Source organism: Pseudonocardia sp. DxW, from assembly GCF_058448985.1.
This window is the reverse complement of the sequence record NZ_JBZFLK010000022.1, coordinates 56,354-102,308: the sequence shown is the minus strand read 5'-3', so window position 1 is coordinate 102,308 and position 45,955 is coordinate 56,354. Positions and strand designations below refer to the sequence as shown.

General features: G+C 71.0%; 49 protein-coding genes, 1 tRNA gene and 2 pseudogenes (1 of these 52 only partly in view). 16 read left to right on the top strand and 36 right to left on the bottom strand.

Annotated features, from left to right (window positions below; genetic code table 11):
* A partial coding sequence (locus ACVJO7_RS27755; protein WP_491675329.1) for a hypothetical protein occupies positions 1 to 304 on the bottom strand: 304 nt, incomplete at its 3' end.
* Between the two features lie 717 nt (positions 305 to 1,021).
* On the opposite strand from ACVJO7_RS27755, the gene ACVJO7_RS27750 reads away from it, so the two are divergent.
* Entirely contained in the window at positions 1,022 to 1,531 is a 510-nt protein-coding gene (locus ACVJO7_RS27750) for a L,D-transpeptidase (RefSeq protein WP_491675334.1), read from the top strand.
* A 193-nt stretch (positions 1,532 to 1,724) separates the two neighbouring features.
* On the opposite strand, the gene ACVJO7_RS27745 is transcribed toward ACVJO7_RS27750, so the two are convergent.
* The 3 genes from ACVJO7_RS27745 to ACVJO7_RS27735 form a co-directional block, all read right to left on the bottom strand.
* Positions 1,725 to 2,309, bottom strand: a complete 585-nt coding sequence (locus tag ACVJO7_RS27745; RefSeq protein ID WP_491675328.1) for a hypothetical protein — start codon at positions 2,307 to 2,309, stop codon at positions 1,725 to 1,727.
* A 6-nt stretch (positions 2,310 to 2,315) separates the two neighbouring features.
* Entirely contained in the window at positions 2,316 to 2,915 is a 600-nt protein-coding gene (locus ACVJO7_RS27740; protein WP_491675327.1) for a DsbA family protein, read from the bottom strand.
* 237 nt (positions 2,916 to 3,152) lie between these two features.
* Positions 3,153 to 3,647: a hypothetical protein gene (locus ACVJO7_RS27735; RefSeq protein WP_491675326.1), complete on the bottom strand. Its 495-nt coding sequence runs from the start codon at positions 3,645 to 3,647 to the stop codon at positions 3,153 to 3,155.
* 164 nt (positions 3,648 to 3,811) lie between these two features.
* Between ACVJO7_RS27735 and ACVJO7_RS27730 the strand changes: the two genes are divergently transcribed.
* From ACVJO7_RS27730 to ACVJO7_RS27715, 4 genes and pseudogenes are all read left to right on the top strand, one after another.
* Positions 3,812 to 4,222: an ArsR/SmtB family transcription factor gene (locus tag ACVJO7_RS27730; protein ID WP_491675325.1), complete on the top strand. Its 411-nt coding sequence runs from the start codon at positions 3,812 to 3,814 to the stop codon at positions 4,220 to 4,222.
* 64 nt (positions 4,223 to 4,286) lie between these two features.
* Positions 4,287 to 6,410 (top strand): heavy metal translocating P-type ATPase, encoded by a 2,124-nt coding sequence (locus ACVJO7_RS27725; protein ID WP_491675333.1) that lies wholly within the window; start codon positions 4,287 to 4,289, stop codon positions 6,408 to 6,410.
* Positions 6,407 to 6,958: a methyltransferase family protein gene (locus ACVJO7_RS27720; protein WP_491675324.1), complete on the top strand. Its 552-nt coding sequence runs from the start codon at positions 6,407 to 6,409 to the stop codon at positions 6,956 to 6,958. The genes ACVJO7_RS27725 and ACVJO7_RS27720 overlap by 4 nt, the downstream gene beginning before the upstream one ends.
* A 60-nt stretch (positions 6,959 to 7,018) precedes the next feature.
* Positions 7,019 to 7,438: pseudogene (locus ACVJO7_RS27715) on the top strand (methyltransferase family protein); the annotation flags it as partial.
* 113 nt (positions 7,439 to 7,551) lie between these two features.
* Here the strand turns inward: ACVJO7_RS27715 and ACVJO7_RS27710 are convergent.
* The 6 genes and pseudogenes from ACVJO7_RS27710 to ACVJO7_RS27685 form a co-directional block, all read right to left on the bottom strand.
* On the bottom strand, positions 7,552 to 8,700 hold the full coding sequence (locus ACVJO7_RS27710) for an ArsO family NAD(P)H-dependent flavin-containing monooxygenase (RefSeq protein WP_491675323.1): 1,149 nt from the start codon (positions 8,698 to 8,700) through the stop codon (positions 7,552 to 7,554).
* Complete coding sequence (locus ACVJO7_RS27705) at positions 8,697 to 9,119, bottom strand: arsenate-mycothiol transferase ArsC (RefSeq protein WP_491675322.1); 423 nt, start codon at positions 9,117 to 9,119, stop codon at positions 8,697 to 8,699. The genes ACVJO7_RS27710 and ACVJO7_RS27705 overlap by 4 nt, the downstream gene beginning before the upstream one ends.
* Complete coding sequence (locus tag ACVJO7_RS27700) at positions 9,116 to 9,550, bottom strand: arsenate reductase/protein-tyrosine-phosphatase family protein (protein WP_491675332.1); 435 nt, start codon at positions 9,548 to 9,550, stop codon at positions 9,116 to 9,118. Before ACVJO7_RS27700 ends, ACVJO7_RS27705 begins: the two co-directional genes overlap by 4 nt.
* A gap of 30 nt (positions 9,551 to 9,580) precedes the next feature.
* Positions 9,581 to 9,853: pseudogene (locus ACVJO7_RS27695) on the bottom strand (three-helix bundle dimerization domain-containing protein); the annotation flags it as partial.
* A 33-nt stretch (positions 9,854 to 9,886) separates the two neighbouring features.
* Positions 9,887 to 11,020, bottom strand: a complete 1,134-nt coding sequence (gene arsB / locus ACVJO7_RS27690) for an ACR3 family arsenite efflux transporter (RefSeq protein ID WP_491675321.1) — start codon at positions 11,018 to 11,020, stop codon at positions 9,887 to 9,889.
* Entirely contained in the window at positions 11,017 to 11,382 is a 366-nt protein-coding gene (locus tag ACVJO7_RS27685; protein WP_491675320.1) for an ArsR/SmtB family transcription factor, read from the bottom strand. Before ACVJO7_RS27685 ends, arsB begins: the two co-directional genes overlap by 4 nt.
* Before the next feature lie 523 nt (positions 11,383 to 11,905).
* Here ACVJO7_RS27685 and ACVJO7_RS27680 point away from each other — a divergent pair.
* The 6 genes from ACVJO7_RS27680 to ACVJO7_RS27655 all read left to right on the top strand — a co-directional run bounded on the left by ACVJO7_RS27680 (position 11,906) and on the right by ACVJO7_RS27655 (position 16,895).
* Positions 11,906 to 12,862 carry a PstS family phosphate ABC transporter substrate-binding protein gene (locus tag ACVJO7_RS27680; RefSeq protein WP_491675319.1) on the top strand — a complete coding sequence of 319 codons (957 nt, stop codon included), beginning with the start codon at positions 11,906 to 11,908 and terminating at the stop codon, positions 12,860 to 12,862.
* A gap of 4 nt (positions 12,863 to 12,866) precedes the next feature.
* Entirely contained in the window at positions 12,867 to 13,826 is a 960-nt protein-coding gene (gene pstC / locus ACVJO7_RS27675) for a phosphate ABC transporter permease subunit PstC (protein ID WP_491675318.1), read from the top strand.
* Entirely contained in the window at positions 13,826 to 14,731 is a 906-nt protein-coding gene (pstA, locus tag ACVJO7_RS27670) for a phosphate ABC transporter permease PstA (protein WP_491675317.1), read from the top strand. The genes pstC and pstA overlap by 1 nt, the downstream gene beginning before the upstream one ends.
* Positions 14,732 to 14,853: 122 nt before the next feature.
* On the top strand, positions 14,854 to 15,618 hold the full coding sequence (gene pstB / locus ACVJO7_RS27665) for a phosphate ABC transporter ATP-binding protein PstB (RefSeq protein WP_491675331.1): 765 nt from the start codon (positions 14,854 to 14,856) through the stop codon (positions 15,616 to 15,618).
* A 10-nt stretch (positions 15,619 to 15,628) separates the two neighbouring features.
* Positions 15,629 to 16,402 carry a winged helix-turn-helix transcriptional regulator gene (locus ACVJO7_RS27660; RefSeq protein ID WP_491675316.1) on the top strand — a complete coding sequence of 258 codons (774 nt, stop codon included), beginning with the start codon at positions 15,629 to 15,631 and terminating at the stop codon, positions 16,400 to 16,402.
* A 25-nt stretch (positions 16,403 to 16,427) separates the two neighbouring features.
* Positions 16,428 to 16,895: an ArsR/SmtB family transcription factor gene (locus tag ACVJO7_RS27655; RefSeq protein WP_491675315.1), complete on the top strand. Its 468-nt coding sequence runs from the start codon at positions 16,428 to 16,430 to the stop codon at positions 16,893 to 16,895.
* 88 nt (positions 16,896 to 16,983) lie between these two features.
* On the opposite strand, the gene arsM is transcribed toward ACVJO7_RS27655, so the two are convergent.
* The 3 genes from arsM to ACVJO7_RS27640 all read right to left on the bottom strand — a co-directional run bounded on the left by arsM (position 16,984) and on the right by ACVJO7_RS27640 (position 20,568).
* On the bottom strand, positions 16,984 to 17,817 hold the full coding sequence (gene arsM, locus ACVJO7_RS27650) for an arsenite methyltransferase (RefSeq protein WP_491675314.1): 834 nt from the start codon (positions 17,815 to 17,817) through the stop codon (positions 16,984 to 16,986).
* A 22-nt stretch (positions 17,818 to 17,839) separates the two neighbouring features.
* Complete coding sequence (locus ACVJO7_RS27645; RefSeq protein WP_491675313.1) at positions 17,840 to 19,156, bottom strand: MFS transporter; 1,317 nt, start codon at positions 19,154 to 19,156, stop codon at positions 17,840 to 17,842.
* A 74-nt stretch (positions 19,157 to 19,230) separates the two neighbouring features.
* Positions 19,231 to 20,568, bottom strand: coding sequence for an NAD(P)-binding domain-containing protein (locus ACVJO7_RS27640; protein WP_491675312.1), 1,338 nt, complete (start codon positions 20,566 to 20,568; stop codon positions 19,231 to 19,233).
* Positions 20,569 to 20,683: 115 nt separating this feature from the next.
* Here ACVJO7_RS27640 and ACVJO7_RS27635 point away from each other — a divergent pair, with 115 nt between their 5' ends.
* Positions 20,684 to 21,577: a helix-turn-helix domain-containing GNAT family N-acetyltransferase gene (locus ACVJO7_RS27635; protein ID WP_491675311.1), complete on the top strand. Its 894-nt coding sequence runs from the start codon at positions 20,684 to 20,686 to the stop codon at positions 21,575 to 21,577.
* 120 nt (positions 21,578 to 21,697) lie between these two features.
* Entirely contained in the window at positions 21,698 to 22,813 is a 1,116-nt protein-coding gene (locus ACVJO7_RS27630; protein WP_491675310.1) for a flavin-containing monooxygenase, read from the top strand.
* Between the two features lie 87 nt (positions 22,814 to 22,900).
* Here the strand turns inward: ACVJO7_RS27630 and ACVJO7_RS27625 are convergent, their stop codons facing one another.
* From ACVJO7_RS27625 to ACVJO7_RS27610, 4 genes are all read right to left on the bottom strand, one after another.
* On the bottom strand, positions 22,901 to 23,242 hold the full coding sequence (locus ACVJO7_RS27625) for a YnfA family protein (RefSeq protein WP_491675309.1): 342 nt from the start codon (positions 23,240 to 23,242) through the stop codon (positions 22,901 to 22,903).
* Positions 23,236 to 23,541, bottom strand: coding sequence for a hypothetical protein (locus tag ACVJO7_RS27620; protein ID WP_491675308.1), 306 nt, complete (start codon positions 23,539 to 23,541; stop codon positions 23,236 to 23,238). The genes ACVJO7_RS27625 and ACVJO7_RS27620 overlap by 7 nt, the downstream gene beginning before the upstream one ends.
* Before the next feature lie 47 nt (positions 23,542 to 23,588).
* A complete protein-coding gene (locus ACVJO7_RS27615) occupies positions 23,589 to 23,987 on the bottom strand; it encodes a MerR family transcriptional regulator (protein ID WP_491675307.1) in 399 nt (132 codons plus the stop codon).
* Between the two features lie 78 nt (positions 23,988 to 24,065).
* The gene (locus ACVJO7_RS27610) at positions 24,066 to 24,254 is read right to left on the bottom strand and encodes a hypothetical protein (RefSeq protein ID WP_491675306.1); all 189 of its coding nucleotides are present in this window, start codon (positions 24,252 to 24,254) and stop codon (positions 24,066 to 24,068) included.
* Positions 24,255 to 24,389: 135 nt separating this feature from the next.
* On the opposite strand from ACVJO7_RS27610, the gene ACVJO7_RS27605 reads away from it, so the two are divergent.
* A complete protein-coding gene (locus tag ACVJO7_RS27605; protein WP_491675305.1) occupies positions 24,390 to 24,920 on the top strand; it encodes a DinB family protein in 531 nt (176 codons plus the stop codon).
* 91 nt (positions 24,921 to 25,011) lie between these two features.
* On the opposite strand, the gene ACVJO7_RS27600 is transcribed toward ACVJO7_RS27605, so the two are convergent.
* Complete coding sequence (locus tag ACVJO7_RS27600; RefSeq protein ID WP_491675304.1) at positions 25,012 to 26,235, bottom strand: MFS transporter; 1,224 nt, start codon at positions 26,233 to 26,235, stop codon at positions 25,012 to 25,014.
* A gap of 233 nt (positions 26,236 to 26,468) precedes the next feature.
* On the opposite strand from ACVJO7_RS27600, the gene ACVJO7_RS27595 reads away from it, so the two are divergent.
* Positions 26,469 to 26,891, top strand: coding sequence for a MerR family DNA-binding protein (locus ACVJO7_RS27595; protein WP_491675303.1), 423 nt, complete (start codon positions 26,469 to 26,471; stop codon positions 26,889 to 26,891).
* Between the two features lie 143 nt (positions 26,892 to 27,034).
* Here ACVJO7_RS27595 and ACVJO7_RS27590 read toward each other — a convergent pair whose 3' ends face one another.
* Both ACVJO7_RS27590 and ACVJO7_RS27585 read right to left on the bottom strand, forming a co-directional pair.
* Entirely contained in the window at positions 27,035 to 27,571 is a 537-nt protein-coding gene (locus ACVJO7_RS27590) for an alpha/beta fold hydrolase (protein ID WP_491675302.1), read from the bottom strand.
* Between the two features lie 208 nt (positions 27,572 to 27,779).
* Entirely contained in the window at positions 27,780 to 28,706 is a 927-nt protein-coding gene (locus ACVJO7_RS27585; RefSeq protein WP_491675301.1) for an ABC transporter substrate-binding protein, read from the bottom strand.
* 316 nt (positions 28,707 to 29,022) lie between these two features.
* On the opposite strand from ACVJO7_RS27585, the gene ACVJO7_RS27580 reads away from it, so the two are divergent.
* Positions 29,023 to 29,574, top strand: coding sequence for a hypothetical protein (locus ACVJO7_RS27580; RefSeq protein WP_491675300.1), 552 nt, complete (start codon positions 29,023 to 29,025; stop codon positions 29,572 to 29,574).
* On the opposite strand, the gene mobF is transcribed toward ACVJO7_RS27580, so the two are convergent.
* The 16 genes from mobF to ACVJO7_RS27500 form a co-directional block, all read right to left on the bottom strand.
* Complete coding sequence (mobF, locus tag ACVJO7_RS27575) at positions 29,550 to 33,902, bottom strand: MobF family relaxase (RefSeq protein WP_491675299.1); 4,353 nt, start codon at positions 33,900 to 33,902, stop codon at positions 29,550 to 29,552. The genes ACVJO7_RS27580 and mobF overlap by 25 nt on opposite strands.
* A gap of 232 nt (positions 33,903 to 34,134) precedes the next feature.
* The gene (locus ACVJO7_RS27570; RefSeq protein ID WP_491675298.1) at positions 34,135 to 35,028 is read right to left on the bottom strand and encodes a hypothetical protein; all 894 of its coding nucleotides are present in this window, start codon (positions 35,026 to 35,028) and stop codon (positions 34,135 to 34,137) included.
* The gene (locus ACVJO7_RS27565; RefSeq protein ID WP_491675297.1) at positions 35,028 to 36,149 is read right to left on the bottom strand and encodes a hypothetical protein; all 1,122 of its coding nucleotides are present in this window, start codon (positions 36,147 to 36,149) and stop codon (positions 35,028 to 35,030) included. The genes ACVJO7_RS27570 and ACVJO7_RS27565 overlap by 1 nt, the downstream gene beginning before the upstream one ends.
* Positions 36,146 to 36,823, bottom strand: coding sequence for a hypothetical protein (locus ACVJO7_RS27560; RefSeq protein WP_491675296.1), 678 nt, complete (start codon positions 36,821 to 36,823; stop codon positions 36,146 to 36,148). The genes ACVJO7_RS27565 and ACVJO7_RS27560 overlap by 4 nt, the downstream gene beginning before the upstream one ends.
* A complete protein-coding gene (locus ACVJO7_RS27555) occupies positions 36,820 to 37,308 on the bottom strand; it encodes a hypothetical protein (RefSeq protein WP_491675295.1) in 489 nt (162 codons plus the stop codon). The genes ACVJO7_RS27560 and ACVJO7_RS27555 overlap by 4 nt, the downstream gene beginning before the upstream one ends.
* 14 nt (positions 37,309 to 37,322) lie before the next feature.
* A complete protein-coding gene (locus tag ACVJO7_RS27550) occupies positions 37,323 to 38,900 on the bottom strand; it encodes a type IV secretory system conjugative DNA transfer family protein (RefSeq protein WP_491675294.1) in 1,578 nt (525 codons plus the stop codon).
* Positions 38,901 to 39,202: 302 nt separating this feature from the next.
* On the bottom strand, positions 39,203 to 39,718 hold the full coding sequence (locus tag ACVJO7_RS27545) for a hypothetical protein (RefSeq protein WP_491675293.1): 516 nt from the start codon (positions 39,716 to 39,718) through the stop codon (positions 39,203 to 39,205).
* Positions 39,715 to 40,185 carry a WhiB family transcriptional regulator gene (locus ACVJO7_RS27540; RefSeq protein ID WP_491675330.1) on the bottom strand — a complete coding sequence of 157 codons (471 nt, stop codon included), beginning with the start codon at positions 40,183 to 40,185 and terminating at the stop codon, positions 39,715 to 39,717. Before ACVJO7_RS27540 ends, ACVJO7_RS27545 begins: the two co-directional genes overlap by 4 nt.
* Before the next feature lie 493 nt (positions 40,186 to 40,678).
* Positions 40,679 to 41,251 carry a hypothetical protein gene (locus tag ACVJO7_RS27535; protein ID WP_491675292.1) on the bottom strand — a complete coding sequence of 191 codons (573 nt, stop codon included), beginning with the start codon at positions 41,249 to 41,251 and terminating at the stop codon, positions 40,679 to 40,681.
* The gene (locus tag ACVJO7_RS27530) at positions 41,248 to 41,508 is read right to left on the bottom strand and encodes a hypothetical protein (RefSeq protein ID WP_491675291.1); all 261 of its coding nucleotides are present in this window, start codon (positions 41,506 to 41,508) and stop codon (positions 41,248 to 41,250) included. Before ACVJO7_RS27530 ends, ACVJO7_RS27535 begins: the two co-directional genes overlap by 4 nt.
* Positions 41,508 to 41,807 carry a hypothetical protein gene (locus tag ACVJO7_RS27525; RefSeq protein ID WP_491675290.1) on the bottom strand — a complete coding sequence of 100 codons (300 nt, stop codon included), beginning with the start codon at positions 41,805 to 41,807 and terminating at the stop codon, positions 41,508 to 41,510. Before ACVJO7_RS27525 ends, ACVJO7_RS27530 begins: the two co-directional genes overlap by 1 nt.
* A gap of 119 nt (positions 41,808 to 41,926) precedes the next feature.
* Entirely contained in the window at positions 41,927 to 42,493 is a 567-nt protein-coding gene (locus tag ACVJO7_RS27520) for a flavoprotein (protein ID WP_491675289.1), read from the bottom strand.
* Positions 42,490 to 43,731 carry a helix-turn-helix domain-containing protein gene (locus ACVJO7_RS27515; RefSeq protein ID WP_491675288.1) on the bottom strand — a complete coding sequence of 414 codons (1,242 nt, stop codon included), beginning with the start codon at positions 43,729 to 43,731 and terminating at the stop codon, positions 42,490 to 42,492. The genes ACVJO7_RS27520 and ACVJO7_RS27515 overlap by 4 nt, the downstream gene beginning before the upstream one ends.
* Before the next feature lie 62 nt (positions 43,732 to 43,793).
* A complete protein-coding gene (locus tag ACVJO7_RS27510; protein WP_491675287.1) occupies positions 43,794 to 45,059 on the bottom strand; it encodes a tyrosine-type recombinase/integrase in 1,266 nt (421 codons plus the stop codon).
* Positions 45,060 to 45,144: 85 nt separating this feature from the next.
* Positions 45,145 to 45,219: transfer RNA gene (locus ACVJO7_RS27505), tRNA-Ile, on the bottom strand.
* Between the two features lie 53 nt (positions 45,220 to 45,272).
* Positions 45,273 to 45,955: the 3' end of a BCCT family transporter gene (locus ACVJO7_RS27500; protein WP_491675286.1), read on the bottom strand. It continues 1,048 nt past the right edge of the window; 683 of the gene's 1,731 nt are visible here — the last part of the coding sequence; its start codon lies off the right edge, out of view; it ends in the stop codon at positions 45,273 to 45,275.

The following is a 45,955-nucleotide window of genomic DNA, read 5'->3' as shown; positions in this document are numbered from 1 at the left end:
TCGACTCGTCATGGCTGCCGGCGTCATGGCAGACCGGAGCATCGTGATCCGGATGCGGCGCTCCGGAGCCCTCGGCCCCGGCTTCGTCGTGATGGGCCGCCGACTGATCGACCGCGGCACTCGCGAACTGTTGACTCGCCGACTGTGCCGGTGGCCCTCCGACCACGAGCTCAGGCCCGTGGGCCGACGCGACCGGGTGCAGTCCACAGATCAGCACGATCGCGGACAGAGCGACAAAAAGGACGAACCGGCGGACGCCGACGGCGGGCTCGTGCGCCTTCAGCTCGCCGACGGTGTCGCTCACAGTAACCGAACCGTACCAATGTGATCGGCACGCCGGACCGCGGCGTCGAGGCCCGCGCGGGCGACATCCCGGCAATCCGATCGCCGTCGTCGAGGACGGCGCCCATAGCGGATAGCGACCATGTCCGGGAGCCGATCCGACGGCGCTGTTATCTTGGTCGCGCGTCAACGCTGTCGTCCTGGTGTCGTTCCACACGCAGCGGAAAGCCAGGTCGTTCCAGCAGGAAGCGCCACGGAAATGTCAGCCGGTATGGGACGCGCACAGGGATGAGAGTGCTCAGCGGCAGCAAGATGAGAGCGGCTACGGCGCGACCGTTCTCCGACGCTGATTAGCGACGCGTGTTGTCGACAATCTCAACCTGCGGGCTCCCGACCGGTCGACGGGTGGCGAGAAACGACCCATGCCGACAGCCGCGTCCGGCCGCCTGAGCCCTGGCCGCGCCGTACCTGACGCCCCCGGGTGTAACGCGGCCGGTGGCAGCAGTGTCATCGCGCGCACCGCGCTGTCGTCCTACCGTCGTTTCGCCCGACCGCTCGTCCTGCGTGACAGGCCGGTCACCGAGCGTCCTTCTGCTGAAGCAACTCCGCGTGGCGCTCACCCGTCGTTGATAGGGAGCGGACGAATCGGAAAGTCGTCGCTCTCCTCGGTACTTGACGACGCATGGAGGTATCTCGGGTGCGCTTCGGGATTCGACGGGTCGGCGCACTCCTCGCGGGGATGGTCGCGGTGATCGGTGTCGGTCTGGCCGGTACCGCGGTCGCGGCCGCCGGGCCGGAAAGCAGCGCCGTTGCGCGGGAGGCTCACGCCGAGGCGTTGGTGCCGGGTACCCCGTGCACGGTATCGACGAGGGCGTGTGTCGACCTGGAGTCCCAACGAGCGTGGCTCGTCAAGGACGGCGCCGTCTCCTACGGTCCCGTTCCGATCGCCTCTGGCGGTGCCGGGCAGGAGACTCCGGTGGGCCACTCGTTTCGTGTTTACCGCAAGTCCGCCGATCACGTGAGCGGGGAGTTCAACGGCCCGGATGGCCAGCCCGCTCCGATGCCGTGGTCGGTGTTCTTCGCCGACGGTGGTGTGGCCTTCCATGGTGGTGACCGGGCCAGGTCCTCCGCCGGGTGCGTGAAGCTCGATCCCGAGCCGGCACAGATGTTCTTCAACGACCTGGTCGAGGGTGACAAGGTCCAGGTCGTCAACGCGTCCGTCGAACAGCAGGCGCGGGCGGCGGGCTGATCCTGGTCACCCCGGACGCGCAGGCGCGCCTGCATCATCACCGGGATGTGCTCGCCCGCAGGCTCGTCGAGCAACAGGCGTGCTGGACCTGCTCGATCAGGTCGTGGCGTCTCGGCATAGCGATCCGGCCACTGCCCCGGCGGCGGCGTCTGCTGCCTCGGAGGGGCACCGAGGCCGCTTCAGCGCGGAAGAATCACGACAAGTGTCCAGAGACCTGATCCTGCACACGAGCGATCGCGCGCAGGTGCCCGTGCACGTCGCGTACCCAGCTGTGTCCCTGGGTATTGCTGAAGTACAGGACCGGCATCGCGTCGAATGCCGTTGCGGCAATGGAGATGGACGAGCCCGGCCAGAGTGTCCTGTCGACGGTGATCGGGTGCTCGACGGTGAGCGTCGTTCGGGAGAGCCACGCGGTGCGGCCCGAGCGTGCTGTCCGGATGCGGACCGGCCGGATCAGCGCCGCGTGGACTGGCTGGTCACTGTCGTTCGTGACTTCCAGCTGGCCTCGGCCCGGGTCTGTCGGCGAGGTTCGGAGGCGGATCCGGGAGGCTTGCGCCCGGTGCCGCTTGAAGGTCTGTTGGCGGCGGAGGTGCCAGGCGAGGATGAACGCGAGGGCGGAGCCGGCCGCACCGGCAGCCCTCATCACACGGTGGCGGACAACCCACTCGCCGATGCCGGCTTCCTCAGGATTCCCACTGCGACCCCAACGGCCGCGTGCGATGCCCAGACCGGCCCGAGCGGCACGGGAGGACCGGTGCCTGTCGAGAATGTCGGTCATCGTTGATCAGCTCTTCGCCAGTGCGTCGTCGAGCGCACGGGTCAGATCGTCGTAGGACTTCGGGTTGAGCTGCTCGCCGTTGACCAAGAACGTCGGCGTGCCCCGCACACCGAGGGCCAGGCCGTCCTCGCGGTCGGCGAGGACGCGTTCGCGGGTCGCGGGGTCGTTGTAGGTCGCGTCGTAGCGGGCCATGTCGAGTCCGAGCTGCTCGGCGTATCTGCGGAAGCGATCGTCCATCGGGACCTGCTGTTCGCCCCACTCCTCCTGGGTCTCGAACATCAGCCGATACATCTCCTCGAGCCGGCCCTGCTGGGCGGCCGCCTCCACCGCGCGGGCAGCACGCTCGGCGTTGAAGTGGCCGGTCCCGGGGAAGTAGCGGATGACGAAGTTGACGCGGTCGCCGTACTGCTGGCGGAGCTGTTCGATCGCCGGATACACCGCGCCGCAGGCCTCGCATTCGAAGTCGAGGAACTCCACGAAGTTCACCGTGGCGCCGGGTGCGGTCGACAGCCGGTGGCTGTTGTCCCGGACCGCGACCGCTGCGGCTTCGGAGCTGTTGTCCGGGGTATCGCTGCCGAGGCGTGTGAGGCCGAACAGCACGGCCACGACGAGGGCGAACACGCCGGCGATGAGCAGGGACAGCGTCGTGTTGGACAGACGGCGAGGCGTGTGGGACGACGATGTGCGGTTGCGCGTAGCGCGTGACATGGAAGGCCCTCCGGGCAGACCAGGCGACCTGGCGTCGCGAATCGGATTCCGCTGCGGTGGTTCCGGACGCGACATCCCGCAAGACGGCCTCAGCGGCCGGTCACGGACGGGAAGTCGACCCCGGCGCCGGGCGGATCAGTTCCGATCGACGCAGAGCACGGCGACGGGCGCGCGAACCGCCGCCGGAGGAACCGGGCTCAACGTCGGCGCGGACGCGACGTGCCGCTCCGCCCGGGCCGGCCCCAGGCACGCGGGGACGAGCGCGGGGCCCGGGTCACGCGGGTTGTCGAGTCCGCGTAGCGCGGCCTCCTCGGCGGCGTGCGATCCGCTCGGGCCGTGACAGGGCCGGTCCGGGGTACACGGATCTGCCTCGTTCGGTGAGAGCAGATCCTCGGCTGCGAGACTCCTGGTGAGGCTCTCCGCATCGGGAGACTCATCGGGCCCGCAGCCGGGACATTCTGCGGTCTCCTGGTCCGGAGCCACCGTGACGGAGGCGACCATCGCCACCGACCGTTCCTGCGGTATGTCGTGGCAGGCCAGGAGGGGGCCGAACGCGGTGCGCACGAGCACGGCCAACAGCAGGACGACGAACGGGGTTGCGGGACCGCGTATCGCAGTACGCACGCTCACCCACCCCTCCTCAGAAGGCAACGGGCCTGCTCCGCCGTCGTGACGGACCCGACGTCATGTCACCGGCCTGCATCTTCGACGGCTCGTAGAGTACATCCGCCCTCCGGTGCTCTGGCCTCCGGACAGCACTACCCAAACATATCGACGATCGTTAGAATATTTGGATGGCCATGGATGACGCGTGTGACCTGCTCTGTCTCGATCTTCCGCACGCCGAACGGATCCGTGCCGCGCTGCCCGACACCACTCGTGTCGAACCGGCCGCCGACATGGCCCGCGGGCTCGGGGATGCCACCCGGCTGCGGATCGCGGCCGCCCTTCTCCAGGGTGTCGAGCTGTGTGTGTGCGACACCGCCTGGGTCGTCGGTGCGTCGCAAGCACTGGTGTCACACCACCTGCGCCAGCTGCGCACGGCCGGGATCGTGACCTCACGCCGGGACGGCCGGATGGTGATGTACCAGCTCTCCGACCGGGGCCGCGCCGTGCTGTCGGTGCTGCTCGACATCGACACCGACACCGGCGGCGACACCGCCGGGGCCGGCGACGCGCTCCTGGAAGGAGCCGATCGTGTCTGAGTCCGGCACGACGCCCGCACCCGCGAACGACAGGGTTGCGGGAGGCGACGAGGGGCCCGGCCGTATCTGGCAGGTCCGGGAACTGCAGCTCGCCGCGGTCGCTGCGGTGCTGCTCGCCGTCGCCTGGGTGATCGCCCTCGCCGTCGGTGGTCCGGCGTTACTGATCGGCGGGGTCGAGCTGGTCGCGGCCGTGGTCGCGGCGTCGACGTTCGTGCCCGACGCGCTGCGCAACCTGCGCCACGGCCGGATCGGTGTCGGCACCCTGATGACGATCGCCGCGATCGGCGCCGTCGCACTCGGACAGATCGCCGAGGCCGCCCTGCTCGGGATCCTGTTCTCCATCGCCGAAGGGCTCGAACACCATGCCGTAACCCGGACTCGCCGCGGCCTGCGCGCCCTGCTCGGGCTGGTCCCACCATCGGCCTCGGTGCTGCGTGACGGCGACGAGGTCACCGTCTCCCCTGACGATCTCGTCGTCGGCGACGTCCTGATCCTGCGCCCCGGTGAGCGGGCCGCGACCGACGGCGCCATCCGGACCGGGCGGACCAGTCTGGACACCTCCGCGATCACCGGTGAGTCGGTCCCGGTCGAGGCGGGCCCGGGTGACGACCTCTACGCCGGGACGATCAACGGCGGTGGCGCGATCGAGGTCGTGGTCAGCGCCCCGGCCTCGGACAGCTCGCTGGCGCGGATCGTGCACATCGTCGAGCAGGCCCAGGAGCGCAAGGGCTCCGGTCAGCGCCTCGCCGACCGGATCGCGCGCCCGCTGGTTCCCGCGATCATGGTCCTGGCCGTGCTGATCGCCGGGCTGGGCGCGCTGTTCGGCGACCCGGTGCTCTGGCTCGAACGCGCCCTCGTCGTGCTCGTGGCCGCGTCACCGTGCGCGCTGGCGATCTCGGTACCGCTGACCGTGGTCGCCGCGATCGGCGCGTCCAGCCGGCACGGCGCTCTGGTCAAGGGTGGTGCGGCGCTGGAGGAGCTCGGCCGGATCAGAGCTGTCGCGCTGGACAAGACCGGCACCCTGACCCGCAACCGACCCGAGGTGGTCGAGGTTCTCGCCGCACCCGGCGAGGACCACACCGACGTGCTGGCCACCGCCGCCGCGCTGGAATCCCGGAGCGAGCACCCACTGGCCCGGGCAGTCCTCACCGCCGCCGAGGCGGCACCGTGGTCGGTCGCGATAGAGCCCGCCGACGATGTCACCGCCGTGCCCGGGCACGGCCTGACCGGCGTCCGCGACGGGGTCGAGCTGCGGCTGGGCAAGCCCGGCTGGGTCGACGCCGGCCCGTTGGCCGAGGACGTCGCGCGGTTGCAGGACCAGGGGGCAACGGTCGTACTCCTCGAGCGCGGCGGCACGCTGCTCGGCGCCGTTGCCGTCCGGGACGAGCTGCGCCCCGAAGCCGCCGACGCCGTTCGCCGCATGTGCGCGCTCGGGATCGAGGTCGCCATGCTCACCGGCGACAACCATCGCACCGCGGCGACGCTCGGCGAGCAGGCCGGGATCGACGTCGTGCACGCCGAACTGCGCCCCGAGGACAAGGCCCGCCTGCTGCCCGAAATCGCCCGGGGCCGCCGGATCGCCATGGTCGGTGACGGCGTCAACGACGCCCCGGCGCTGGCCACCGCCGATGTCGGCATCGCCATGGGCGCCATGGGCACTGATGTCGCCATCGAAACCGCCGACGTCGCGTTGATGGGCGAGGACCTGCGCCACCTCCCGCAGAACCTCGCCCACGCCCGCCACGCGCGCACGATCATGCTGCAGAATGTCGGCTTCTCGCTGCTGATCATCGGCGCGCTGATCCCGCTTGCCGCGTTCGGCGTCCTGGGCCTGGCCACCGTCGTGGTGATCCACGAGGCCGCGGAGGTGCTGGTCATCCTCAACGCCGTCCGCGCCGCGCGGACACGGACCCTGCCCGGTCTGACCGCCGCCCCGGCCACCTTGGGGCGACACCACATCACGGTCGAGCCCGCGCCGGAACCGGACGACCCCTGCTGCGCGCCGGCACCCCGACCGGCCACACCCCACAAGGTGGCCACCGGACCGTCGCCGCTCGACACCGATCCGGGATCCGCCCCGGCACAACCGCCGCACCACAGTGGTTGCCCGAATGGATGCGCATGCTGCAGCCCCGAACCGCCCGCTGCCGCACGAGAGACACAGGCACACCAGAGGTCTCACCCATGACCACGACAGACCGAGCGGCACGCCTGGCCAACACCGTCCTCACGGTCGCCACGATCCCGCTCCTTCACCGGATGCGGAACGAGCTGGACCGCAACGGAACCCTGCGGCGGGGAACCCAGATGATGATGTGGGCTGCCTATGCGGCGTTCGGAGTCCTGCTCACCGCGTCCCTCGCCCGCCACCGCGACGTGCCGCCCGGCCGGCGCGTCGCCGGCTACGCCGTCGCCGCCGCCGGGACGGCTCTCGCAGGAGCCGGCATGACGCCGTTCGCGAGCCCGCAGCAGCTCAACGGCGGCGAGACTGGTGAGCTGATCACCGGCGGGATCTACAACTACAGCCGCAACCCCCAGTACGCGGGCTTCGTCGCCGCCACCGCCGGGCTCGCCGTCGCCCGAGGCTCACTGCGGGCCGCGCTGCTGGCCATCGAACTGGCCGTAGTCGTGCGCGCCTGGGTAGCGGTCGAGGAAAGGCACCTGCAGCGACAGTTCGGAACGGCCTACGGGCGCCTGCGCGGCCGAGTTCCGCGTTGGATCGGCGTTCGGTCATAGCGGGCGGGGGCCGCGCACCCCGCCCTTGGGCTCCGCACATGCGGCCAGGAGGTCAACATCATGCTGGTACAGCACCTGCGGGCGATACTGCTCGGTCCGGTAACGGTCACGATCATCATTCCGGGGTTGATCGTAACGATCATGGGACCCGCTCCGGTCGATCTTGGGCCGGTACTCGGCTACCTGGCCCTGACGGTCGGCGCCCTGCTGATCGCGGGCGGCGTCGCGATGCTCGCCTGGACGATCAGCCTCTTCGCCCAGGAGGGCGAGGGAACATTGTCGCCACAGGACCCACCGCGCACCCTGGTAGTGCACGGGCCCTATCGACACGTGCGCCACCCGATGTTCAGTGCAGTTCTGGCCATCCTCGTCGGCGAGACGATCGCAACGCGGTCCCTGAGCCTCCTGGCCTGGCTTGTCGTGTTCGCGCTCTTCGTCACGATCATGGTCCCTCGCGTTGAGGAACCGCGGCTAGCCCACCGGTTCGGCGACGACCACGCGCGTTATCGGGACAACGTCCCACGCTGGATCCCCGCCTTCACCCTTGGGAACCGCCCCCGCGAAAGCCAACCGAATGATCCGGAAGCGTCTGCTCACGTTGCCGGCGCGCTAGGCGTCGTGCTCGGCAGCGGGTCGGGGCGATCGCGATCCGGCTCGGGCCTACGAGCGGGTCGGCCGATGATCTGTTCTACGCACGTGCGGGCCGTTCGTCCCGCGCCGATGAGAGTTGCGGCGGCGGCGCCGGTCCAGTCGCCGTAGCCGAGTAGGTGCAAGCGGGGTTCGTCGATGCTGCGGGTGCCGTTGGTGCGCGGGTGTCCGTGCTCGTCGGTGCTGAGGCCGAGCGGGTCGAGGTGGTCGAGGGCCGGGCGGAAACCGGTGCACCAGATGATGGCGTCGAGGTCGGTGATCGTGCCGTCGTCGCGGGCGACGCCGATGGCGGTCAGCCGGTCGAACATGGGCTCGGCCCGCAGCACACCGCGGTCGCGGGCGGCCTTGACGCTGGGGATCATGACGACGTCGCCGAGCGCCGCGACCCCGCCGGTGTCCGGGCGCCCCTGGCGCCGGGCGAGTTCGCGTCGGGTGGCGACATCGAACAGGACGCGGCCGTCGACATCGTCGGGCAGGAATCGCGGTGGGGCCAGGGTGAACCAGTGCGTCGTCGCAACGGTGGAGACCTCGGCGAGGATCTGCGCGGCGGAGTTCGCGCCACCGACCACGCCGACGCGCTGCCCCCGGAACGGGGCGGGTCGGTGGTAGTTGACAGTGTGGATCTGGCGGCCGGTGAACTCGGCACGGCCGGGTAGACGGGGGACGTGCGGGCAGCGCCAGGTGCCGGTCGCACTGATGACCGCCCGGGCACGCCAGGTGCCCTGCGCGGTGCTGACGGCGAGGTGGTCCGGGTAGGCCTGCACTGCGGTGACATCGACGGGACGGCGGACGTCGAGTGCGTAACGCCGCTCGTAGTCGTTCAGGTAGGTGCGAACGTGGCCGGCGCTCGGGAAGGGCTCTCCCGGCTGATCGGGCATCCACCACCCGGGCAGAGGGCTGTAGCGCGCGGGGGAGAACAAGCGCAGCGAGTCCCAGCCGTGTCGCCAGGCGCCGCCGGGCCCGGTCTGGGCATCGAGGATGACGAACGGGACCTGCGCTCGGCGCAGGTAGTAGCCCGCGGCGAGGCCGGCCTGGCCACCGCCGATCACGACCACGAGCAGGTCGCGATCGGCGGTGTCAGGGGTACGGGTCACGGGTTCGGGCTCGGGCCGGTCAGTTCGGCGAGCAGGTCGTCGACCCGGGCGGCGATGTCGTCACGGATCAGGCGCATGCGGTCGAGTCCCTCGATCCCGCGGGCGGAGGGCTCGTCGGTGTCCCAGGTACGGACCTCGGTGTCACCGGCGTCGACCCGTGCTTCCCGACCAAGAGTGACCACGAGGTCGACGCGCCGGAGCAGCTCGGGATTGATCGACTTCGGGGACTCGCCGCTGATGTCCGCGCCGGACTCGGCCAGCGCCTGCGCGGACAGGGCGTTGATCGTCTCCCCCGGGTCGGTGCCGGCAGAATGGACCTCGACCCGGTCGCCGGCGGCCTTGCGCATGAGCCCGGCGGCCATCTGGGACTTGCCGCCGTTGCGGACGCAGACGAACAGCACCGCCGGCGTGGCGGTCACGACGTCGCCGCTTCGGTCAGGGTACCGGTCAGCTCGGCAAGTAGGTGGCGTACCCGGGCGTCGATGTCGTCGCGGATGGGGCGGATCTGCTCGGCGGTCTTGCCGGCGGGGTCGGTCAGCTCCCAGTCGAGATAGCGCTTGCCGGGGAACACCGGGCAGGCGTCACCACAGCCCATGGTGATCACGACATCGGCCGCTTCGACCGCCTCGGTGGTGAGGCGCTTGGGGAACTCGGTGTCCAGGCTCAGGCCGATCTCGGTCATGACGTCGCGGACGGCGGGGTTGATGCTGTCGGCCGGGGCGGATCCGGCCGAGGTGACCCGGACGGCGCCGTTCGCGTGGTGGGCCAGCAGGGCGGCGGCCATCTGGCTGCGCCCGGCGTTGTGCACGCAGACGAACAGGACTTCGGGAACCGCGGCTGCGGTGGTCACGGTGGCTCCTTGGCATCGGGCTGCTGCCGCGAGCCGCTCGCGGGCGTGGCGGGCGGCGAGCACGGGCAGGTGGGTGGTGATGCGGGCGGTCAGCGCCAGCTCGGTGAACACGTCCACGACCACGGCCTCGATCGTCTCGGAGCCGAAGATGCCGTGGAATCTGCGGGCCAGCTCGTCGACGGTCTGGTGAAGCCGGGCGTGTGGGCTGGTGAGGGCGAAGTGTTCGAGGGTGCGACCGCCGGCCGGGCGCCGTCGCGCGATGGCGACGACGACCGGCGTGGCGTCGGACGAGAAGGCGTCCATGACATGTCCGCTACTCGCCGGCCGAGCGGGTGCTCATCGGGGCTCGCTCGATCGAGACAGCGACGTGTCCGTTGCGGGGAACATGCGGCGGCGCAGCCACAGCGACACGTAGACCAGCGCCACGAGCACCGGCACCTCGATCAGCGGCCCCACCACCCCCGCGAGCGCCTGCCCGGAGGTGACACCGAACGTGCCGATCGCGACCGCGATGGCGAGCTCGAAGTTGTTGCCGGCGGCGGTGAACGCGAGCGTGGTGGTGCGCTCGTAGCCCATCCCGACCGCCCAGCCGACGGCGTAGGAGCCGGCCCACATCAGGGCGAAGTAGGCCAGCAGCGGCAGCGCGATCCGGGCGACGTCGAACGGCTGGGAGGTGATGGCCTCGCCCTGCAGCGCGAACAGCAGCACGATGGTGAACAGCAGCCCGTAGAGCGCGAACGGCCCGATCCGCGGGAGGAACGTCTCCTCGTACCAGGCCCGGCCCTTGGCCTTCTCGCCGAACCGGCGCGTGAGATACCCGGCCAGCAGCGGGATCCCGAGGAACACCAGCACCGACTTCACGATGTCCCAGGTGGAGAACGACACGTCGGTGACGGGCAGGCCGAGCCAGCCGGGCAGCACGACCAGGTAGAACCAGCCGAGCACGCCGAACATGACGACCTGGAACACCGAGTTCAACGCGACCAGTACGGCGGCGGCCTCGCGGTCACCGCAGGCCAGGTCGTTCCAGATGATCACCATGGCGATGCAGCGGGCGAGCCCGACGATGATCAGCCCGGTCCGGTACTCGGGCAGATCGGGCAGCATCAGCCAGGCCAGGGCGAACATCAGTGCCGGGCCGAGGACCCAGTTGAGCACCAGCGAGGTGATCAACAGCTTGCGGTCGCCGGTGACGGTGTCGAGGCGGTCGTAGCGGACCTTCGCCAGCACCGGATACATCATGATCAGCAGGCCGAGCGCGATCGGCAGCGAGATGCCGTCGATCGCCAGGGCGTCCAGGGCGGGGGCGAGCCCGGGGACCAGGCGGCCGAGCAGGAGCCCAGCGACCATGGCGACGATGATCCAGACCGCCAGGAAGCGGTCGAGGGTGGACAAGCGGGCGACGACGCCGGCCTCGGTCGGGTCGGTGGCCGCCTGCTGGGCGGCGCCGGTGGTGTTCTCCGTGCTCATGATGCGACGGCCTCCGCGGTGGTCGGGATCAGCAGGTCGGCCAGTGAGGCGAGTCGCTGTGGGACGACGCGGTAGTGGATCCAGGTGCCGCGGCGTTCACCGGTGATCAGCTCGGCCTCGCGCAGGACCTTGAGGTGGTGCGAGATCGTCGGGCCGGACAGGTCGAAGACCTCGGTCAGGTCGCACACGCAGGCCTCGCCGCCGGCGTGGGAGGCGATCAGGGACAACAGGCGCAGTCGGACGGGGTCTCCGAGGGCCTTGAACACGCGGGAGATCTCGCTCGCGTGCTCCGGGGAGATCGGTTGGCCGACCAGCGGCGACCAGCACGACGACGCCACGCCCGGCGACTCTTTGTTAGACATGCTTCTATATTGACGTCTGTCGAAGCAGAGTGCAACCTCGCAGGATCACTGGATCGAGCTTTGTCGATTCTATCGGCACGACTGGAGTGATCCATGCACGACCCCGGCGAGGTCGGTGACAGCACCGCGATGTCATGACGGCGCGGCCACCCCCGCCGCGACCGGCCACCGACGCCGGTCAGGGACCCGGTCTCGCGCGTCCTCGGTCAGGCGATTGTCGCGGTCGCCCTGGCCCTGGCCCTGTGAGGTCTCCTGAGCGGCGACGCCGATCTCGCAGCGGGTGGCGTGACGACGTTCGCCTGCCTGCCCGCAGCAGGGCTGGCCAAGCTCGCCCGCTCCCGGTGAGCGCACCGCTCGGAGCCACCTAGATCGAATGTTGTGGATCCAGGAGTGAGAAGTCAGGCCACGTTCACTCGGCATTCATATCGGCATTGTTCGATCCAAGCGTCTTCGGCGGACGCTCACAGCTACGGGCGCCGTCTCGACCTCGACGAGAGAGGCCAAGTCCGTGAGTGTTCGACACATGCGCAGGGCATCGGCTGCCCTGGTCGCTGTCGCTGCCAGCGTGACGCTGGTGGCGTGTGGCGGCGGTGCGCAGCAGCAGGACGGGCCGGGGGGTGAGCAGGTCTCCGGGCCGGTGCTGATCGACGGGTCCTCGACGGTGGAGCCGCTGTCGTCCGCGGCGGCGGAGCTCTACCAGGGGGAGAACCCCGAGGTGAACGTCACCGTGGGTACCTCGGGGACCGGTGGTGGCTTCCAGAAGTTCTGCAACGGCGAGACCGACATCTCCAACGCCTCGCGCCCGATCTCCGACACCGAGCGGCAGCAGTGCGAGGCGAACGAGATCGCCTTCCAGGAGCTGCAGGTGGCCAACGACGCGCTGACCGTCGTGGTCAACCCGGCCAACACCTGGGCCAACTGCCTGAGCGTGGAGCAGCTGCGCGCGATGTGGGCGCCCGGCTCGCAGGTCACGACCTGGAACCAGGTTGACCCGTCGTTCCCGGCCGAGCCACTGCAGTTGTTCGGGGCCGGCGCGGACTCGGGCACCTTCGACTACTTCACCGACGAGATCGTCGGTGAGGAGGGGGCATCGCGCACCGACTACAGCCCCTCGGAGAACGACAACGTCACCGTCCAGGGCGTCACCGGCTCCCCGGGCGCGCTGGGCTACTTCGGGTTCTCCTACTTCGAGGAGAACCAGCAGCAGCTCAAGGCACTGCAGGTCGACGGCGGCGACGGCTGCGTGGCCCCGTCCGCCCAGACGGTCCAGGACGGCTCCTACACCCCACTGGGCCGGCCGCTGTTCATCTACGCCTCCGATGCCGGGCTCGCCAAGCCGCAGGTCGTGTCGTTCCTGGAGTTCTACCTGCAGCGCAACGACGAGATCGTGCAGGCCGCGCAGTTCGTGCCGATGACCGACCAGCAGAAGCAGGACTCCACCGCCAAGCTGGACCAGCTCCGCCAGCAGGCCGGAGGCTGAGCCGATGGCGGTGACCACCGCCGGCCGCCCGCGCTCGAGCGCGGGCGGCTCCGGCCGTGACCTGACCCCCCGCTCACCCCGGGTCGGCGAGAAGATCATCGAGAGCCTGCTGGCCGCCGCGGCCGGGGTGTCGGTGCTGGTGACGGTGGGCATCATCGTCGCCCTCGTCGTCCCGCTGTTCACCTTCTTCGCCCACGTCAGCCCGATCGAGTTCCTCACCGGCACCACCTGGACCGCCTCGTTCGGCGACAAGTACTCCTGGGACAAGGACTGGGGCGTGTTGCCCCTGGTCTCGGCGACGTTCATGGCCACCGGCATCGCCCTGGCCGTGGCGATCCCGGTCGGGCTGGGCATCGCGATGTTCCTGTCCGAGTACGCCACCGTGCGGGCCCGCAAGGTCATCAAGCCGGTCCTGGAGCTGCTGGCGGGCATCCCGACGGTGGTCTACGGGTTCCTCGCCCTGACCGCGCTCACCCCGATTCTGCAGCCGCTGCTGGGGATCCCGAACATCTACAACCTGCTCGTTGCCGGGATCGTCATGGGATTCATGATCGTCCCGACGGTCGCGTCGCTGTCCGAGGACGCGATGTCGGCGGTGCCTCAAGCGCTGCGCGCGGGCTCGTATGCCCTCGGCGCCAATCGGCGGATCACCACCCTGCAGGTGGTTTTCCCGGCGGCGCTGTCCGGGATCATCGCCGCGGTCGTGCTGGGGCTGTCCCGGGCGGTCGGGGAGACGATGATCCTCGCTGTCGCCGGCGGCAACCTGGCCCGCCTGACCGGTGATCCCCGCGACGAGGCCCAGACGATGACCGCGTTCATCGCCCAGATCGCCAGCGGTGACGCCCCCCAAGGCAGCCCCGTCTACTACTCGCTGTTCGCCGTGGGGGCGCTGCTGTTCGTGATCACCTTGACGATCAACCTGATCAGCATCCGGCTGGTCCGCCGCTTCCGGCAGGTGTATTGATGACTGCTACCGACACCGCCCGCACCGCGCCCGCTCGTGCGCTGACCCCGGACCGGCGGCGCCGCGATGTGGCCTCCACGGTGTTCGTCTCCGTGCTGTGGGCGTGCCTGCTGGTGGCCGCGCTGTTCCTGTTCTACGTGCTGATCACCATCGTGGTCTCCGGGGTGAGCAGGCTGGATGCGAACCTGATCACCCAGGCGCCCTCGACGATCCGCCCGGCGACCGCCGGCGTGCAGCCGGCCATCGTCGGCACGCTCCTCGTCGTCGGGGTCACCGCGCTGATCGCGCTGCCGCTGGGCATCGCCGCGGCGATCTACCTCGAGGAGTACGCCGACCCCCGGCGCTGGTTCAACCGGGCGATCGAGCTCAACGTGCAGAACCTGGCCGCCGTCCCGTCGATCATCTTCGGGATCCTGGTGCTGGCCTTCGTGGTGCGGGCACCGCTGAACTTCGGCGCCGTCGCATTGTCCGGCTCGATCGCCCTGGCCCTGCTCATCCTGCCGGTGGTGATCATCGCGACCCGCGAGTCGTTGCGCGCGGTCCCGCGCGAGATCCGTGACGGCTCACTGGCCGTCGGGGCCACCCGCTGGCAGACGGTGTGGCGCCAGCTGCTGCCCGCCGCGGTGCCCGGGATCGCGACCGGCTCCATCCTGGCGCTGTCGCGGGCCGTCGGTGAAGCCGCACCGCTGATCCTGGTCGGCGCGACCACGTTCATCACCTTCACCCCCGACGGGTTGTTCTCCCGCTACACCGTCATGCCCGTCCAGATCTTCAACTTCGCCCTCCAGTCCCGCGAAGCGTTCATCCCCCTGACCTACGCCGCGATCCTGCTGCTGATCGTCATCCTGCTGGCGCTCAACGGCACCGCGATCGTGCTGCGCAACCGGTTCGCACGTCGATGGTGAACCCCGGAAAGGACCAGCACATGAGCCCCACCTCCCCACCCGGGACCGCCCAGGACACCGCCGGTATCCACCTCGCGGTCGGTGACCGAGCGCCCGAACAGCCACGTTCGGCCGGTGCCGCGATGGCGACGGAGAACCTGCACGTCTACTACGGCGACTTCCTCGCCGTCCGGGACGTCGATCTGCAGTTCGACGACCGCCGGATCACCGCGCTGATCGGGCCGTCGGGCTGCGGGAAGTCCACCGTGCTGCGCTGCCTGAACCGGATGAACGACCTGGTCCCCGGCGCGCGGGTCGAAGGGCGCGTGACCTACCACGGCACCGACATCTACGGGCCCGGCGTCGACGAGATCGAGGTCCGCCGCCGGATCGGCATGGTCTTCCAGAAGCCGAACCCGTTCCCCAAGTCGATCTATGACAACGTCGCCTACGGCCCCCGCGTCACCGGCGCCAAGGACCACCTCGACGACACCGTCGAGCAAGCCCTGCGCGGCGCCGCGCTGTGGGACGAGGTCAAGGACAAGCTCAAGCAGAACGCCTACGGCCTCTCCGGTGGACAGCAACAGCGTCTGTGTATCGCCCGGGCCATCGCGACCCGGCCGGACGTGCTGCTGATGGACGAGCCCTGCTCGGCGCTCGACCCGATCGCGACATCCAAGATCGAAGACCTGATGGGCGAGCTCGTGCAGAACTTCACCATCGTGATCGTCACCCACAACATGCAGCAGGCCGCCCGCGTCTCGCACAGCACCGCGTTCTTCACCGCCCAACCCGACGAGCACGGCGACCGCGTCGGCACCCTGGTCGAGTTCGACCGAACCCGGAAGATCTTCGAGGACCCGGCCGACAAGCGCACGGAGGACTACATCTCGGGCAAGTTCGGCTGAGGAAGCCGCGATGATGACCGAGACCTGGGAGACCGACGGCCGTTCTCCCGTGCAGATCCGCCGCCGAGCCTGCCTGGCCGACGCCGGCGGGCGCACAGGGCCGGCGGCGGTGCTGCTCGTCGCCGACGAACACACCGCCGAGCAGGTCGCGCGGGCCCTGACCGGCCAACCCGTCGACCTGCACCCGGTGCACGACACGGCCGCAGCGCTGCTGGTGGCCGGGCGCACCTGCCCGGATGCGGTCGTGCTCGCCCCGGCCGGGGGGCGGTTGAGCCCGGCAGACTTCCTCGACGTGCTACACACGCTCGATCCCGGGGTGCGAGTGATCGTCGGGGTCGGTCGCGACGACGGCGAGCTGGCGGCGCAGGCCGCCGCCCGGGGCGCCACCGTCACCGCCCGCCCCTTCGAACCGAACGCCTTGCTCACCCTGCTCAGCGCCGCCCTCGGCGCGCCACGGTCCCTCGCGACCCGCCCGCTGCCGATCCAGCTGGGCCGGCTGCGCATCGACAGCGTCGCCCCACGGATGTGGCTCGACGACACACCGATCCGGCTGCCGCTGCGCGAACACCTGGTGCTGCGCTACCTCGCCGCGCGTCCGGACGCCGTGGTCAGCCGCCGCGAACTGGTCACCGCCATCTGGGGCGACCAGACATCCGGCTCGGACAACTCCCTGAGCGTGCACATCACGCGCCTGCGCCGCCGGCTCGCCGCCGCCGGAGCCGACGTCCGCATCGAGGCGGTACGCGGACTCGGCTACCAGCTGACCATCTCGCCGAACTCCTGAGCATCACCCAGTATCCTCGACCGCGATGGGAGAACAGCTCAGCTCGCACGCCACCGATCTCGTCGAGGATCAACCGCTCGACGGCGTCGAGACCGTGGCCGGTGCCGCCGCCGAGCTGTTCAAGGCACTCGCCGATCCGCTACGGCTCCAGCTGGTCGGCCTGGCCCGCCAGGCCCCCGACGCCGAGCTCTGCTTCTGCGACCTCATCGAAGCCTTCCCCCAGCCGCAATCAACCTTGAGCCACCACCTGAGCGTGCTGGTCAAAGCCGGGGTCATGTCGAGGGAACGACGCGGCACATGGAGCTGGTACCGGCTCGAACCCGATCTGGTCGACCAGATCAACGACGCGCTCAGCCTCGACGGGATGCTGCACCAACTCCTGCGGCTCGAGCACGCCGACAACCCGAAACTCATCAGCCGCGACGGCGATCTCCTCTCGCGCTGCGAGCCGCCGGCCACCGCGGACGACACCAGGCGTGCCGCACCCGAGTGACGTGCAGGATCCGGCAAGCCGGGGACGCGGACCTGATCCACGACGCCACCGGCGGCCTCCTCAGCCCCTCCGAAGCCCACCCAGGCGGTCACGTCCCCTCACCCCGGGGTGTGGGCGCGCACAATCGCGGCCACCGCGCGGGGGTGGACCCGGTGGGTCTCGCGATCTCGACGTCGACGAACCCGGCCATATGCAGGGCGTGGGTGAACTGCCGGTGAGTGAGCGCGCCGGCGATGCAGCCGGTCCACTGTTGCGGGTCATCGCGCGTGGCCTGGTCGATGTCGGTGTCGGCGATGATGTCGGAGACGGCGAACCGCCCGCCCGGACGTAGGACCCGGGCGGCTTCGGCGAGCACGACGGCCTTGTCGGCGGCCAGGTTGATCACGCAGTTGGACAGGACGACGTCGACCGAGTCGTCGGGCAGCGGGATCTCCTCGAGGTAGCCGTGGACGAACTCGACATTGTCGACGCCGGCCGCAGCGGCGTTGCGGCGGGCCAGGTCGAGCATCTCCGGGGTCATGTCCAACCCGATCACCCGGCCGCGCGGCCCGACCCGGCGGGCGGAGATCAGAACGTCGGCGCCGGCACCGGAGCCGAGGTCGAGCACCGTCTCGCCCGAATGCAGGTCGGCGACCGCGGTCGGGACCCCGCAGCCCAGTGACGCCGAGAGCGCCGCAGCGAGAGTCTCGGCCGCCTCGTCGCCATAGAGATGACCCCCGTACACGGCGGTGGTTCCGGTGGTGCCGCAGCAGTTCGCCTCGTATCCGGGCTGGTCGAACTGCTGCTCGGCCCGCAGCGCCTGCTCGTAGTCTCCGGCTGCGGAATGGCGCGCGGCGGCAGCGTAGTGCTCGCGCACTATCTCCCGGATGGGCGGCTCCGGCGTGTCCGGTCGGTCGGCGGGTGGGGTGGTGTGTGGGGACATGGCTGTACCTCCGTGGCCGGGATCAGCGGTGCTCCACCTCGTCCGAGCCGGCCGCGGTTGCGGTCGGCGAGGAGGACGAGACGTCGGCGTGTCGGGGCACGGTGTCGTCGAAACGAGCGGGGCGGGGAACGGTGCCGGTGGCCAGAACCGCGGCCAGGGCGGCGATCGCGGCGAGCAGAATGAACACGGCGGGGTAGCCGCCGAGGGCGACGGCGAGGGCGGCGCCGGCCCAGGGCGCGAGGGCGGTGGCGATCATCGCCGGCGCGGAGAGCAGTCCGTTGAGCCGTCCGTAGTGGGCCGAGCCCCAGCGGTCGCTGATCGCCGTGGCCTGGAGCAGGGTGAACACTCCGCGGGCGGCGCCGGCGAGCATCGCTGCGGCGACGAGCAGGACCTCGGGGCCGGGCAGCAGCCCGAGCAGCAGGGTCGCCGCGGCGGACAGGGCGAGGATCACCACGGCACGCATCCGCACCGAGAACGCGGCGGCGAGGCGCCCGTAGCCGAGGCGGCCGAGGACCTGGCCGAGCCCGCCGAGTCCCAGTGCCCAGGCGGCTTCGGTGGTGGACAGGCCGCGTTCGATCAGTAGCGGGACCTGGTTGACCACGACCGCGAACGCGGAGAACGTGCCGAGTGCGATGGCCGGGACCAGCAGCCAGAACGCGCGGCTGCGCACGATCTCGCGCGGGGCGTGCGCCGAACCGGCAGCCTGGTCGCTCTCGGCTGTCTGGTCGTGGTCGGGCCAGGGCCCCCGTAGGCCGAACAGGTGCGCTGGAACGGTGATCACGGCGAGGGCGACGGCGAGGACGAGGTAGGTGTTCCGCCAGTCCAGCCCGGTGAGCAGTCCCGCGGTGAGCGGGGCGAAGATCGTGGAGGCCAGTCCGGCCAGCAGGGTCAGTGCGGTCAACGCGCGGACCCGCCGCGGTCCCCACCAGCGGGTCAGCGCGGCGAACGCGGGCGGGTAGAGGGTGCCGGCCATCGCCACCCCGGCCAGCGCCCACGCGGCGAAGAACAGCGGCAGGGTCGGCGCCCACGCGATCCCGACGACGGCGGGCGGCCCCAAGATCGAGCCGGCGGTCATGACCGGGCGCGGCCCGATCCGGTCCAGCCATCGCCCGGCCGGGATCCCGACCAGTGCCGAGACCACCAGTCCGGTGGAGAACCCGGCGGTGATCATCGAGATCGACCAGCCGGTGTCGGCGGCGATGGCCGGGGCCAGCACGGGGAAGGCGTAGTAGAGCACGCCCCAGCTGACGATCTCGGTCACGCACAGCACGACCAGCACCCGGCGCAGCCCGCCAGGGCTCAGCGACCCGGGCGCGGCAGTCGTTTCCACAGAGGGCATTCGCGGTGGCCTTCCGGCAGGCCCGGCACGGCCTGCGACAGCGGGCCGCGCCGGGCTGGACAGCGGTCAGTCGGTCATGCTCGCGCCGGTGCGGTCTGCTCGACCGGTTCGGCCGGGCCGCAGCAGCCGCCCTCGGCCTCCGCGGTGGCGGCGGTGGGGTCGTCGAACAGTCCGGCGCCGCCGCAGACCCCGGTGTCGGGCAGCACCAGTTCGACCCGCTCGGCGGCCTCGTGGTCCCCGGCCAGTGCGGCGGCGACGGAGCGGACCTGCTCGTAGCCGGTCATCGCCAGGAACGTCGGCGCGCGGCCGTAGGACTTCATCCCGACCACGAACATCCCGGGCTCGGGCTGGGTCAGCTCGCGGGCGCCGTGCGGGTAGACGGTGCCGCAGGAGTGCACGTTCGGGTCGATCAACGGTGCCAGGGCCCGGGCGGCCTGCAGGGTCGGGTCCAGGTCCAGCCGCACCTCCGCCAGCCACGACAGGTCCGGGCGGAACCCGGTCAGCACCACGACCTCGGCGACCGGGGCGAGCCGGCGCCCGTCGAGGGACTCGAGCACGAGCCCGTCGCCGGTCTGCTCGACCGCGCTGGTGCGGAACGCGGTCACGGTGCTGACGTGCCCGGCCTCGACCGCGGCCGCGGCGCGCCGGCCCAGGGCTCCGCGGGCGGGCAGCTGGTCGGCCTCGCCACCGCCGAAGGTGTCGCCGACCTGTCCGCGACGCAGCAGCCAGTCCACGTGGGTGCCCGGCGCGTCCTCGGCCAGCTCGGCGAACGCCACCAGCGCGGTCAGAGCCGAGTGCCCGCTGCCGGCCACCGCGACCCGCCTACCGGCGTAGCGGGCCCGCACGCTCGGGTCGGCCAGGTCCGGCACCTGGTAGACGATCCGGTCGGCCGCGGCGCGCTCGCCCGCGGCGGGCAGCCCGTCCGCGCCGAGCGGGTTCGGCGAGCCCCAGGTCCCCGAGGCGTCCACCACCGCGCGGGCGAGGATCCGCTCTTCTCCCACCGCGGTCTGCACGTGCACGGTCAGCGGTTCGGTCTCGCGTCCGGCGTCGACCACCCGGTCCCGCCCGCGCCGGGCGACACCGGACACCCGGCTGCCGAACCGCACCCGGCTACCCAGCACCTCGGCGAAGGGCTGCAGGTAGCGCTGCGCCCACTCCTGCCCGGTCGCGTAGGTCTCCGGGTCCGGGTGCGTCCATCCGGTCGGGGCCAGCAGCTTCTCCGCCACCGGGTCGACCACTTCGGCCCACCGGGAGACCAGCCGCACGTTGTGCCACTCCCGCACCTGCGCACCGGCCTGTTCACCCGCCTCCAGCACCAGCGGTTCCAGTCCGCGGTCGAGCAGGTGCGCGGCGGCGGCGAGCCCGACCGGTCCGGCTCCGACCACCACGACCGGCAGCGTGTTCTCACTCATCACGACCTCCAGGGACTGGCTCGTCTATTCATCGACGCTCGTCGATGTGCTGGTCGGGACTGTATCGACGGCCATCGATTGACGCAACCATCGATGTGTGTCGATACTGGGCGGCATGAGCACCACCGCGGCCCAGCAGGGCACCGGCACACCACTGTTGGCGCTGACCGACGTGTCGGACGCGCCGGCGCAGCTGCCGGTCGCCGACGCCGAGACCTACGCCGGCTGGTTCGCCTGCCTGGCCGAGCCGACCCGGGTGCGGCTGCTGCACGCGGTGGCGGTAGCCGGACGGGCGGTCGCGGTCGGGGAACTGGCCGAACAGCTCGGGATCTCCCAGTCGACCTGCAGCCACCACCTGCGCAAGCTCGCCGACGTCGGGTTCGTGAGCCTGCACAAGGAGAAGACCACCACCCTGGTCACGGTCAATCCGGCCTGCTGCACGGGGCTCCCGCATGCCGCCGACGCCGTCATGGGCATGCTCGGGCCGCGCCCGTGCTGTCCCACCGACCTGCCCGCCGACGTCACCGTCCGTGCCATGCAGGCCGGCGACCGGGCCGCAGTCCGGCGCATCTACGCCGAGGGCATCGCCACCGGCCACGCCACCTTCGACACCGAGGTCCCCGAACGGCGCGAGCTCGACCGCCGATGGCTGCCCGAGCACCGGTGGGTCGCCGAGCTCGACGGCCACGTCGTCGGCTGGGCGGCCCTTGCGCCGGTCTCGACACGTCCGGTCTACGCCGGCGTGGCCGAGTCCTCGATCTATGTCGCCGACGGCTCACGCGGGCGCGGGATCGGCAAGGCGCTGATCCACCAGCAGGTCACCGCCGCCGACGCCGCCGGGCTCTGGACCCTGCAGACCGCGATCTTCCCGGAGAACCGGGCCTCCATCGCGCTGCACCAGTCCGCCGGCTACCGCACCCTCGGCCTGCGCGAACGCATCGGACGCCACCACGGCGTCTGGCGCGACACGGTCTTCCTCGAACGCCGCACCGCCACCGACCCCGACTGACCCGCGCGGCGATATCTCGCCCGCGCCACAACCTGTCACTGCCGGCCCCGTACGCGTCGCCGGTTGCTCACCGCTGCCCGCGTTCCTCCAGGACGGAGGACCGTTCCTGTGAGGTGCCCATTGTCCAGTCCCGTTCACCCCAGCACATCCGACTCGTGCGACGCGATCGTCATCGGCGCCGGCCAGTCCGGGCTCGCCGCCGCCCACGCCCTGCGCCAGGCCGGTCTCGCGCCGGTGGTCCTCGAAGCCAGGCCCGAACCGGTCGGTTCCTGGCCGCACTACTACGACAGCCTCACCCTGTTCTCCCCGGCCCGCTACAGCTCGCTACCCGGACTGTCGTTCCCCGGCGATCCCGACCGGTACCCCCACCGCGACGAGGTCACCGACTACCTGCGCCGCTACGCCACCCACCTCGACGTCGACATCCGCACCGGAACACGCGTCGACACCATCACTGCCACGCCCGGCGGCTATCAGGTCCACGCCGACGAGCAGGCCCTCACCGCCCCGCTGGTCATCGCTGCCACCGGTGGCTTCGGTAACCCGTACCGGCCCGCGCTGCCCGGCCTCGACACCTTCACCGGCCAGACCGTGCACGTGGCCGACTACCGCGCCCCGGAACAGTTCGCCGGCCAGCACGTCGTGATCGTCGGAGCCGGGAACTCCGCCGCCCAGATCGGCGTCGAGCTCGCCCGCCACACCCGGGTCACCCTCGCCACCCGGAAGCCCGTCACGTACGCGCCACAGGTCATCCTCGGCCGCGACATGCACTGGTGGTCGACCACCCTCGGTTTCGACCACCTGCCCGTCGGGCCCTACCTGCGCACCCCGCCATCGGTGCCCGTGGTCGACGACGGCACCTACCGCGCCACCATCGACGCCGGCCGACCCGGCCGGGTCCCGCTGTTCACCGACATCGACGACACCCGCCTCACCTGGCCCGACGGGCACACCGAGCAGGTCGACACCATCCTGTTCGCCACCGGGTACCGACCGGACCTGCCCTACCTCACCGACCTCGGTGCTCTCGACCACCACGGCCGGCCACGCCAGATCCGTGGACTGTCGACCTCGCACCCCGGACTCGGCTACGTCGGGCTCGAATGGCAGCGCAGCCTCGCCTCGGCCACCCTGCGCGGGGTCGGGCGCGATGCGCGCTACGTCGCCACCCGCCTGCTCCGCCACCGCACGGCGCCGCCGGCCGTCCGGTGCTGCGAGCAGCCGGCCGCCGTGTGAGACGGCCGGATCGAACCGGGGCTCGAATGCTGGTGTGGGCCGCTGCTGCCTGACACTGCGCCCCAGCTGATCCCGGTCAACAGCTACTCAGAGGGTGCCGGTCCGTGGGGCGTACATGATCACGGCGACCCCGACGAGGCAGACCAGGGCACCGATGACGTCGTAACGGTCTGGTCGGAACCCGTCGGCGACCATTCCCCAGGCCAACAATCCCGCGACGAACACGCCTCCGTACGCGGCGAGGATCCGACCGAAGTTGGCGTCCGGCTGCAGTGTGGCGACGAATCCGTAGAGCCCCAGGGCGATGACTCCGGCGCCGATCCAGAGCCATCCCTTGTGCTCGCGGGTGCCTTGCCAGACCAACCAGGCCCCGCCGATCTCGAACAGCGCGGCGAGGACGAACAGCGCGATGGACTTGATGATCAGCAAGGGCGGCGTCCGGTCGTGTCGGCGGTGAACAGGTCGTCGAGCAGCGGCCGGGCATCGGCCGGAGCGGTGGCGTCGAGGTGCAACCCGCTGTGGGTGACGGTGAGGGTGAAGGTGAAGAACGGGCAACACGCCACCTCGTCGGCGACGAGGGCGGCGATCTCCGCGGTCCGCTCGGCCGGTAGCTCGACCCGAACGGTGGTCTCGTCGATCGGCTGCGTGGTCGTTCCCGCCAGGACCGCCCGCCAGCGCGCGAGCCGAGCGGCATGGTCGTCCGGTCCCAACGAGCAGGCGATGGGCACCGAGGCCGTCTCCGCGGTCCTGTCGACGGTCCAGGTCTGGTCGCCGGTCAGGAACGTGCAGTCCGGATCACAGGGCGCGTCACGCGCGGTAGTGCCCGGAGTCGGTCCTGGGCGCCACGCAGATCGCGGCGCACGTCCTGGAGGTCTCGCATCCTGGAGTCGAGGTCGGCGAGCTGCTCGGCCACCAGCGGCAGTAGCCGGCCGCGGACATCACGGCACATGCCGTCCTGCCACACCCCGAGCAGGTCCCGGATCCGGACGAGCGGTATCCCGAGGTCCTTGGCTGTGGCGATGAACCGGACCCGCTCGGCGTCCTGATCGCCGTAGGTGCGGTAGCCGTTGGGGGTGCGTTGGGTGGGCAGCAGGCCCTCGGATTCGTAGTAGCGCAGCGTCGTCGCCGGTACGCCGACGCGCTCGGCGAGCTGGGAGATTCGGTAACGGCCCACAGCGTCAGAAGGTAAACCTTCAAGCTGGGTTGAAGGTCAAGCGTGAACGAACCGGGAATGTTTTGGCCACCCCGCGTGTCAGCGGCGCAACACGTGCCGCAGCGGCTCCACCGACGGGGCCCCCGAGAAACCGGTCTCGCAGTGGTAGACGCGGCACGAGAGCGCGCCTGCACCGCTGGCCTGCTCGGCGAACGGATCTACCCCGTCGATCAGGATCGTGGGTGATCCTGCGAACTGAGGCGTCCCGGTGACGGTCTCCGCGGTCATGCTCCGGACGTCGACCGGGGTCGTGGCATGTCCGGTGTCGTCGAGGGCCTGGCGCAAACGCTCCGCGGCGAGGTCCCACCAGTGTGCTCCATGCCCGCCGCGCCGGCAGTAGCATCGGTCGCCGGAGGCGGTCGCATGGACCCGTACGACATTGACGAGGAGATGCGGCGAGCCCGGGCCGAGTTCCACCAGCTCGTCGCTACGGCCTCGCGCGAGGATCTGCACCGCCCGACCAACGGCACGCGGTGGACGAACCGCCAGCTGTTGTTCCACATGGTCCTCTGCTACGGAGTCGTCCGGATGCTGCTGCCCCTGGTGCGAACGCTCGGGCGCCTCGGCCACAGCCGAGGCTTCGCTGCCACCTTGAACGCCGGGCGCCGGCCCTTCCATGCGATCAACTACTTCGGTCCCCGCCTCGCCGCTCGGCTGCTGTCTCCGCGTGCCATGGCGGTGCTGCTGGACGCCGTGACCGGCTCGCTACGACGTCGCCTCGCCACCGAGACCGAGACCGAGCGGAGCCTGGCCCTGAGCATGTACATGCCGGCAGACTGGGACCCCTACTTCACGCCGACGATGAGCGTGCTCGACGTCTACCACTTCGGGACCCAGCACTTCGACCACCATCAACGCCAGCTCACCATCGCGGCACCGCCTGCCCAGTCGTAAGGCCTTGCACCCGGTGCTGGCCGTGCTGAGACGAGCCTCATGTCCCCGTGCAACGAGCCTCACCGCCCGCTCGGTCCGGAACAGGACGCAGCTACCCGGTCGGCGAGCTCGGGGCGCTACCTCGGATACCGGCCCAGCCGATCACCGCGGCCGCCAGGAGCAGGAGACCGCCGAGGAGGTAGACAGCCTGGATACCGAGCGCGGCAGCGAGCAGCCCGCCCAGGAGCAGGGACACGAGCCGGCCCAGCTGCCAGAACACGTCAAAGCCGGCGAAGATCCGTCCGCGCAGGTGCGCGGGGGTGTGTGCCTGCAGCAGGGAGTTGAAGGTGACCGCGCCGGTGGAGGTGCCCAGTCCATAGACCGCGAGGGCGACCAGTGCGACCGGGAATGCGGTGAAGGTCGCGAGCGCGATGTCGACCAGGCCGCGGAGCACGTAGGGGCCGAACACGAACGCCGGGCGGCGTGGATCGCTCAGCAACCGGCTCACCACCAACGGGCCCAGGACCGCGCCGACGCCGATCGCGCCCAACAGTAGCCCGTAGCCTGCCGGCGGCAGGGCCAGGTGCTCGCGCGCCAACACCACCAGCAAGGCACTCGTCGCACCCGCCGACAGGGCCGCGAGGAACTGGCCCGCGCCCAGCGCCCGCAGCAACCGGTCCGAGGCCAATACCCACACCCCGGCCACGGAATCGGGCAAGAACCCCCGCCGTGCGGGCGAGCGGAGGGTGGCCGGTAACCGCAGCCCGGTGAGCAGGACAGCGCTGGCCACGAAGCTGGCCGCGTTGATCCCGAACGCCGGGACGGGGCCGAGTGCGGTGTAGAGCAGCCCGGCGAGCGGGGCCAGCGCGATCTGGCTCAGCACCGCGGCGGTCCAGATACCGCTGTTGGCCGCGACGAGCTCGCTGTCGTCGACCAGCGCGGGCAAAGCGCTGTTGGCTGCGGGGTTGAACAGCACCGCCCCGACCGAGAGCCCGAACGCGATCACATACACCGCGACGACGTGGTCGCCGAGCACGATCAGCGACCCGGCCAGCAGGGCACGCCACACGTCCGCGGCGATCATGATCCGGATCCGGGGCAGCCGGTCGACCAGGGTGCCCGCCAGCGGCGCGAGCACCAGGACCGGAAGGATCTCGGCGAACACCACCGCGCTCACGCCCAGCGCCGAGCCGGTCAGGTCGAACACCAACAGGGCCAAGGCCACCGTCGCGAAGATGTCCCCGCACTGCGACGCCGTGCGCGCCGACCACAAGCGCCGGTAGCCGGGGTGGGCGAACACCGTGCGCAGCCCGACCCGGTGGGGCGTAGCGCTCACTCGGCACCTGCCCGGGGGGCGGTGCTGCCGAGGCCCGCGGCGCCTGCGGGGGCCGACGCGAGGTGCGCAGGAACCCTCCTGCGGGCGATGGCGAGCGCCCTGACGATCAGGGCCTCTGACTGAACGAACACTGCACTTCGCTTCCGGTCGGGTCGGACGGCTCGACGCCCGACCGGACGCTAGAACCTTCCCCCAGGGGTAAGGTCAAGGGTGATCATGCGAGGAGGTCTGTCATGCGAATGACGGTCGGCGCCGCGGCCGACGCCGCTGGTGTGAGCGCCAAGGCGGTCCGCCTGTGGGAAGCCAAGGGGCTGTTGCCGGCTGCCGAGCGGACCGAGGCCGGATACCGGGTCTTCACCGAGCACGATCTCGACGTGCTGCGCTTCGTACGCCAAGCGAAGACCCTCGGCCTGCATCTCGATGAGATCAAAGACATTCTTGATCTCCAGCGCGGCGGCGAGCAACCCTGCGGCCGCGTTCTGGCGTTGCTCGATGCGCACCTCGCCGACATCGATCAACGGCTCCGCGACCTCAATCGCTTGCGCCAGTCACTGTCCCGTGCCCGCGCCACTGCCACCAGCGCGCGCCGGCACGGCCAGAACGCCGTTGTCTGCCAGATCATCGAGGCACCGTCAGAAGGCGGCCGACACCTATAGACGCGCGGCGAAGCAGACCACTGTTGGTCCCTGCTCTTCTCGGTGCCTACCCGAGGCCGCAGGGCTGGGTAGGCACGACGTGTCGTCCGCGAACCGATGGATGTCGGCGACCACGTCGACCACAGCCTCCGGGGCAGCATGAATCAGAAGATGACCGGCCCCCGAGACGACGGTCGTTCCGGCGTGCAGCAGTTTCTGTGCAGGCACAGTGAGGCGCTCGGGAGGGGAGAACCGATCGTACTCGTCGGCCACACGGCGTGTCCCGCCACCCGGGGAGCACCTGGTTGGACAGTGGGGAGGGCGCCAGGCCCGAGCGCGCGTGCCGGAGTGGACCGCAGCAGCCACCGCGCGAGGCGGATGCCCGCATCCAGCCGGGCCGACACCAGACCGGCGGGGACCACCAGCGCGAGCCCGCCGATGCGGGGGCCGGGTTCGGCGCACAGCGCCACCGCCGCCCCCAGCGACTCCCCGACGAGCAGCGCGGGAGCGTCGCCGATCGCGGCGAGGACCTCGGCGAGCCACCGGCGGCGCCGGGTGACCACGTCATCGTCGACGCGTGTTCCGGAGCTCACGCCCGGTTGTCCGGAAAGATCGACTGTCGTGACCCGGAACGACGCCGCCAGCTTCGAGATCAACGGCAGTGATGTCGCGGCGCTGAAGTTCGCACCCGGCAGCAACAAGACGTGCGGGCCTGTCCCCACACGAGGAACAGCACCGTCCCACCGAACCGGGACCGCGAGGATCGGGGGCATTGCTCGCTCAGATCGCCGCGGTCGGGCGGACGGCCTCGGCGATGGTGCGACAGCGTCATCTCCCCGAGGCATTGGCCGGGCCCACGTTCGCCGTCGTCGATCGGCGGAACGCCCGGGCCCGGCGTCCACCTGAGAATCAGGGCTGCGGCACGTAGCGCGGAAGCTCGTCGAGGACCTGGTTCGCCGCGATCGGCCCGATCCCGAGATACCACAGGTCGTCGCTGACCGGGTGGGCGTCGCCGCGCGAGACCGCACCGAGCCGTTGCCACAACGGGCCGGCGGCCAACTTCGCCTGCTCATCGAGGCCGTCACTGCCGTAACCGGCGTAGAACAGCAGGTCGCCGTCGGCGGACGAGACCTGCTCCGGTCCGATCTGGACGAACGTCTCGTCGGTGCGCGCGATCGGCGGTCGGGCGAAGCCGACGTCGCCCAGAATCGTCCCGATGAACGAGCCCTCACCGTAGAGGCGGATGCCGTTCGCCATGAACCGCACCATGCTCACCTCGACCTGCGCCGGGTCACCGAACGCCGCGCCGACCTGCCTCGCCTTGTTCTCGTAATCGGCGAGGATGCGCTCGGCCTGATCCGACTTCCCCAACGCCGTGCCGGCCAGCCGGAGGTTCTCCTTCCACGACTCGCCGACCGAGCCGGCGAAGACCGTGGGGGCGATCTCGTTCAGCTGCGCGTAGATGTCCTCGTGCCGCACGCTGTTGGACAGGATCACGTCGGGCTTCAGCGCGACGATCGCCTCGAGGTTCGGCGACTCGATGGTGCCCACCGGCTCGATCCCCTGAGCCTGCTGCCCGAGATAGGCCTGGGGCCCCGCCACTTCGTCCGCCCGCACGGCCCCGACCGGCTTGATCCCCAGTGCGAGCACCGAGTCGAGCTCACCGGTGTCGAGAACGACGACGCGCTCCGGGTTCATCGGAACCTCGGAGACACCCATGGCGTGCTGCACGCTTCGCGTAGGGCCCTCGGCGTCGCCGCCGGCTCCCCCACAGCCCGCAACGAGCAGCCCCATGAGGGCGATGATGGCGGCCAGTTGCCGCCCGGCGTTGGACACTGCTGACTCCTTGACGAGACACGGATAAGCGAAGGCTAACCAATACAGGACTAAAGAAGGGTCCGCCATACCCGAAAGCACCTTGACAAGACGTTGCGACTCGCGGATGCGTGTTCATGCCTGCGCTCATGGGCTGATAGAGGTACTCCTTCGGCCGGCCCAGATGGTCAGGCTGGTGCCGGCACGCGGCCGCGGCGATGGCCCTCTCGGCTCGGTCGCAGGCTCGGCGCAGCCGGCGAGGGGGCCGCGGCGCTACGCTGAGTAGCCTATTGGCCCCGGGAGGACCTGGCCGACCATGTGATAATGGACCGGCCGGGTGGCCGTTACCATCACCTGTCCCGTGGAGCACGGCGGCTGCAGCGACCGGTCCTGCCAGGCCGAACAGCGCATCCTGGGGTCTGTCGGGGGCAGCTGTCACCCTGTTCATGTGGTGACGGAGGAACAGATCGCCAGGATTCCGGTCGGGAATCTGCGGGTTTCTCACGCGGAGTTCGCCTCGGTGTGGGCGGCCGCCGAACGGCAGAGCAGGGAGCACGCCGAGGAGGGCGGCACCGACTGGTATGCCGGTGCCGTCGCGCTGACCTGTCGGTGGCTCGCCGGCGCCGCGTACGTCCCTCCTCAGGGAGCGGCGGAGGCGGCACGCTCACCGATCACGTTCTCGGCTACCGCGGCCAACGAGGAGCTGATCGAGCGGGAGTTCCAGGCGGCCGAACTACTCGATACTCGTGATCCTCGGTTGGCTGCTGATCGGCCGGGGTGGTGCGAGGGTATTCAGGTGACATTGCGATGGGCATGGCGGCGGCAGGGACCTGCTCCTCTGAATATCCCTGGCGCCGTTGATGGTCACGGCCGGTCCACCCGCTCGTAGTCACCGTCCTCGTGGACGTTGCCGGTGGATTGCTCCGCGACATCGTCGCCGTACCACCGGGCCAACTCGGCGGCCCGCTCTTCCGCTTCGTGCTGGGCATCACCGGCCTGGCGGTAGTTGATCTCGTCGAGCACCCGGCCCGCATACCGGACGTGCTCGGCGGTGTCCTCGGCAGAGGGCACGGCGACGATGTCCTCTCGAGTCTGACGCGGTTGAGCTTGGGCCTGCTCGCGGATGTCGGTCCACCCCGCGTCGCCGGTGGGGTCGACGGTATCGGTCTCCGCGACGTCGTCGTGAATGTCGTCATCGGTGATCTGGCGGTGCCGGTCGTCGGCGGCGACCGCTGCCTGGTGGGCAGCGCGCCACTCGTCGGCGGTGACCCGGTCGTCCGGGTCGTCGTCGGCGTCGCGAGCGCGGAGCTCGGCCTTCGACAGCTCGGCCTGCACGCGAGTGCCGGCCGTGTGGGCGAGCCAGCTCGCTCGGGCGTCGTCGACTTCCTGCATTTGCTCTGCCCGCGTCCGCAGGACCGCCGCCAGCTCGTCGAGCTGGTCGGCCTCGGTGGCAAGCTGTGCCTGCCGTCCGGGGTCGGCGGCGACGTCGGCTTCGGCCCGTCGCAGGACCGCGTCCTGCGTTCGCGCGGCGGCGGCCTGTCGGGTGCCGGCGAGTTCGTTGGCGACGTAGCGGGGTGCTGCGGCGAGTTCGCGTTCGTAGGCACGCACGCGCATCCGGAGCTGACCGGTGGACAGCTCCAGGTGTTCGCGATCGATGTCAGGGCGCCCCAGTTCTCGCCACGCGGCACGGTAGGCGGCGAAGGCTTCGACCTGACCGGGGCTCGGCGCGGCTCCGAGGGCGTCGTCGGAGGTTTCGTGGCCGGTCAGTTCACGGACCGCGGCGACTCTGCCGACCTTGTGCGACCACACGGCGCGGTCGACGGCTTCGGCGGGGACGGGGCCGAACGCGTTCGTCGCCCACGTCGGCGGGTCGGCGGCGGCGGCGTCGCCGAGTTCCCGGGTGCTCTGTTCGGCGGCGCGGGCGAGGCCTGCCAGGTAGTCGTTCCACTCCGGGTTGTCGGTGCGCGGTGTCCAGTCGGCCCAGGTGTCACCGACCGGGTCGAACCGGTGCGCGGCGCGGATTCGGGAGTAGACGACGTTGCTCAGGTTCCGCGACCCGGTGAGCGGCCCCCGCTCGACGGCGTCGGCGAGTACGCGGTCCGGGTCCTGTCCGGCGATCTCGGCGCGGCGCAGGATGCGGGTCAATGCGCCGGTGCCGTCCTCGGCGGCGATGCGGGCGCGCTGCTGGTCGGTGAGCGCGCCGTCAGCGACGAGGCGGTCGAAGCAGCGGGCGGTGCGTTCGGTGGCGGCGAGCTGGGCGGCGTCGGCGAACAGCTCGGCCGCGGTGCGGGCGCCGCCGGCCTGGTCGGCGGACTCGGTCGCGATCGCGAGCGCGGACTTCGGACTGGTGTGGTCGTGTGTGTCGAGGATGCTGGCGAGAACGGCGACGGGATCGCGGTGCAGCTCGTGGCGCCGGGGGCTGCCGTCGGCCGGATCCTCGGGCGCGCTGCGGGTCGCGACGTGGGCGGTGTTGGCGGCGCGGCCGCGGGACATACCGACATACAGCGCGTTCGGGTTCGTCATCTGTGTGATCACCGAATGGGTGGTGTCCACGGTCGCGCCTTGCGCAGTGTGGACGGTCCCGGCGTAGCCGAGCGCGACGTGCTCGGCAACGTAGGACGAGGGCAGCACGAACCGCTCCCCCTCGGCGGTGCCGGTGAGGTCAGTGCTTACCTCGAGCGCGCCGTTGGACCGTAGCCCGGTGACGCGGAAGTCGTCGCGGTTGCGGACCGCGCGCCGGTTGCCCTCGTAGCCGTCGAGGTGCCAGGCGTTGTCCCGGGCCTGGACCAGATCCCCCACACCGGCGTAGGTGCCCTGCATCCCGAGCGGCACCCCGCGTTCCTCAACTCGGCCGAGCCGGACGAGCTCGGCGCGGATCTGGGACGAGACCTGCGCGGCCTGCTCGTTGGTGTCGACCAACAACAGCGAGCGGCAGCCGGCGAGGGTGTCGGCGATCCACGCCCTGGCCGCGGAGTCCTGCGCGGTGTCGCGGGTGCCGGCGTCGAGGATCCGGCCCTGCCGGTGGTAGGCGCGCAGCACGGTCTCGTCCCCGGCGCGCAGCCGCAGAGAGGCCTCGCCTTCCCAGGGCTGGGTGAAGCGGCGGGCGTCGGTGAGCTCGTAGCCCGACCCGGCCGCGGCAAGCAGTTCCATCCCGCCGCCGGCGCCGACAGCAGCGAGCTGGCGGTGATCGCCCACCAACAGCAGCTTCGCCCCAGCACGCTCGGCGTGCTGGTGGATCGCCGACAAGGCAGCGGTATCGGCCATCGCGGACTCATCGACCACGACCAGATCGCCCGCGCGGAGCCGCCAGAGTTCGTCCTCGGGTCGGCGTGGTTCTTCGGCCGCGCCAGTGTGCAGGCTCTGCTGGGTACTGAGCCAGGCGGCGACATTGCGGGCGGTCAGCCCCTCGCCGGTGAGAACGTCGGTGGCGGCCTGACTGGTCGCGAGCCCGAACACCCGACCCGGCCCAAGGTCGTGGCGTAGTGCTGGGTCGGTCCAGGCTTGGGCGAGGGTGCCCACGACATAGGACTTTCCGGTCCCAGCCGGCCCGACGAGCGTCTCAACCCTGGCACCGGAGGCGAGGATCCCGCGCACGGCGGCGGCCTGGTCCGCCCCCAGCTCGATCCCGCCCGCGCGCAGGCGGTCGAGGAACCGGTCGGCAGCTTGCGGGCTCAGCGCGGCGCCGTCGCGTCCGTCGATGGCGGCGAGCAGGATCCGCTCGGAGCGGACCTGATCCGGGGTGGAGTAGACCCGACCACCGGGAGCGATGTAGGCGGACTCGCCGTTGGCCAGCCTCAGCCCGGCCGGCAGCAGCTCGGTCGCGGGGCGCTCGGACTCGATCGCGACGGCATGCTCCAGTGCACGGTCGGTGAGCTGGTCCAGCAGCTCGGTGATCTGGTCACCGTCCGGGGCGCCGAGGTAGTCCGGCAGCGCCGCGTTGATCGCGCGGGTCAGGTCCGATCGGGTCCAGCCGGACTTGCGGGCTTTCACGTCCTCCAGCGCTATCTCGATCACCGCCTGCGGGCTGAACGCCATCGGCTCCACCCCGTCACGGCGCGCGGCCAGCGCGGTGTCGGCGATCTGTCCGAGACCGCCGGCGATGTCGGCACGCAACCGGACGTTGACCCGGTCGAGCATCTGCTCGCGGGTCTCCCCGTCGTGCGACTTCGCCGCCCGGGTGGCGAGGGTGGCCTGCTGAGCGAGCCGGTCGCGCTCGACCCCGTTCGGGGCGCGGCCGTACCGGGTCTCGAACGCCTCGATCAACTCGGCCTGCTTCGCGGTCACCGCGTGCCGCCGGGTGGAGATCAGCGACATCGCCTCGGCAGAGACCCCGACCACCTCGCGCGACTTCCCGTCCGGCCGCGTCGCGACCAGCGTGCCGATCGCGTGGGCGAGCCGCTCCTCGGTGGTGCGCTCACCGACCGCACCGGCGCCGGCGCGCCAACGGTGGATCGCCCGCGAGTCCAGAGTCCGCCACACCCCGTCCGGGCCCAGGATCCGGTTGAGGATCGCGTTGTGGATGTGCAGCTGCGGGTCCCGGTCGCGGGAGTCGTGCTGGAAGAACGACCCCACCGTGAACGCGTGCGCATCCGCCCACCGCCCCGCGTTACCGCCGTGGTGCCCGACCCGGACGTAACCGGCCTTGTCCTGCAAGTACGCGAGGGCGGCGTTGTTCCCGGCCCAGATCGCATCCTCCACCCCGGTGCGGAACTCACCCCACGCCGCCGCGGACGCCTCGTCGCCGACCTTACGGGCAGCGGCCTCGCGGGCCTCGAACGCGGTGTGCAACAGCGTCACCGACTTCTGCACACTGAACGTGGCATCCAGGAACGCGACGTTGTGCCGGGCCGCCTTCCCCGCCTCCGTCCGGAGCTCAGCACGGCGTTCAGCCGAAGCGTCCGGCTCCCGTTCCAGAGCGGACGCATACAAGTCGTCCTCGGACACGTACTTGCGACCGGTGTGTCCGAGGGTGGACACCTCGTCCCACCGGGACGGGTCACCGAACCCGTCCTCGCGGGGATCGAGGAAGCGTTCGTAGAGACCACGCATGTCCTGAGCATCGACCACGCCGATCAGGCCAAGTTGCTCGGCGCCGGCACCCCACCAGCGCCCCGACGGCTCACCTTCGGAGACCGCGCCGGTGTAGTAGTTCTCCCGCCCGGTCGCGACCTCCTTCAACAGGTAGTCCGGGCTGTAACCGGTCGCGATCCTCAGCACCCCGCCCACCCTGACACGATCATGAAACGAGCGCCGTCAAGATCGGCATCGCGGGTCCTGCCGCGTGGCCGGCCGGAGGCCGGCCCGCACCGTCGGATCGTGATGCCTCGGTGTGGTCGCCTTGATCTTGATCTGTTGTTGGGCCGTTCGGGGTAGTCGCGCTCGGATCTGGTGTTGTGCTCGGTCGCGTCGCTCGCGCTGACGGTCTCGGATCGATTTGGGGTGCTGGGGCTCATCGGTGGGTCCTGGTCTCGGGGTCGTCGGTGACGAGGTGCAGCCCGGTCGGGGCCGGCTGCGGGGTCTCGCGGAGCTGTTTGAGGGCCTCGGCGGCAGTGCCACGGCCGACATCGGCGAGGGTCTGGAGTTCGCGCACGGTCGGGAGCGCGCCGTGGAGGAACCGGTGGCGTTGCGCGGCGTCCCGGGCGCGATCGCGGGCCGGCGCGTCGGCTGCCGACGGGATCTCGGTGTCGGTGGGGCCGGACGGTCGGGATTCGGCGGACACGGGTCCGACCGCGTCCGGCCGATCGGACACTGGGGGTTGCGGCGGTGGGATCACCGGGCCGTCGAGCACCTCGCGCGGCTGGTGTCCGGTGTCCAACTTGATCGGGGTGTCCGGTGCTGTCCGGTCGTCCGGCCGGACAGCACCGACCGTTCGGACAGGGCCCGGCTTGGGGGTGTCGTGCTCGATCTCGGTGTGGTCGGCGGCGAGCAGGTAGAGCAGGTGCGCGACGACCGCGGCAGCCACCGCGGGCCACGCCCCGACGCCGAAGCGCAGCGCCGGACTCACCGTCAGGCCGCCGCCGAGCGCGACGGCGTCGGAAGCGAGGTAGGCCGCCTGGGCCAAGCCCGACAGGCCGGCGGAGACCACGACCACGGCCCACGCGTAGCGGGCCGCTGAACCGTGCAGGCGGGCTGTGGCGGCGTAGGCGACCAATGCGAGACCATCGGTGATCAGCGGATAGATCCACGCGATCCCGGCCGGGACGCGGGCGGCGACAGCGACCTCGAACAACCCGTGCGCGGTCGCGACCGCCGCACCGACCGCAACGGCCAGACCGGGTAGCCACACCACGGCCCGCGACCAGCGCCCCGGGCCGCCCCGCTCCGGGGCGCGATCGGCGCTCATCACGGGTCCGCCCGCCCATCGTCGTAGCGGTCGCTGTCGTTGTCGTCGGGATCGTGCCCATGGCCCTCGCCCTGGTCGCCGAGGACGCCGCGGCCGGACGTGGAGTCGCCACGATCTCGGCCCCAAGGATCGTGGTCCCACCGGTCATGTTCCAGGTCCGCGGCGATGCCGATGAGTACCTGCCGGGCCTGCTCCAGCGGGTCGGGCACCACCACACGACTCGCGGGATCGGCCTCCGCGGCTCCGCCGGGGTGGTGAGCATCGGTCTCGGGGACCGGGTCTTCGTGTGGCGGTCCAGCGTCGTCGAGGTCGGTGGCGCTGTCGGCGCGATCGTCGGTGTCGAGCAGGTCGTGCCCGGCTGCGTCGTAGTCGGTGTCGCGGCGGCGGTCTTCGAGCACGTCGTCGACGATCATGGTCAGGGAGTCGTTCTCGTCGAACCACCGCCCCCAGTCGTCGCTGTCCTCGGCGTCGGCGACGACCGCGTCCACGACCGCGGAGAACTCGACCAGGTCGGGGTCACCGACCCGCTGCGCGTCCTGCCATAGCGGCCAGTTCGCCAGCGGTGCCGACCAATCCGGCGCGACCGCCGTAGCATCGGTCTCCCAGGGCGGAATCGAATCGTCGTCCGTGCCGATGCCACCGCCGCCTGACCCGCTGCCGTCCGAACCCCTGTAGTTCGAGTCGCTGTCGCCTGTGGCGCGGGCGTCGGCGGCGCTGGCGTGCTCGGTGCCGTCGGAGACTGCGTCGGACCTGGACAGTGACCGGGGTTCGCGGTTCCACGACGCCGGCGTGTGGGCGGCGCACCGATAGGTGGCGAGTGCGTCAGCGGCCATCTGCTGGGCCCGGGCCGCCACCGCGGCCCGGCCGCTCTGCTCGGCGCGGTCAGCGCGGCGGCCGGTCACCGCGTTACGGAACTGGGCACGAGCCGTCTGGGACAAAGAGTCCAGTTCGGCGGAGCGGTCGAGGAGCACCTCGGCCTTCGCCGACCCGAGCCGGTGCGGGACCTGCCGGAGCGCGCGCAGGTCTGCCTCCCGCGCCCGCGCCACCGCGACCAGCGCGCGCACCGCGTCGGCGAGCCCGCGCAGATAGCCCACCCGATCCCGGTCGTTGCGGGGGTTCATCCGAGACCACCCCCGGACGCCTCTGGGACGCTGGCCGGTTCGGGCGGGGGCTGATCGCGACCGACGGCCCACCAGTCGACGATCCGCGCAGTGTGCCCGAGGCCGGGGACCTCGGCCGGCGCGCAGAGAACATTGGACCAGCCGGGGCGGGTCTGGTGGCGCTCGATCGAACACGACCCGACCGACTTCCGCAGCCGCGCCACGACGCCGGGGCGCTGGCGGTCATGCCAGTCCCCCGCCGCCCCGACCGACGCCGTGGCGCCCTGATACGCCGCGCACCAGGCGTGCATCAGCCACAGCAACTCCTCGACGACGTCCGGGTGCCACAACCAGCACTCCGGCAACACCTGCGCTCCGTCCGGGTAGCGCAGGAACACCGCCGTCAACCACGCGCTCAGCTCCTCGACCAAGGTCCGGAGCTCATCGGGATCGGACGGGGCGAGTAGCCACGACGGCGCCGGCTCCGAGCGGCGCCGCGCGGTGACCGCGGCCAACGCATCGGTCAGCTTCGCCACCAACCCGGCGATCTCCTCCACCCGCCCCGGCAACCCCTCGGTCGTTTCCGCCAGGGTCTCGACCCGGCGGCGCACCAGATCCAATTCGCGCGCCAGACCCGGGAGCACATCGCCCGACCGGTCACCGTCGGGCGCGGGCGGGACCCTCGGCCCGGTCATCGCACCTCCCCTGCTTCGTCGTCGAGCACCCGGCGCCCGACCTCCCGCGACCCCGACCCGGTCGTCGCGGCTGTGTCCTCGATCAGAAGGTCGCCGTGGACGTTGTCGATCCGGTCCTCAACCGATGCCAGATCGGTTGCCCCGCTCCTGCGGTACGGGGCATGGACGATCGCCGCGAACCTCCGGTCCCCCGCCTGTGGATCGATGTGGTCGTCGACGTGGGCCAGCGCGTCGAGGTGGGACTGGTGAGCGGCGTCGTAACCGCCGGCGAACCAACCGTCCGAATCGTCGCGATCGATCTGCGCGCGCAGCCGGCGCCGCGACTCGTCGTAGTCACGCTGCTCGCGGAACTGGTCCCCGATCAGATCCAGCAGCCGTTCGCGGTCGGCCTCATATCGGGCGATCTCGTCCTCGGTCGCCGCACCCCGTGTCGCAAGCAGGTCCTGCAGTCGCTGTTGCAGGTCCGCGACGTCGGACTCGTGCACGCGTGGGCGGCGGCTCATCGTTCCGCTCCCTGCTCATCGTCGGTAGCGGCCGGGAGGGCGCGCGCCGGGGCTTGGTCGTGGATGGCGGCCAGCTCGCGGAAGATCGCATTCGCGTCCCGCCACCGCTCGAACCGCTCCCGAAACCGGTCGGGCCACCGCTTCGCGAGCACGGCGAGCACGACTTGGGCGAGGTCGTCGCGCCACCTCCGCAGCTCCGCCCACCGAAACGCCCGCGCCGCACGCACATCGACCCGCCGCGCGCACCGCTCGAAGCCGCGCACATCCCGGCGCCGCCTCGCCATCCGCGCCCGGCCAATCACCGGAGCGATCCCGCGCCGGATCACCACCACCCGCCCCGCAGGCAGGTTCGCGATCTGCGCCGGCGCCAGCACCGGCACCTTCCGCACCGTGCGGGAGGCGACCCGCCCGTGCAGGTCGGTCGTGACGACCCGCTCGTCCCGCTCCCCGGCCAGGGTCGACCAGAACTCCAGATCGGCCTTATCCCGGGTGCCGCCGAAGACCATCACCGCGGCGGTGTTGTTCAGGATCGTCGCCGCCTTGTGCTCGCCCCACCGCGCCAGCAGCTGGGCGCGGGACTGGAACGCGCACAGGATCGTCACACCCCGACCACCCATGTCCGCCGTCCAGGACTCCAGCGGGACCGGGCTGATCAGGGCGGCCTCGTCGAGGAACAACCCCAGCGGCGGGTCCAGCCGGCCCGCGGGCTGGCCGGCGGCGAGGCGGCGGGCCTCGCGGGCGATGTGCCCGGTCAACGCACACACCAGCGGCGCGGTCTGCGCCTCCTCCGCGCCCAGCAGGAACACCGTCGCCCGCCCGTCGAGCAGCCGCGCGACGTCGAACCCGTCACCGGGCTCGGCGGCCTCGGCTGCGGCCGGATGGGACAGCCACCCCAGCGCCGGCATCACGCTCGAGGTGATCGACGAGCGGGTGCGCTCGTTGGTGGTCAGGAACTGCATCGCGTCCTGCTCGAACGCCGCCACCCCCGAACGCCGCAACAGCGCCGGGACCTCGCGGCCGGCTGTGTCTGGCTCGGCCACCCAGCCGAGCACGTCGGCCATCCGCTTGTGCCCGAGGGCGGCGGCGTGCAGCAGCGCGGCCAGGACGCGGCGGGCCTGACCGTCCCAGAACTCGCGGTCTCCGCTCGTGCCGGAGGCGACCGCGGCGAGCATGTCGGTGGCCCGCTCGGTCGCCGTCACCGCATCGCTGCAGCCGGTCAGCGGGTCGAACGTGATCGTCGACGCCCGACCGCCGAGGCCCGCGGGGTTGAACACGAACACCGGGCCCCGGTCCCGCTGTCGCAGCGGCGCACACAACTCGAGCAGGTCCGTGCGGGTCGAGGTCACCAACGCCGCACCCGGGGCGTCGAGCACCCGGCCTGCGAGCCAGCCCGTCTTCCCGGTCCGCGGGCCACCGACGACGATCACCACGTCCTCGACCAGCGCCCAGACTCGCTGCGCCCCGACCCGGCACAGCTCGACCGCCCCCGCGGTCGTCGCGACGCGCAGTCGCCCCCAGCGACCCAGCGCGGCCAGCGACGGGCGCACCGTGGCCCGCCGACGACGCACCGCCACCGTGCCCGCATGACGGGCGATATCCAGACCGGAGGCAACACCGGCCTTCCGCCGCGTCCGCGACGCCCACCGCGACACCGTGGCCGACGACCGCGACCAGCGATGCCACACGAGCACCCCGGCCAAACCGAGGACCGCGACCAGCGCGGGCCAGGACAAGGCCGTCACAATCGTCGCCGCAGGAAGCACTGCGACCGCCGCGAGGCCGGTGGCCAGGGCACGGGCCCCGCGAGCGAGCGCCAGCACGGCACCGCCAGCGAACAACACCAGCACGAGGCTCGTGGAGCTGAACAGAACACCCATCAGTCGGCCCGTCCCGTCTGCTCGCGCCATGCCGCGATCTCGGTGACGCGACGGGCACACGTTTCGGTATGTCCGCGTTCGTTGTCGTCCAGGTGCGCTCCGGACGGGCCGAGATCGGTCACCCGCTGCTCGCAGGCGCCACAGGTCCAGCGCAGATCGGTCTGGGTGTGCGAGTCGACGCGGCCGGTGACCTCGTCGAACGCGCGCTCCCCGACCGGCGGGAGAATCTCGTCCTCACGGATGCCGAGCACGGTGGCGATCTCGTCCCACGACTGTCCCGCGGCGCGGGCCTCGCGGGTGTAGTCGACGACCGCCGCCTCTGCCGCATTGCGAGTCAGGTGCGCGGCGCGGATTCCGGCCGACGGATCGTCCACAGTTGGCCGGGTCAGACTCGTCCCGGCTATCGGTACCCACACCTCGACCGCGCCGAAGGCGGCCACGGCCAAGCGGTTGATCTGCCGGCGTACCTGCCAAGCCATGCGCTCGCGCACCGTCGGTTCCCCGAACAGGCTCATCGCGCACCCCCGGCCGAGGCCTCAGCGGCCAGAGTGACGGCCCAGCGGTCAACCGTTCGCCGCGACACCCCGCACTCGATCGCGACCTGTGCCCGGTCACCGCCGACCGCCAGCGCGGCCCGCCCCTCCTCCCGAACCGGCGACGCCCGATGTGGCCTGGTCGCCGACACACCGCGCCCGACTCCACGTCGCCGCGGTGCCCGAGTGGCGCGGCGACGTTCGGCGCGCTCGGCCTCGCTCAAGCCGCCCGCGATCCCGAACGGCAGCACCTCCATCGCCCACGCCAGGCACTCCGCTCGCACCGGGCAGCCTGTACAGATCCACTTGGCCGCAGCCTCCGCCCGGGCCAGTTCTGCCCCCTCGGTGGCGGTCGGAAAGAACGCCTCCGGCTCGCTGCCGCGGCAGGCGGCCCGCGACCGCCAGTCCCGGTACTCGCCCCGGGCGTCGTCACGTCCTACGGTTGTCATCTCTCCTGCCTTCTGCTGATGTGCGGGCAGAGCGGTCCGGCGACTGTGTCCCGCCAAGAACCCGTCGCCGGGCCGATCCACCACCTCGGTCTGTGTCCAGCGCGTGCTCACTGATTCCTCCGGCGCTCCGGCCTCCGTGCGGGTGCTTCGAACAGGCCCGGTAGCGCGTCCTCTCGCTCGCGCTCGACGTGTCGATCCACCTCGGAGTCCCGCCGCGTGCGGGCTCCCGGCACCCGCCCGACAAGGTGGACCAGCCACCCCGGTAACGGGCGCCGTTCCAGCAGGCACAGGGCCACCACCCGCGACGGGCACTCCCTCCGCGTCGAGGTCACCGCCCACTGGCACGTCGGGCACCGGCCCACGACTGGGCAGTCGTGGTCGACCAACACCTGCAACAGGTCTGTCCGCCCCGCCGCCCGCAGCAGCCGCCGGTCGACCTCGTTCGCGTTCACCGCCGGCCCCGGCACCTGCCGCCGGTGCTCGGGGTGCCCGGTCACCGTGACCACCGGGCCTCGTCGAGCGACGCCCTGGCACCGGCCTCGGTCAACTTGTAGCGCAACCCATCCACCTCGACCGGCTCCCCGATCCGGCCGTACTCGTCCGGGCAGAGCACCGATCCGTCCGGATGGGAGAACTCGGGGGCCCGCCCGGCGGGAGCCGGCCAACCTGACGGCGGTCGATCCACCACCGGGTCCCAGCAGCCTGGGCACACGAGCTCAGCCAGGTCGATCTGACCGTCGCTCGGCTCGAGGTCCGAGTCGTACTCGGTAATCGTGTCCACACTGACCTCCCGCTCGGTTGATGTGGGCCGGTCGGCCCGGCCCCGGGTGGCGGCGCCTGCCCCGCCACCGCGCCGTGAGGCGCGCACGGCCTCGGAGGTTCGCCGTCCAGTGCCGGCCGCGGGCCAGTCGCGCAGCGACGCGCAGCGCCCTTGACGGGGAGAAAGGCTGTGCTGAACTCGGGCCAGACGGCCCTTCGTCCCTCCGATGGCGGGGCCATCCGTGCTCTCGGCCTGCCCGGCCCTGAGGGTGGGCTCCTCCGGTTGCTCGCCGGCTGCCGCGCTCATCGGTCACCGCCCCCGTTCTCGGCCACCGCCGGACCGGCGTCGGTGGGTTGCCTGTCGTTCAGGGCCGGTGTCGCGGCCCGGTCGAACGCCGACACGAACGTCGACACCGCGCCGGGAAGGCCGGCGCCTACCGGCGTCGCCAGGAACAGAACGAGCGCAAGCAGCGAGAACACCACCGCACCACCGGCCGATCGCGCCTTCGCGCAGATCACCGCACCGATAATTGTGATCAGCAACAGAACCCCGACGCTGCCCATCACGCACTCCGCCCGGCGCGAGCGTCGCGGCTGTCCGGGTGTGCCATGACCGAGGCCGGATCGGTCTCCCGGGTCCATTCCTCGGCGACCGTACGGCTGATGTACCACCGGTTCCCGATTCGACGGGCCGGCAGGACGTCCGGTATCAGCCGCCGGATCTTCTGGCAGTTCGAGCTGGCGGACCCGCCCTCACCAACAGCACCGAACCAGAGCTCGGCGACTTCCTCGACGGTGAGGAGCAGCGAGCGCTGTCGTGGTAACGAGCTCTCGGGTAGAGATTCGCGATCGTGAATGGACATCTGTTCCCTCCTGTGTCAGGCACCGGTGAAGCGGTGCGACCACAGGAGAACCCCGGAATGCGCGAGGGACCCGGACAAACTGTCCGGGTCCCTCAGCGATCGCGATTGATCATCAAAAGCTAGCTATCGGCGATGACCCGGTCAACGCGAGTGAGAACTGTGTCCCACGGGAGTTTGCGATCTGGTGGAGCTTGGCGAGGCTCGTGCAGTTCCCAGACCTCCGGCCCGTAGATCAAGTGGACACCACCGGCGCGCAACGTGGTGAGGTGCCCTTCCCACGCCGGATGCCGTGCGTGGGCTGCGTTCACACGGGGAAAGACCACGACCGGGGTGGCCGGATTGCCGATGGCCTCACCGACTGTCGTGAGGGCCTGGTTGTCGGCGATCCCGAGGGCGAGCTTGGCGACCGTGTTCGCCGAGGCTGGCGCGACGACGTAGCAGTCGACGGGTGGATGCGGGCTCCGCTCGTCAGGACCTCGCGGTGCGACCCGTACTCGCAGCCCGGTCGCCGTCTCCAGCTCCGCGAGCTCTCCAGAGTCAGATAGCCAGCTGCCTGCTGTGGGTGTCAGAGTGACGGCCACGCGCCAGCCACGTTCTAGGGCCGGGCCGATGAACGAGTCACGAATCGTCTCGACCCCGCCGACGGCGGTGGCAACCAGGCCGATGACCGGCCGGTCGTCGGTCACCGGACCGCCCGGCAGCGCTGGGCGAGACCGAGCAGCCGGGATGACCGCGCACCAGTGGACACCGGGGCGCGGCGGTGCATCGTCTTGACCGCTTCGCGCACAACGGCGCTGTGTCGGACGAGGGCAGGTGCCGTGCGCTCGGCCTCGAGCAGGAGATCCACCGCGTCATCGTCGCGGGCCAGGTAGGAGAGCGCACGCGCGAGGTCGATCAGGTGCGTCACCTGGCGTTCGACCGGAAGGTGAGCGACGTCGACGTTCTCGCCTCGACGCACGACCCATGTCATGTCGCCGAGATCGAGGCCGGCCGAGAGCCGGTGCAGCTCGACGTTCGTCGGCCCGAACCCGGTTTGCCAGTAGTTGCCGTCCTCGCCGAGCCGGGTCGCCGATTGTTCGGCGTGGCCGAGCAGCTCGGTCGCGACAGCCCGGTCCTGGCGACGAGCGGCCGCGACTGCGGTGCGTAGATGCAGCATTCCGAGCAGGCTCAATGCGTTCGGATCTCCCGCGGCGACCTGCGGGCCCAACCAGTGTGCCGCTGTCTCACCGAGGCTCAGGGCGTCGTCGTAGCGGCCGACGGCGAGCAGCGCGTGTGTGGCGGCCCGCGCCGCGGACGCGAGCACGAGGGGGTCGTCGGCCTCGTCGGCCGCCTTCATCGCTCGCTCCGCGGCGATCCACGACAGGTCGGCCTCGCCGACCTTGCTCAGCGTGGTCGCGGCCAGGTGATGGGTGCGGGCGGACATCGCCCACGCTCGCCGGCGGCCTCCGTCGTCGAGATCGGAGGCGGCATCTTCGAGCTGCTGGGCCGCGCGGATGAGCCGTGGGAGCCGCTCGACGACTTCGCCGATCCGTCCGCGTTGGAAGTCGGCCCACAAGAACTCGACGAGTTGCTCAGCGCGAGCGAGGTCGGGCTGCGCCCCATCGCTCGGCGCGGCGAACAGGACCCGAGAGAGCCGGCCGGGCGCCATGAGCGCGTCGCGGATAGCAGGGATGTCGTCGCGTTCCTCGTCCTCTTCCATGAGAACGGGCTGTCCCATGAGGTCGCCGAGCGTGACCCGCAGTGCGCGGGCCAGTTCGGTCAGGAGATCGACACGGCGCATCTGCCGCTCGCCACGCTCGATCTTGCTCAACCAGTCGGTGCTCCGGCCGACGAGGCCGGCGAGCTGGCTCTGCGTGTAACCACGACGCTGCCGATAGAACGCGATCCGCTCCCCGACCTGCATCTCGTCACCCGCTCCGCGCATCACTTCAGGCTACCGCGCTCCGGCGCCCCGAATCGGACTATCGAACAGCCGACCTGGTGACATCAGGAATCCGCCCACGCCGCGTCCATGACAGCGGCTCCGGCCGGGTGGAGCTCTCCGCGAGCCACGTAGATGTCGGTCAGCGTGCTGATCTTGGCATGACCGGTGAGATCCGCTTTCTGTCGATCGGTGAGAATGCCCGAGTCGTGCCAGATCGTCGCCGCCGTCTTACGGAACGTGTGACTGGTGACCGGCCAATCCATTCCGGCGGCTTTACGGGCATCCCGAATATAGGTAGCCATGTTGTTGGGGTCCTTCCACCCCAGTCCACCGTCCACGGACGCCGCAGGGAACACCGGTACCTCCGGACCGTGGTTCTCTCGACAGCTCAACATTGCCACCACGAACTGCGGGAGTGGAACGATACGAAGTGACGTTTCCGTCTTGCCATCGTGTCGCTGCAGCCCCTTCCCGCGATGACGGACGATGTTGCCCGTGATCGCGACGATCGGGACGGCACGCATCGTGTCGCCTTCGACCACGGGCACACCTTCGAGGTCGACGTCGCACCAACGCACCCCGAGCGCCTCGCCGATCCGGACTCCGGTTCCGATCATGAACCTCACGATGTCCGGCAGGTCTCGCCGGCGGGCCTTCTCCTGCCTTCGTGCCTCGTCGGGGTCCTCCGACGTACCGGTCATCCAGTCGAGGAACCGGCGCCGCTCGGCCGTGGTGAGAGCTCGCGGCTTCCGGGACCCCTTCTCAATGGGATCGAGATGGCGAATCGGGTTGTCGGGGATCGCCTCGTGCTGCGCGGCCATGCGCAGAATCAGCGAGACGATGGTGCGCACCGTCTTGCGGGACTCGGCGCTGTGCCGCGGCGACAGCGATGCGAAGAATCCGTCGAACCGAGACACGGTGCACTCGTAGAGCCGCCACTGCCCGATCGATGGAAGGATCACCGACCGCAACCGCTGCCGGTACAGATCAGCGGTCGTCACAGCGCGGGCGCCGTCGGCGACCTGCGCGTCAAGCTTCACCAGCCACAGCTCGGCCGCACGCTCGAACGTGTGCTCCGGCCGCAACGGCGCGACAGCGACGCTGCGAGTTCGAGTGCGGATCTCGTCCTGGATGGCCCGTGACGCCCCCGCCTTCGTCGAGCCGGCACGCTCGATCCAGCGGGTGACACCGTCGAAGTCCCGAAATCTGCAGCGCGCGACGTAGCTCCCGCCCCGAGAGCCCGCACGCTGCTTGATCCATATCTCGCCGTGGGTTCCCATCGGCAGCGGTGGTCGCGCCATCCGTAACCGTCCGTCGCGCGTGCCCACAGATAGTTTCCGTGGGGTTTCCGTGTGGTTGGATCACTCTACGGCGTCGCCTGCGTCGACAGCAAGGCTATGAACTGGGAGTTTGTGCGGCGGGCCGGGCTCGAACCGGCAACCTGACGGGTTATGAGTCCGCTGCTCTGACCAGTTGAGCTACCGCCGCGGTGTGCGCCGGAGGTTACCGGAGGAGGGTCTCCCCTCCCCCGGTAACCACGCCTAGTCCACCGACGACGACTTCGGCCCGGCGCCTCCTGTGTTCGCCCCCCCGTCGGACGCCCCGGTCGCGGTGGTCGCCTCCTCCGGGGAGTCGCCGACGGCAGCGCCGCTGACGGTCTCCCGGGACGGTGCGTCCTCCTCGGCCGGCTGCTCACGCAGGTGGCCGGAGACGACGACGGTGCGCGGCGGCACCTCCCGGCGGAACCCGACGAGCAGGGCGACGAGCATGCCGCAGACCATGATGAAGATCGGCAGTCCGATCACGGTGATGACCTCCTGCAGGGCCTCGATCGCGGTGTCGCCCCCGAGCAGCAGCAGGACGGCCGCCAGCCCGCCGAGCGAGAGCACCCAGAAGAGCCGCTGGCGCAACGGGCTCGGCTCACCACTCCCGGAGCACAGCATGTCGACCACGAGCGCCGCCGAGTCCGCCGACGTCACCAGGAACAGCACGACCACGACGACGGCGATCGCGGAGATCAGCCCGGCCAGCGGGATCTGCTCGAAGAAGGCGAACATCGCGAGTGAGGCGCCGCTCTCGGCAACAGCCGTGGAGATCGGGCCGCCGTCGCCGCCGATACCGTCGGAGGCCATCGCCGACCACCCGAAGATCACGAACCAGACGACCGTGAACGCAGCCGGGGCGAGCAGGACGCCACCGACGAACTCGCGCACCGTGCGGCCGC

What these genes read in the sequence shown, in the direction of transcription:
- ACVJO7_RS27750 (WP_491675334.1), top strand. Translation starts at nt 1,022, where the DNA reads ATGGTCGCGGTGATCGGTGTCGGTCTGGCCGGTACCGCGGTCGCGGCC.
- ACVJO7_RS27745 (WP_491675328.1), bottom strand. Translation starts at nt 2,309, where the DNA reads ATGACCGACATTCTCGACAGGCACCGGTCCTCCCGTGCCGCTCGGGCC.
- ACVJO7_RS27730 (WP_491675325.1), top strand. Translation starts at nt 3,812, where the DNA reads ATGGCCATGGATGACGCGTGTGACCTGCTCTGTCTCGATCTTCCGCAC.
- ACVJO7_RS27720 (WP_491675324.1), top strand. Translation starts at nt 6,407, where the DNA reads ATGACCACGACAGACCGAGCGGCACGCCTGGCCAACACCGTCCTCACG.
- arsB (WP_491675321.1), bottom strand. Translation starts at nt 11,020, where the DNA reads ATGAGCACGGAGAACACCACCGGCGCCGCCCAGCAGGCGGCCACCGAC.
- ACVJO7_RS27685 (WP_491675320.1), bottom strand. Translation starts at nt 11,382, where the DNA reads ATGTCTAACAAAGAGTCGCCGGGCGTGGCGTCGTCGTGCTGGTCGCCG.
- ACVJO7_RS27680 (WP_491675319.1), top strand. Translation starts at nt 11,906, where the DNA reads ATGCGCAGGGCATCGGCTGCCCTGGTCGCTGTCGCTGCCAGCGTGACG.
- pstC (WP_491675318.1), top strand. Translation starts at nt 12,867, where the DNA reads ATGGCGGTGACCACCGCCGGCCGCCCGCGCTCGAGCGCGGGCGGCTCC.
- pstA (WP_491675317.1), top strand. Translation starts at nt 13,826, where the DNA reads ATGACTGCTACCGACACCGCCCGCACCGCGCCCGCTCGTGCGCTGACC.
- pstB (WP_491675331.1), top strand. Translation starts at nt 14,854, where the DNA reads ATGGCGACGGAGAACCTGCACGTCTACTACGGCGACTTCCTCGCCGTC.
- ACVJO7_RS27660 (WP_491675316.1), top strand. Translation starts at nt 15,629, where the DNA reads ATGATGACCGAGACCTGGGAGACCGACGGCCGTTCTCCCGTGCAGATC.
- ACVJO7_RS27655 (WP_491675315.1), top strand. Translation starts at nt 16,428, where the DNA reads ATGGGAGAACAGCTCAGCTCGCACGCCACCGATCTCGTCGAGGATCAA.
- arsM (WP_491675314.1), bottom strand. Translation starts at nt 17,817, where the DNA reads ATGTCCCCACACACCACCCCACCCGCCGACCGACCGGACACGCCGGAG.
- ACVJO7_RS27645 (WP_491675313.1), bottom strand. Translation starts at nt 19,156, where the DNA reads ATGCCCTCTGTGGAAACGACTGCCGCGCCCGGGTCGCTGAGCCCTGGC.
- ACVJO7_RS27640 (WP_491675312.1), bottom strand. Translation starts at nt 20,568, where the DNA reads ATGAGTGAGAACACGCTGCCGGTCGTGGTGGTCGGAGCCGGACCGGTC.
- ACVJO7_RS27635 (WP_491675311.1), top strand. Translation starts at nt 20,684, where the DNA reads ATGAGCACCACCGCGGCCCAGCAGGGCACCGGCACACCACTGTTGGCG.
- ACVJO7_RS27610 (WP_491675306.1), bottom strand. Translation starts at nt 24,254, where the DNA reads ATGACCGCGGAGACCGTCACCGGGACGCCTCAGTTCGCAGGATCACCC.
- ACVJO7_RS27605 (WP_491675305.1), top strand. Translation starts at nt 24,390, where the DNA reads ATGGACCCGTACGACATTGACGAGGAGATGCGGCGAGCCCGGGCCGAG.
- ACVJO7_RS27595 (WP_491675303.1), top strand. Translation starts at nt 26,469, where the DNA reads ATGCGAATGACGGTCGGCGCCGCGGCCGACGCCGCTGGTGTGAGCGCC.
- ACVJO7_RS27570 (WP_491675298.1), bottom strand. Translation starts at nt 35,028, where the DNA reads ATGAGCGCCGATCGCGCCCCGGAGCGGGGCGGCCCGGGGCGCTGGTCG.
- ACVJO7_RS27565 (WP_491675297.1), bottom strand. Translation starts at nt 36,149, where the DNA reads ATGAACCCCCGCAACGACCGGGATCGGGTGGGCTATCTGCGCGGGCTC.
- ACVJO7_RS27560 (WP_491675296.1), bottom strand. Translation starts at nt 36,823, where the DNA reads ATGACCGGGCCGAGGGTCCCGCCCGCGCCCGACGGTGACCGGTCGGGC.
- ACVJO7_RS27545 (WP_491675293.1), bottom strand. Translation starts at nt 39,718, where the DNA reads ATGAGCCTGTTCGGGGAACCGACGGTGCGCGAGCGCATGGCTTGGCAG.
- ACVJO7_RS27540 (WP_491675330.1), bottom strand. Translation starts at nt 40,185, where the DNA reads ATGACAACCGTAGGACGTGACGACGCCCGGGGCGAGTACCGGGACTGG.
- ACVJO7_RS27535 (WP_491675292.1), bottom strand. Translation starts at nt 41,251, where the DNA reads ATGAGCGCGGCAGCCGGCGAGCAACCGGAGGAGCCCACCCTCAGGGCC.
- ACVJO7_RS27530 (WP_491675291.1), bottom strand. Translation starts at nt 41,508, where the DNA reads ATGGGCAGCGTCGGGGTTCTGTTGCTGATCACAATTATCGGTGCGGTG.
- ACVJO7_RS27525 (WP_491675290.1), bottom strand. Translation starts at nt 41,807, where the DNA reads ATGTCCATTCACGATCGCGAATCTCTACCCGAGAGCTCGTTACCACGA.
- ACVJO7_RS27515 (WP_491675288.1), bottom strand. Translation starts at nt 43,731, where the DNA reads ATGCGCGGAGCGGGTGACGAGATGCAGGTCGGGGAGCGGATCGCGTTC.